67 protein-coding genes and 1 pseudogene are annotated in these 43,984 nt (G+C 59.6%); 41 read left to right on the top strand and 27 right to left on the bottom strand.

What is annotated here, in order from left to right; translation table 11 throughout:
• Positions 1-77: 77 nt before the first annotated feature.
• The 11 genes from JQ600_RS35690 to JQ600_RS35640 form a co-directional block, all read right to left on the bottom strand.
• Positions 78-1,082, bottom strand: coding sequence for a site-specific integrase (locus JQ600_RS35690; RefSeq protein WP_212490409.1), 1,005 nt, complete (start codon positions 1,080-1,082; stop codon positions 78-80).
• A 184-nt stretch (positions 1,083-1,266) separates the two neighbouring features.
• Positions 1,267-1,524, bottom strand: coding sequence for a hypothetical protein (locus tag JQ600_RS35685; protein WP_212490408.1), 258 nt, complete (start codon positions 1,522-1,524; stop codon positions 1,267-1,269).
• A gap of 282 nt (positions 1,525-1,806) precedes the next feature.
• The gene (locus tag JQ600_RS35680; protein ID WP_212490407.1) at positions 1,807-2,286 is read right to left on the bottom strand and encodes a hypothetical protein; all 480 of its coding nucleotides are present in this window, start codon (positions 2,284-2,286) and stop codon (positions 1,807-1,809) included.
• 682 nt (positions 2,287-2,968) lie between these two features.
• Positions 2,969-3,721 carry a DNA cytosine methyltransferase gene (locus JQ600_RS35675; RefSeq protein WP_212490406.1) on the bottom strand — a complete coding sequence of 251 codons (753 nt, stop codon included), beginning with the start codon at positions 3,719-3,721 and terminating at the stop codon, positions 2,969-2,971.
• 107 nt (positions 3,722-3,828) lie between these two features.
• Positions 3,829-4,038, bottom strand: coding sequence for a hypothetical protein (locus JQ600_RS35670; protein ID WP_212490405.1), 210 nt, complete (start codon positions 4,036-4,038; stop codon positions 3,829-3,831).
• On the bottom strand, positions 4,035-4,502 hold the full coding sequence (locus JQ600_RS35665) for a hypothetical protein (RefSeq protein WP_212490404.1): 468 nt from the start codon (positions 4,500-4,502) through the stop codon (positions 4,035-4,037). Before JQ600_RS35665 ends, JQ600_RS35670 begins: the two co-directional genes overlap by 4 nt.
• A gap of 190 nt (positions 4,503-4,692) precedes the next feature.
• Positions 4,693-5,064, bottom strand: coding sequence for a hypothetical protein (locus tag JQ600_RS35660; RefSeq protein ID WP_212490403.1), 372 nt, complete (start codon positions 5,062-5,064; stop codon positions 4,693-4,695).
• A 217-nt stretch (positions 5,065-5,281) separates the two neighbouring features.
• Positions 5,282-5,551: a hypothetical protein gene (locus tag JQ600_RS35655; protein ID WP_212490402.1), complete on the bottom strand. Its 270-nt coding sequence runs from the start codon at positions 5,549-5,551 to the stop codon at positions 5,282-5,284.
• Entirely contained in the window at positions 5,548-5,982 is a 435-nt protein-coding gene (locus tag JQ600_RS35650; RefSeq protein ID WP_212490401.1) for a hypothetical protein, read from the bottom strand. Before JQ600_RS35650 ends, JQ600_RS35655 begins: the two co-directional genes overlap by 4 nt.
• A gap of 138 nt (positions 5,983-6,120) precedes the next feature.
• The gene (locus JQ600_RS35645; RefSeq protein ID WP_212490400.1) at positions 6,121-6,534 is read right to left on the bottom strand and encodes a hypothetical protein; all 414 of its coding nucleotides are present in this window, start codon (positions 6,532-6,534) and stop codon (positions 6,121-6,123) included.
• Between the two features lie 10 nt (positions 6,535-6,544).
• Complete coding sequence (locus tag JQ600_RS35640; protein ID WP_212490399.1) at positions 6,545-7,297, bottom strand: S24 family peptidase; 753 nt, start codon at positions 7,295-7,297, stop codon at positions 6,545-6,547.
• A 4-nt stretch (positions 7,298-7,301) separates the two neighbouring features.
• Between JQ600_RS35640 and JQ600_RS35635 the strand changes: the two genes are divergently transcribed.
• Entirely contained in the window at positions 7,302-7,550 is a 249-nt protein-coding gene (locus tag JQ600_RS35635; RefSeq protein WP_212490398.1) for a hypothetical protein, read from the top strand.
• On the opposite strand, the gene JQ600_RS35630 is transcribed toward JQ600_RS35635, so the two are convergent.
• Together JQ600_RS35630 and JQ600_RS35625 are read right to left on the bottom strand one after the other, a co-directional pair.
• Positions 7,547-7,789 (bottom strand): hypothetical protein, encoded by a 243-nt coding sequence (locus JQ600_RS35630; RefSeq protein WP_212490397.1) that lies wholly within the window; start codon positions 7,787-7,789, stop codon positions 7,547-7,549. The two genes, JQ600_RS35635 and JQ600_RS35630, sit on opposite strands and share 4 nt — an antisense overlap.
• Positions 7,790-7,959: 170 nt before the next feature.
• A complete protein-coding gene (locus JQ600_RS35625; RefSeq protein WP_212490396.1) occupies positions 7,960-8,253 on the bottom strand; it encodes a hypothetical protein in 294 nt (97 codons plus the stop codon).
• Positions 8,254-8,312: 59 nt separating this feature from the next.
• On the opposite strand from JQ600_RS35625, the gene JQ600_RS35620 reads away from it, so the two are divergent.
• From JQ600_RS35620 to JQ600_RS35460, 33 genes and pseudogenes are all read left to right on the top strand, one after another.
• On the top strand, positions 8,313-8,783 hold the full coding sequence (locus JQ600_RS35620) for a phage regulatory CII family protein (RefSeq protein WP_212490395.1): 471 nt from the start codon (positions 8,313-8,315) through the stop codon (positions 8,781-8,783).
• 293 nt (positions 8,784-9,076) lie between these two features.
• Positions 9,077-9,385, top strand: a pseudogene (locus JQ600_RS37125) (helix-turn-helix domain-containing protein); the annotation flags it as partial.
• The gene (locus JQ600_RS35610; protein ID WP_212490393.1) at positions 9,375-9,935 is read left to right on the top strand and encodes a GcrA family cell cycle regulator; all 561 of its coding nucleotides are present in this window, start codon (positions 9,375-9,377) and stop codon (positions 9,933-9,935) included. The pseudogene JQ600_RS37125 and the gene JQ600_RS35610, both read left to right, overlap by 11 nt.
• Positions 9,935-10,276 (top strand): hypothetical protein, encoded by a 342-nt coding sequence (locus tag JQ600_RS35605; RefSeq protein ID WP_212490392.1) that lies wholly within the window; start codon positions 9,935-9,937, stop codon positions 10,274-10,276. The genes JQ600_RS35610 and JQ600_RS35605 overlap by 1 nt, the downstream gene beginning before the upstream one ends.
• Complete coding sequence (locus JQ600_RS35600; protein ID WP_212490391.1) at positions 10,273-10,731, top strand: hypothetical protein; 459 nt, start codon at positions 10,273-10,275, stop codon at positions 10,729-10,731. Before JQ600_RS35605 ends, JQ600_RS35600 begins: the two co-directional genes overlap by 4 nt.
• A gap of 220 nt (positions 10,732-10,951) precedes the next feature.
• The gene (locus JQ600_RS35595; protein WP_212490390.1) at positions 10,952-11,143 is read left to right on the top strand and encodes a hypothetical protein; all 192 of its coding nucleotides are present in this window, start codon (positions 10,952-10,954) and stop codon (positions 11,141-11,143) included.
• Positions 11,140-11,463, top strand: a complete 324-nt coding sequence (locus JQ600_RS37685) for a GIY-YIG nuclease family protein (RefSeq protein ID WP_212490389.1) — start codon at positions 11,140-11,142, stop codon at positions 11,461-11,463. The genes JQ600_RS35595 and JQ600_RS37685 overlap by 4 nt, the downstream gene beginning before the upstream one ends.
• The gene (locus JQ600_RS35585) at positions 11,460-12,530 is read left to right on the top strand and encodes a hypothetical protein (protein WP_212490388.1); all 1,071 of its coding nucleotides are present in this window, start codon (positions 11,460-11,462) and stop codon (positions 12,528-12,530) included. Before JQ600_RS37685 ends, JQ600_RS35585 begins: the two co-directional genes overlap by 4 nt.
• Positions 12,527-13,153 carry a transcription termination/antitermination protein NusG gene (locus JQ600_RS35580; protein ID WP_212490387.1) on the top strand — a complete coding sequence of 209 codons (627 nt, stop codon included), beginning with the start codon at positions 12,527-12,529 and terminating at the stop codon, positions 13,151-13,153. Before JQ600_RS35585 ends, JQ600_RS35580 begins: the two co-directional genes overlap by 4 nt.
• Before the next feature lie 319 nt (positions 13,154-13,472).
• The gene (locus JQ600_RS35575) at positions 13,473-13,886 is read left to right on the top strand and encodes an HNH endonuclease (RefSeq protein ID WP_312017277.1); all 414 of its coding nucleotides are present in this window, start codon (positions 13,473-13,475) and stop codon (positions 13,884-13,886) included.
• Between the two features lie 244 nt (positions 13,887-14,130).
• Positions 14,131-14,514: a P27 family phage terminase small subunit gene (locus JQ600_RS35570; RefSeq protein ID WP_312017279.1), complete on the top strand. Its 384-nt coding sequence runs from the start codon at positions 14,131-14,133 to the stop codon at positions 14,512-14,514.
• Entirely contained in the window at positions 14,463-16,046 is a 1,584-nt protein-coding gene (locus JQ600_RS35565) for a terminase TerL endonuclease subunit (protein ID WP_312017278.1), read from the top strand. Before JQ600_RS35570 ends, JQ600_RS35565 begins: the two co-directional genes overlap by 52 nt.
• Positions 16,043-16,201 (top strand): hypothetical protein, encoded by a 159-nt coding sequence (locus tag JQ600_RS35560; protein ID WP_212490385.1) that lies wholly within the window; start codon positions 16,043-16,045, stop codon positions 16,199-16,201. Before JQ600_RS35565 ends, JQ600_RS35560 begins: the two co-directional genes overlap by 4 nt.
• A 10-nt stretch (positions 16,202-16,211) precedes the next feature.
• Positions 16,212-17,564, top strand: a complete 1,353-nt coding sequence (locus tag JQ600_RS35555; protein ID WP_212490384.1) for a phage portal protein — start codon at positions 16,212-16,214, stop codon at positions 17,562-17,564.
• A gap of 17 nt (positions 17,565-17,581) precedes the next feature.
• On the top strand, positions 17,582-18,178 hold the full coding sequence (locus tag JQ600_RS35550) for an HK97 family phage prohead protease (RefSeq protein WP_212490383.1): 597 nt from the start codon (positions 17,582-17,584) through the stop codon (positions 18,176-18,178).
• A gap of 60 nt (positions 18,179-18,238) precedes the next feature.
• Entirely contained in the window at positions 18,239-19,465 is a 1,227-nt protein-coding gene (locus JQ600_RS35545) for a phage major capsid protein (RefSeq protein ID WP_212490382.1), read from the top strand.
• 60 nt (positions 19,466-19,525) lie between these two features.
• Entirely contained in the window at positions 19,526-19,966 is a 441-nt protein-coding gene (locus tag JQ600_RS35540; RefSeq protein WP_212490381.1) for a hypothetical protein, read from the top strand.
• An 88-nt stretch (positions 19,967-20,054) separates the two neighbouring features.
• On the top strand, positions 20,055-20,669 hold the full coding sequence (locus JQ600_RS35535; RefSeq protein WP_212490380.1) for a hypothetical protein: 615 nt from the start codon (positions 20,055-20,057) through the stop codon (positions 20,667-20,669).
• A gap of 29 nt (positions 20,670-20,698) precedes the next feature.
• Positions 20,699-20,965, top strand: a complete 267-nt coding sequence (locus tag JQ600_RS35530; RefSeq protein WP_212490379.1) for a hypothetical protein — start codon at positions 20,699-20,701, stop codon at positions 20,963-20,965.
• A 23-nt stretch (positions 20,966-20,988) separates the two neighbouring features.
• Positions 20,989-21,483: a hypothetical protein gene (locus JQ600_RS35525; protein WP_212490378.1), complete on the top strand. Its 495-nt coding sequence runs from the start codon at positions 20,989-20,991 to the stop codon at positions 21,481-21,483.
• A 24-nt stretch (positions 21,484-21,507) separates the two neighbouring features.
• Positions 21,508-22,824: a hypothetical protein gene (locus JQ600_RS35520; RefSeq protein ID WP_212490377.1), complete on the top strand. Its 1,317-nt coding sequence runs from the start codon at positions 21,508-21,510 to the stop codon at positions 22,822-22,824.
• A gap of 2 nt (positions 22,825-22,826) precedes the next feature.
• The gene (locus JQ600_RS35515) at positions 22,827-23,426 is read left to right on the top strand and encodes a phage head-tail connector protein (RefSeq protein WP_212490376.1); all 600 of its coding nucleotides are present in this window, start codon (positions 22,827-22,829) and stop codon (positions 23,424-23,426) included.
• Positions 23,426-23,809 (top strand): head-tail adaptor protein, encoded by a 384-nt coding sequence (locus JQ600_RS35510; RefSeq protein ID WP_212490375.1) that lies wholly within the window; start codon positions 23,426-23,428, stop codon positions 23,807-23,809. The genes JQ600_RS35515 and JQ600_RS35510 overlap by 1 nt, the downstream gene beginning before the upstream one ends.
• Before the next feature lie 22 nt (positions 23,810-23,831).
• Entirely contained in the window at positions 23,832-24,242 is a 411-nt protein-coding gene (locus JQ600_RS35505) for a hypothetical protein (RefSeq protein ID WP_212490374.1), read from the top strand.
• A gap of 1 nt (position 24,243) precedes the next feature.
• A complete protein-coding gene (locus JQ600_RS35500; protein WP_212490373.1) occupies positions 24,244-24,651 on the top strand; it encodes a DUF3168 domain-containing protein in 408 nt (135 codons plus the stop codon).
• 98 nt (positions 24,652-24,749) lie between these two features.
• Entirely contained in the window at positions 24,750-25,112 is a 363-nt protein-coding gene (locus JQ600_RS35495) for a hypothetical protein (protein ID WP_249136246.1), read from the top strand.
• A 61-nt stretch (positions 25,113-25,173) separates the two neighbouring features.
• Entirely contained in the window at positions 25,174-25,608 is a 435-nt protein-coding gene (locus JQ600_RS35490; protein WP_212490371.1) for a phage tail tube protein, read from the top strand.
• 3 nt (positions 25,609-25,611) lie between these two features.
• Positions 25,612-25,980 (top strand): hypothetical protein, encoded by a 369-nt coding sequence (locus tag JQ600_RS35485; RefSeq protein WP_212490370.1) that lies wholly within the window; start codon positions 25,612-25,614, stop codon positions 25,978-25,980.
• A 289-nt stretch (positions 25,981-26,269) separates the two neighbouring features.
• Positions 26,270-28,396, top strand: coding sequence for a phage tail tape measure C-terminal domain-containing protein (locus tag JQ600_RS35480; protein ID WP_212490369.1), 2,127 nt, complete (start codon positions 26,270-26,272; stop codon positions 28,394-28,396).
• Positions 28,396-29,220 (top strand): hypothetical protein, encoded by an 825-nt coding sequence (locus JQ600_RS35475; RefSeq protein ID WP_212490368.1) that lies wholly within the window; start codon positions 28,396-28,398, stop codon positions 29,218-29,220. Before JQ600_RS35480 ends, JQ600_RS35475 begins: the two co-directional genes overlap by 1 nt.
• Positions 29,220-31,577, top strand: coding sequence for a hypothetical protein (locus JQ600_RS35470; RefSeq protein ID WP_212490367.1), 2,358 nt, complete (start codon positions 29,220-29,222; stop codon positions 31,575-31,577). Before JQ600_RS35475 ends, JQ600_RS35470 begins: the two co-directional genes overlap by 1 nt.
• A 10-nt stretch (positions 31,578-31,587) precedes the next feature.
• Positions 31,588-32,193, top strand: coding sequence for a hypothetical protein (locus tag JQ600_RS35465; RefSeq protein WP_212490366.1), 606 nt, complete (start codon positions 31,588-31,590; stop codon positions 32,191-32,193).
• A 27-nt stretch (positions 32,194-32,220) separates the two neighbouring features.
• Positions 32,221-34,728: a hypothetical protein gene (locus JQ600_RS35460; protein WP_212490365.1), complete on the top strand. Its 2,508-nt coding sequence runs from the start codon at positions 32,221-32,223 to the stop codon at positions 34,726-34,728.
• Between the two features lie 7 nt (positions 34,729-34,735).
• Here JQ600_RS35460 and JQ600_RS35455 read toward each other — a convergent pair whose 3' ends face one another.
• Both JQ600_RS35455 and JQ600_RS35450 read right to left on the bottom strand, forming a co-directional pair.
• Positions 34,736-35,515, bottom strand: coding sequence for a bifunctional 2-polyprenyl-6-hydroxyphenol methylase/3-demethylubiquinol 3-O-methyltransferase UbiG (locus tag JQ600_RS35455; protein ID WP_212490364.1), 780 nt, complete (start codon positions 35,513-35,515; stop codon positions 34,736-34,738).
• 170 nt (positions 35,516-35,685) lie between these two features.
• Positions 35,686-37,014, bottom strand: coding sequence for a hypothetical protein (locus tag JQ600_RS35450; RefSeq protein ID WP_212490363.1), 1,329 nt, complete (start codon positions 37,012-37,014; stop codon positions 35,686-35,688).
• A gap of 348 nt (positions 37,015-37,362) precedes the next feature.
• On the opposite strand from JQ600_RS35450, the gene JQ600_RS35445 reads away from it, so the two are divergent.
• From JQ600_RS35445 to JQ600_RS35415, 7 genes are all read left to right on the top strand, one after another.
• On the top strand, positions 37,363-37,995 hold the full coding sequence (locus tag JQ600_RS35445) for a peptidoglycan-binding protein (RefSeq protein WP_212490362.1): 633 nt from the start codon (positions 37,363-37,365) through the stop codon (positions 37,993-37,995).
• A gap of 52 nt (positions 37,996-38,047) precedes the next feature.
• Positions 38,048-38,335 (top strand): hypothetical protein, encoded by a 288-nt coding sequence (locus tag JQ600_RS35440; RefSeq protein WP_212490361.1) that lies wholly within the window; start codon positions 38,048-38,050, stop codon positions 38,333-38,335.
• Positions 38,332-38,559, top strand: coding sequence for a hypothetical protein (locus JQ600_RS35435; RefSeq protein ID WP_212490360.1), 228 nt, complete (start codon positions 38,332-38,334; stop codon positions 38,557-38,559). Before JQ600_RS35440 ends, JQ600_RS35435 begins: the two co-directional genes overlap by 4 nt.
• 22 nt (positions 38,560-38,581) lie before the next feature.
• Positions 38,582-38,719, top strand: coding sequence for a hypothetical protein (locus JQ600_RS35430; protein WP_212490359.1), 138 nt, complete (start codon positions 38,582-38,584; stop codon positions 38,717-38,719).
• 114 nt (positions 38,720-38,833) lie between these two features.
• On the top strand, positions 38,834-39,286 hold the full coding sequence (locus JQ600_RS35425) for a hypothetical protein (RefSeq protein WP_212490358.1): 453 nt from the start codon (positions 38,834-38,836) through the stop codon (positions 39,284-39,286).
• A gap of 23 nt (positions 39,287-39,309) precedes the next feature.
• Positions 39,310-39,939, top strand: coding sequence for a hypothetical protein (locus JQ600_RS35420; RefSeq protein ID WP_212490357.1), 630 nt, complete (start codon positions 39,310-39,312; stop codon positions 39,937-39,939).
• A gap of 79 nt (positions 39,940-40,018) precedes the next feature.
• Positions 40,019-40,201 (top strand): hypothetical protein, encoded by a 183-nt coding sequence (locus JQ600_RS35415; protein WP_212490356.1) that lies wholly within the window; start codon positions 40,019-40,021, stop codon positions 40,199-40,201.
• Positions 40,202-40,468: 267 nt separating this feature from the next.
• Here JQ600_RS35415 and JQ600_RS35410 read toward each other — a convergent pair whose 3' ends face one another.
• From JQ600_RS35410 to JQ600_RS35355, 12 genes are all read right to left on the bottom strand, one after another.
• Positions 40,469-40,720, bottom strand: a complete 252-nt coding sequence (locus JQ600_RS35410; protein WP_212490355.1) for a hypothetical protein — start codon at positions 40,718-40,720, stop codon at positions 40,469-40,471.
• A 1-nt stretch (position 40,721) separates the two neighbouring features.
• Entirely contained in the window at positions 40,722-41,027 is a 306-nt protein-coding gene (locus tag JQ600_RS35405; RefSeq protein ID WP_212490354.1) for a hypothetical protein, read from the bottom strand.
• A 49-nt stretch (positions 41,028-41,076) separates the two neighbouring features.
• Positions 41,077-41,427: a hypothetical protein gene (locus JQ600_RS35400; protein WP_212490353.1), complete on the bottom strand. Its 351-nt coding sequence runs from the start codon at positions 41,425-41,427 to the stop codon at positions 41,077-41,079.
• Positions 41,428-41,493: 66 nt separating this feature from the next.
• Complete coding sequence (locus JQ600_RS35395) at positions 41,494-41,688, bottom strand: hypothetical protein (protein WP_212490352.1); 195 nt, start codon at positions 41,686-41,688, stop codon at positions 41,494-41,496.
• Between the two features lie 20 nt (positions 41,689-41,708).
• Positions 41,709-41,990, bottom strand: coding sequence for a hypothetical protein (locus tag JQ600_RS35390; RefSeq protein WP_212490351.1), 282 nt, complete (start codon positions 41,988-41,990; stop codon positions 41,709-41,711).
• Positions 41,991-41,993: 3 nt separating this feature from the next.
• Positions 41,994-42,182: a hypothetical protein gene (locus JQ600_RS35385; protein WP_212490350.1), complete on the bottom strand. Its 189-nt coding sequence runs from the start codon at positions 42,180-42,182 to the stop codon at positions 41,994-41,996.
• A 16-nt stretch (positions 42,183-42,198) separates the two neighbouring features.
• Positions 42,199-42,465 (bottom strand): hypothetical protein, encoded by a 267-nt coding sequence (locus JQ600_RS35380; RefSeq protein ID WP_212490349.1) that lies wholly within the window; start codon positions 42,463-42,465, stop codon positions 42,199-42,201.
• A 156-nt stretch (positions 42,466-42,621) separates the two neighbouring features.
• Positions 42,622-42,786 (bottom strand): hypothetical protein, encoded by a 165-nt coding sequence (locus JQ600_RS35375; RefSeq protein WP_212490348.1) that lies wholly within the window; start codon positions 42,784-42,786, stop codon positions 42,622-42,624.
• A 27-nt stretch (positions 42,787-42,813) separates the two neighbouring features.
• The gene (locus JQ600_RS35370) at positions 42,814-43,008 is read right to left on the bottom strand and encodes a hypothetical protein (RefSeq protein ID WP_212490347.1); all 195 of its coding nucleotides are present in this window, start codon (positions 43,006-43,008) and stop codon (positions 42,814-42,816) included.
• A complete protein-coding gene (locus tag JQ600_RS35365) occupies positions 43,008-43,205 on the bottom strand; it encodes a hypothetical protein (protein ID WP_212490346.1) in 198 nt (65 codons plus the stop codon). Before JQ600_RS35365 ends, JQ600_RS35370 begins: the two co-directional genes overlap by 1 nt.
• Positions 43,202-43,498 carry a hypothetical protein gene (locus tag JQ600_RS35360; protein WP_212490345.1) on the bottom strand — a complete coding sequence of 99 codons (297 nt, stop codon included), beginning with the start codon at positions 43,496-43,498 and terminating at the stop codon, positions 43,202-43,204. The genes JQ600_RS35365 and JQ600_RS35360 overlap by 4 nt, the downstream gene beginning before the upstream one ends.
• On the bottom strand, positions 43,495-43,863 hold the full coding sequence (locus tag JQ600_RS35355) for a hypothetical protein (protein ID WP_212490344.1): 369 nt from the start codon (positions 43,861-43,863) through the stop codon (positions 43,495-43,497). The genes JQ600_RS35360 and JQ600_RS35355 overlap by 4 nt, the downstream gene beginning before the upstream one ends.
• Between the last annotated feature and the right edge of the window lie 121 nt (positions 43,864-43,984).

The raw sequence follows: 43,984 nt of genomic DNA, 5'->3' as shown, positions 1-43,984 counted from the left end.
TTGCAGATATTGTTGCTTGTAGCACGAAACCCGTTATTTACTAGGGTTTCTTTTAGTTTGGTACTCCTACGGTACTATTATCGAGCCTGTGCCGCATTGTTCAGCCATCCGGGAATCGAGTGGCCATAGGTGCTTTCCACCAAGGCGACCGTCATCCCGAGGAACTTCGCCACATCCCAAATCGGAACTCCCTGCTTCAGCATCTCCGTTGCGCGGGTGTGCCTCAGAACGTGGGGCGTCACGTCCTCGGACAGCTCGGCCGCCTTGCGGGCCTTATGCCAGCCGCGGTCGTTCTGCTTGATGGCGTTCTCCTGCGACCGGCCGGGGAAATAGATCACCAGATCCCGCTTGCCATCCAGCCGCTTCCAGCGCTTCAGGTGGGCGTAAAGCCGGTCCCCGATCGGGATGGGCGGGGCGCGCTTCTTCGTCTCGACGGCGCCTATGGGCTTCCGGCGAAGGACCCTGGTTTTGAGGTCGATCATCGGCCAGCGCAGATTGAGCATGACGGACTTCCGGCTACCCGTGTACCAGCCCAATATAAAGAACCTGGCGATGTGCGGTGACCGGCGGGCGGCCCATAGGAAGGCGGCAGCCTCGGATCTCGTCAGCACTCGGCAGCGGGCCGGCGACTTCGGCGGCATTGTGAGTTCCGGGATCACGATCGGGGCGTGGTTCTTGTTCCAGTGGCGCAAGGCGGCCCGCAGGTAGGCCATCTCCGTCCGCGCGCTCGGCTGCGCCGTTCCCCTCGACTTCGCATACGCCCGGCAACTGGCCACGTTCACGTCCACTAGGAACTTGTCGCCCCACCACTTGTTCAGCGGCTTCAGGGCGGACAGGCTGGTCTTCTCGCTGACCTTTCCCGTTATGACTTCATCGATATAGGCCATCAGGATATCCGCAATCGCCGTCGAGGAATTATCAACCGTGTGCTTCTCGGCTATGTAGATTTGGAGTTCTTTTTCGGCCGCTCTAATCTCATGGCGACGGCAGCTTGTGCGGCGCTTGCTCTTTCCGTCGCTGATCGTCCAGCGGTCGCGCGCCTTGTCGTACCAGAGTTTTGGGCCGGAGCTTCTACGCGGCATTTCTTCTTCATATCCTCAAGGTCGCTGACGGTCGTAAAGTCCCGCCGGCCGATCCGGTAAATCTCAAGACGCTCGGATTTGTGAAGGGCGCGCAAGGTGGCAACCGTCACCTTATTATGCAAGAAAAACTTGCACGCATCCTCCAGCGTTATCAGGTCGGAGAAGTTAAGATCGGCGTCCCGCGTCATGGCTCTCGCGATCCTCCCACAACATCTGGGATGTCGATTTCCGTTTTGAACGGCGGGTCAAACCCGTTGTTCAAGTGCGGACCGAAATCTCGCATCAGGCACCAAAGCTGCCATTTAGACCAGCCGCGCGAATCTTCCTTTGGTGGCTGGTACGGGAACGATGTGATGCCAAGCTGATCCCATTGCGCGCGGTGGATGCGCCGGCCGCTTTCGGTCAGCCGAACCTTGACCTCGTTGTTGATGTTGAATTTCACGGTGTTTCGCTTTCCTGTGGGGATCGAGCAGGGCGGCGGTCTTCGCACGCGGTGCACTGCACAGCATACGGCTCCCACTCGGAATCGTAGACAACATAGCCGCGCCCTTCGCATCGCTCGCAATAGAGCGGGTTCGGGATCATTTTTGGCTGTTTAGCGTTCATGGCGAAGCTCCTCATAAATCCACTTTGCTCGAAGCATCGCTAGAAACCACGCGCATTGATCCCGTTCGGTGGGCGTTGCTTTTGCAATCCTCATGATGTCATCGAAAGTCATGATCGGTCAGTCATAGTCATTGAGAAACGCATCCCCTTGCAGGGCGCACTTTTCTGCCGTCGTCAGGCTCTCGTACCACTTGCCATACTCCATGGCTTTTCGCTCGCGGGCGACTTCAACGGCCGCTTGCTCCGGGGTTTGGGAGAGATACTGACGACGCTGCCATTCAGGCAAATGGGCAGTTACTCGGGTTTTGAAATCCAGATCGGTTTCTGATGGGCCAGACTGGGCTCCCTTCAAGCAAATACACAAGCTGGGTTGGCTATGGCACGTCACGCAAAAGGCGTCCGGCTTCAGCCCATCGGCAATATCGGCTATCCGCTTGCCCAATGCTTCCGGCGTGGGGCGTCGCTCTGGCGAGCACTCGACCCAGGCAAGACAAGCGATGCGCATCTCGAATTGGGCGTTCCGTTCCGACTCGGTTAGTTCCCGGTCGCACAGAGACCATGGGAATATCGGCCTGCTCATCACTGTTTCCTTTTGCATTCGCAGTCTCCATCGTTGCAGGGTTTCGGGTTTGTCGTCTGGTGGCGCGGGCAGTAGAAGCTCATGGCTAGTTTCCGCAGATGAAATCGCAACAGGACTGGTCAGGCTTGCAGTATGGGCGGTCTGGAAGTCTCTCTGACGGCCCTCCGCGCGTGTGAATCTTGCGCCATTCATCGCACTGGTCTCGGCGTTCCGGTGTTGGGCAAGTAACGTCCGCGGAACCGCAAAAATAGCAATGCTTCGATGGCTTCATGGCTCAGTCCGTCGATGCGGCCGACAATCAGAGCATTCATATTGCGGCCCACCTTCGGGGTGAGTGATCTCGCCAGTCCCTTTGCATTTGTCGCAGACCATCGGCCGTCTCCATGCCGCTCGCCACTTCTCGTTTGCTGCGTCGCGCTCGTCTTCAAGACGTTCGCGAACTTCATCTTTGATTGCGCCCATTTGCCTCAGTCCCTCGATGTTCGGCCGGCGATGCCCTCTGCCGCTGGCAAGCCGCCAGACGCCGCTAGATCGGCATATGAGAAATGGTCCATCCATGCTGATCGGGCCGCCTTGACCTTCCGGCACTCATCGCAGTGCGGCTGCGGGTCGGTTGTTTTCCATTTGCTGGGGCACCGCGCTTCGCACACCGCCGCGGCGGCTATGGTCAGGGCTTCGTAAATTTGCTGTTCCATTGCTTTCAGGTTCCTCCATTCTGCGAAGACAGTGAAAGCGCACTCATGATTGCGCGCCCGATGATTTCGGGGATCTGGGGCACAACGGCATTGGAGAGTGCGCCGAGTCGGTCCACCCGATCGGAAACCCCATGAACCACTCTAGCCACGCTGGGTTCAGCGGCCCACCAGGAGGGGATTGTGTGGCCCCGCCCTTCGTCTTCGATGAGGGCGAGAAGCCCATCGCGCGATAGAATTCGGCGCGGTTCACTCCCGAACTGTTTTTCCCCGAACACTTCCGGGGCGTAGGCCACAATCCAAATCCGATCCCTCGGGTGAGGCGCACCAACGGCGGAAGCCGGTATGCAATGCCACTCTGCATCGTACCCGAGCGCGGCCAGGTCTCCGAGAACTCGGCCAAGTCCTCTGACTGTGAGGTCGGCGACGTTCTCCACGATTGCGAATTGTGGCTGTAGCTCGCCAATAAGACGGGCAAAGTCCCGCCAGAGGCCCGATCTTTCGCCATCGATTCCCGCAGGGGCATCGGCCGCGGAACTGATGTCCTGACATGGGAAGCCGCCGGCAATGACGTTGACTGAGCCAACGTCGGCGCCTCGGAGGGTTCTGATGTCGTCGTGAACGGGGATGCCGGGCCAAAGCCTTCGAAGGTCGGCGCGTCGTCGCGGCTCGATCTCGCAGAACGCGACGGTTCGCATTCCCGCTCGTTCAAGTCCGAGGGAGAAACCACCAATTCCGGAAAAGAGATCGAGGACATTCACTTATTTCTTCCAAAATATTGAGGCGAAGCTGACGGCAAGCGACAGCACCATCGCGCCGAATGAAAAGATGCCGAACGCTATCGCCCATTGGATTGCATCTGCCGCAGTCACGCCGCACCTCCTGACTGCGCCGGAGACATCATTTCACCAGTGGTTTGCGGATTTTCCGCGTTCCATTTGATCATGCAGGCTGGCAAGCACCAGAAACGAATTGGCTTCTCGAATTCGTCATCGTACTCCACGCCGTACCAGCCCAGCTCCGGCCGCTTGCATCCGCATTGGGCGCAGTGTCCTTTTGCCATGCGACCGTCAGTCATTTTGCCGGGCCTCCGCTTTGCGTGGAGGAGAGCGCGGTATCGTCTTGCGGGCTGGACGCTATCCCAGCTTCCCCGATGAGTTCTTTCGAACGGCGCGATGCGCTTGCTTGGGGGCCAATTGGCTCGCTTCTGCTTTCAGCGAGAGCGGTGAGGTGGTTAGCAATCCACTGCGCTGCACGGTCGATCTCAGCGGCTTCCTGATCAAGGTCTCCATCTTCCGCCAGGTCGTGGCTGTATTCAGCGAGCCAATTTGATAGCCGCGCGCCCTCGGCGCATGGTTTCGCGGCTGCTTGGGCAGCATCGAGCATGTCCGCCAGCTTCCTTATTGAGTTTCTGGCCTGTTCAAGGTGTGCCCGGCCCGGCTTCCAATCTGGTTTTGCAAGCTGCGACGTGATGCCGTCCGCGTGACGGAACGCGGCGTCAATGAGTTGCTTGGTGGCAGTGGAATATCGATTATCCGTCATCGGTCGTATCCCTTCAACACCGCCGAATCCCTCGGCCGATCCACGCGGTAAAAGCATTCAGCCGCAACCCATAGCCAGAACACCGCCCACACGAATGCGAATACGAGCGGATGCACAACGAACGCAGCCGGCAACAGAATGAGCGCTGCTATCGCGTAGGCTATCCATGACGGGAGTTCGTGGCGGCGGATCATGCCGGCCTCCGTTCGAACCCGCGCGACTGCAGCGGACGACCGGCGGGGATCTTGCGGCGTTGCTCTGGCGGCTTGCGTGCCTTGATCTTGCGGGGCCGTGGCGCTCGCTTCGGTTCAAGCTCTCGCTCGAAGCCGCCGGACGCGATCCAGAGTGACGCCGCGATCGGCCACGGATCGATGCCGCGCAACTCCCACCAAAGACGCTCATTCGAATTGTGCTGGCAGTCGATGCCGATGCGATGGTGATAGGGGCAGAGCGGCACCGTGTATTTATCGTCAGGCTTTCCGCGACCGGTGAACTCCTTGCCGGTCGGAAGGTTCGCCATGCGCAGATGCGCGGCTTCGGCCTCGCGCTTACAGAACGGCAAGCAACACGGCTGCGTCCGAACGAACGCAAGGTGCTTCTCGTCTCGCTGCCTGGGTGAGCGCTGGCGCAAGTTCATTGGACGCGCCGCGCTCTGGCTTCGACGTTATCGGGGCTGGTGTGCAGATCGTATCGCGGCCGATCCGAGAGGATCGCAAGGCAGACGAGCGAGCCGCTAATAACGCCGAGAAGGTACAGTCCAAAACCAAGGGCGAAGTCCATCAAATATCCCCCATCTCTTTTGCAATGATGGTCTGTTCGGCTTCGGCCTTAGCGTCGTCCATGTGGTTCAGCACCACGCGGGATTGAAATCGCTCAGGCGTATTCAGAAGCGTTTGGATGACGTCGATGTCGTTGGTGACATCGAGGTCGTCATGCAGGATCGCGGCGACCAAGTGCATCGCCATAGTGCTGACGATTTCGGCGCGCGGCACCGCTTCGAGCGGGCGGCGGAACGGGACGACTTCGGCTGTTGCGACATGCTTGTTCATGCGAATGCATTCCCTGAGAAGCGATCGAACTTGTGATTGCTGAGGTGCTGGCCAGGCAGGAGCCGGTATTTGTTCTGCTGACTGGCGATGTATTCCGCCAAGGCTCGCTCGCCTTCGTCGCGGATCATGGTCGGCGTTCGCATGTCGTAAGAACGATCGCGGCAGAACGCGCTCATGATCGGCGGCAAGTCGGGCTTCGACCAAAGCATCTCGCGATTGATCAGCCAGCGCGGTACGGAGATCGCGGCCCAGCGGCGCGCGTCTGGCGTCTCGATTACGATCAGCTTCCGGGGAAGGTTGACGACCTTCTTCAGGCCGTAGCTGTAAGCCTGCAGCGAGTTCTCACGGGCGCGCCCGCGGATATCGAGCATCAGGCACACCATCGCGTCGGTGGCGGCTGCGTATTTAGTGCGGCGAACGGCGGAGGGCATTGCGGTCTCCCGGCGCCCGGCTGGTTGCCTGAGCGTGGAGAGATATTCGCGATAATCGCAAATTTAGTCAAGCGAAAATTCGCGACAATCGCAAAGTCGCGATTATCGAAAATTGATCAATGGCATAGGAGGACGGCGCTAACCGCGCTTACCAGTCTTCGCGGCTGGTGCCGGCGGTCGGAAGTCTCCGTTCAATTCGGCAAACTCTTCGTGAGGGAAGTCGCAATAGCCCGCGGCGTCCGCCATCAGGATCGAGGGCGGCCGGCTGTCGTCGTACAGCCCGATAAGCATATCCTTCTCGCCGGCATAACCACCGAAGCTGTTTTTCGCATTCGATCGCACGCAGACGTGCCACATCATGCCCATGTGCCGGCGCGGAGCTGTGATACTTGCGCTTTTGATGCTCTCAGGGTCTTTCCAGAGCGATCCCTTCGCTGCAAGTATCAGAGCCCTGGCGTCGGGCGGAGGCGCCACGCTTACGGTGTTGCTGCCTGAGTCGGTTTGGCATCCGGCGAGAAGCAACATGGCAAACACCGCTGACAGCAAGCGCATTGGCGCACTCCTAAAGGTCGACGACAGCACGTTTAACGCGGCCGATCACCATCTTTTCGGCGGCCTCTTTCGTCTTCACGTAGATCGGCTCGTGCGCCGGGTTCATCGACCAGGGGGCAAAGCGGGGAGGGGATGGCTTCCAGAGCTTGAACGACACGGCTCCGCGGTCGGAAATGACGTAGGGCTTGCCGGCGACAAGCTGCCGGTCTGCCTGGTTCACGACAATGGTAGCGCCGTCGGGGGCGATCCTGTCCATCGAATCCCCCTCGACGGTCAACGCGAAGAAATCGCCGCGGCCAAGGTCCGCGAAGGCCAGCAAAGGCACGTCTTCCCCGGGGATCTGCGATATCGGCGCCTTCAGCCTTCCGGCCGAAACTCGATCGAGCAGGGGCACCCTAACGACCTCGCGCGCGCGGCGCTCTGGGGGCGGTGGGACTTCGCGCGCGCCGATGAGGCCGGGCGGTAGGTCGTTGAAATACTTAGCCAGAGCATGCAGCTCGGGGACGCTGATATTCCGGGTCTCGCCCTTGCCGGACAGGTTTATGATGCGCGTAACAGCGTCTGGCGCCTTACCGATCGCCTTGGCGACCTCTCCCTTCACTCCCCTGGGAGCGCGCTGCAGCTTCATTGCGAGCCAGCGCCGATTTTGCATATCTAAGTCGTTCATATATCTATTATTCGCGAATATCGCGACGAAAGATATCGCGACAATCGCAAAAATAGCTTGACTGTAAATCGCGATTATCGCAAAAATGGCGGCCATGCACATGCAGCCCGCCAAATCCATACTGGACCGTATCGGCGTCGACAAGGCAGCCGCGATCACCGGAAAGAGCCTTTCCCGCGTCTATCGCTGGGCAAAACCTGCCAGCCGCGGGGGCACCGGCGGAGTGATTCCACACGCCGATGCGCTGAAGCTGCTCGATCACTGTCGCGCTGAAGGGATTCCCGTCACGGAAGCCGACTTTATGAGGGCGCCGGCGCTCGCCAAACCTGAGCAGCGGGGGGTGGCCTAATGCGTCTGCAAATAGTCCACCTCGTCGACGATCGCCATTTGCTTCTCGGCGGTGATATCGGCTGCCGCTTCGGTAATGAACTTCGTGTTCTTGATGAGTTGGGCGATAGGCATCTCCAGTGTGACCCGGTCCTCCCACGCGCCGTTGCGCTCGACGCTGCAATACAACCGCACACAGTCTCCGCCAATCGGTTCGACCTTCCGCACAGTCGTAAAAAAAATCTCCGGTATCTTCTTCATCAATGCCCCCAACGCCAAACGGCGGAAAGGCATTCCAGCACGACTTTAGTCGTGCGAACAACCCTAATTCCAGATAGCGGAAAATTTGAACGAGGTGTTGCACGCTGTTCCAAAGTGGGATCGCGTAAAATTTTCGCAAAAGGCTTCGGAGCCCTGCTGCGGGCACCATTTCAAATTCCACCAGCATGTATCGCGTCTGGTGAGAATGCGTCGACCACCGACGCTCCGCCCCCAGCCAAAACGGTGGTCGACGCTCCCCTTTCATCTTCGGCGACCGTGCGGGTCCAAGCCCGGCAGATGACAGTCGCTGCAGATCCCCCACCGGGGAGCCAGGCGGTCGTCATCGGAGAATTCGCGTCGAACACGAGAACTTCGGTGGCGGCCGTCACACCTAAAAATTCCAGAACATTACGCGTCGTGGCGATGAGCGAGATCGAGCTGAGTTCGTCTGCGTAGCGTTCCATGACGGAACTAATTGCAAGAGCGCGGGACTGCGGCAACGCAATAGAGAACGGGGAACGTTGTGAAACCTTTTTCAGATTTTCAGTTTGCGTTGAAGGCCGCGGTTCGGCGCGCGGTGAAGATGGCCGGAGGGCCGAACGCGGCAGCCGATGTGGTGCGCGTCGACGCTCCCAGGCTCTCACGATACGGCAACCTCGACTCCCCGGAATTCGCACCGGTCGATGTTGGATTCGAACTCGACAAGGCCGCGGGCGATCCCGTGATCCTGCGCGCGTGGGCGAATGAACTGGGTTTCGAGCTTGTGCCACGCGAGGCCGCCAAGGCCGCCGCTGATCTCGCACAGGCGGCCGTCAATGTCGTTCAGGGCGCGAGTGAACTCCTCACCAAGACATACGCCGCCGACGCGGACGGTGTTCGGACGCCGTCTGAAGCTCGCGATATCGACACCGTCGCGGCGGAGACCGAACAGCGCGTCATTCAATTGCGAACCCTCAATAGGTCCGCGATGGGCGGCAATCGCAATTCCAACTGAGGGCAGGGACCATGCACGCAGCCATTCACGATCCGGTTTCAGAAACCACAGTAACAGCCCGCGAGTTCGCTGAAGCAAGGCGTAAGCGGCTGGCCAGGATCGAGGCGCGGGCCTACCGCGCGCCGGTGGCGGAGGCTCCTCCGGAGGTCAAGACGATCGAGATAGTCGACCTCGAAACAGACGATACCACGATCGAAGTCACGGCATGCAACGGTCAGATTGTTGTCGTCACCGAAACGCAGATCGCCGAAGTCCGTGAGGTATTCGAGAAGCTGACGGTTAGCGGTGGTGGGTTGCGTATTGAGAACATACAGCGCGCTGTCTGCCGAAAGTTCAACCTGTCGCGCATCGACTTCCTATCTATGCGCCGCACCAAAGATCTGGTCGTGCCGCGGCAGGTCGCGATGTACCTCTGCAAGACGCTTACGCTGAAATCTCTTCCAGAGATCGGACGGCACTTCAATGGCAAGGATCATACGACCGTTTTGCATGCTGTGCGCAAGATGGAGCGTCTAGTTCAGGTCGACGAAACAATCAGTGGCGTCATCAACGAGCTAAAAGAAGAATTGCACGCTGAGTTGGTGGCGCAGCATGGCGTATAGGCCAGACCTCGTTTGGACAAACGAGCACATCGAAGAACTGACGCGCCGATGGGATGGCGATCAGACGTGCAGCGAGATCGCGGCCGCAATGGGCATTACGAGAAACGCGGTGATCGGGAAGGCGCATCGGCTCGGACTGTCAGCGAAGACCATCAAGCCGCGGATGGACCCAGCAGAGGCCAGAATTCGCAGGCTCGAACGGCAAAGAATTTACGACGCGAAGCGCCGCGGCAAACCAATCACAGCGAGGATAATCATGGAAGCTCCAGCCCCGATCGTTCCGCCGGACTTCGTTGGCGACTTGCGCATCCCGACTCGCGATCTTCGCGACTGGATGGAGTTCTCACCTAACCAGTGCCGGTTCATCGCAGACGAGCCGCCAGGTCCTGACTATCTCGCCTGCGGCAACGAGACGCTTCCGGGCGCCAGCTACTGCCCGAACTGCACCGAGCGTCTGAAGCCGCCGAAGCAGATGACCCAGGCGGAGCGCGCGCACCACATTCAGATGCGCATTCGCAGGTATCAGCGCGACCTTCGGAAGGTGGCGTGATGGACCTTTTCGAACTCGCGGAATCGAGAGCACAGCGCGACGCCGGCATGAAGCTGGCAGCGGATCACGTCGAAGACGCGCACGTCGGCTGGAACGACCGCGCCTATGCGTTCCTCGTCGAGTTCGCAAAGCGCCACGACAGCTTCATTTCGGAAGACGTCAGCGACGCGGCCATTCTCGCGGATGAGCCCCAGCCGCCCACGCTACGCGCTTGGGGCACCGTTTACCGCCGCGCCGTCAAGAACGACGTGATCATTCAGGTGGGCTCCGGACGTTCGCGCCGGCGCCACGCTTCGATCTGCCCCCGGTGGGGCTCGCTGATCTGCAAGGTGTCAGCATGACGCTGTTTCCGTTCTTCAAGCGCATTGCGGACTCGCGCCCTCCGGACTTCCTGATCGGCGGAGCCGAAGCACCCTACATGCGGCGCTGGTGGGTCATTCCGCGCAACCGGTTCTTCAACGTCTATCTGCATCACTTCCTGCGCAGCGACGACGACAGGGCCCTGCACGATCACCCGTGGCTCAACTGCTCGATCCTGCTGGACGGCAAATACACTGAGCACACGATTGCCGCCGGTGGCGTCAACCAGAAGAAGGAATTCGCGGCAGGCGCGATCAAGTTTCGCCGGCCGCGCTATGCGCACCGGGTCGAACTCACCTCCGGGCCATGCTGGTCGCTGTTCATCACGGGGCCGACCATGCGGACCTGGGGCTTCCATTGCCCGAACGGCTGGCGGCCTTGGAAGGAGTTCGTCGACGACAGGGACAACGGCAAAATAGGCAGGGGGTGTGAATGACGGCACATATTCCACCGGGCCAGCTAGGCAAATCAACAGCTTACAAAACGCAACGTGAAACGCGCGGGGCAAACGTCCTGCGGTGCGTGAACGGCTGCGAAAGCCCGAGGTTGGCACCTTTTACGACATGTCGCGCCTGCCGAGGCTCCATTTGGAAGCAGGGCGCGCAAAAGGCCGCACGAGTACGCAAGCGGATGGCTCAAGCAAGGGAGAGGAATGCATGAAGGCAATCGAAAACGCTATGCACGACTTAAAGGCCAGCATCGCGGCAGAGATCGCCAGCGTTAACAAACGCGGTGAGAGAGCGCACGTCGTGGCCAAGACGCTCCAAATCGAAGAGGACGAGGCCAGGTATTTGATATCCCGAGGCCGCCGGCTGGCTCGCGAGAAGGCAAAGGAACGGGCGGCATGAGGCAATGCCAACCATGCGGACGCTCCGTTTGCGGGTCCTGCTGGCTGTACGTCGTCGCCGATCGTAGCGGTGGATACCCTGTCAAGGTCGGCATTTCCAATCATCCGGTAAGGCGGCTAGGCCAGCACCGAAAGGATAGGCGGCGGGACTTGTACCTTGCTCACAGGGTTGAACTTCGTTGCCAGTTTGATGCGGCAGCGGCGGAGGCTTTGGCTTTAGCCATACTTGAGCCGCGCAGGACGCGCGGGGATTGGTTCGATTGCTCTCCGGCACTTGTGATTGACGTCATTAACTCCGTTCACGAAGGCATGGCCGCATGAGCCGATGGCTGCGCATAAACGAGGATTGCATCGACAATCCGAAGATACTGAAGCTGCCGGAGGCTTTGCGCTGGCAGTGGGTGGCGTTGCTGTGCGTAGCCTCCAAGAATGACGGGGTATTGCCACCGATCGACGACGTGGCGCTCTGCCTGCGGGTCCCGGAGGCCAAGGCTGCCGAGTTTATCACGAAGTTGGTCAAGGCCAGGTTGATTGACCAAGTCGGCGACCATTTCGTTCCTCACAACTGGACGAAGCGACAGTTCAAGTCGGACTCGTCGACGGAGCGGGTCAAGAAGCACCGGGACAAACATCGAAACGTTTCACCGACCGTTACAGGAAACGTTTCAGGTAGTGTTTCAGAAACCGTTTCTGAAACGGCCCCAGAGCAGAGCAGAGCAGAAACAGAGTCAGAGCAGAGCAGAGCAGACACGCGCGAGCTTGATGAAATTGGTTTGAAGCAGGAAGGGTTGCTGAAGGCTGCGTTCATCGCGGAATGCGTGAACCGGCCCAAGGTGCCTGACACGTCGATCATCCGGACATGGCTGCTGGACGGAATCCCCATGGGAACGATTTCACGAATGGTGCCGCCAATCCTGCGGAAGAAGCTGGATATGAAATCGCTGTCCTACTGCGATGCGGCGGTCCGGGAAGAGCACGCGAAGGGGCAGTTTACGCCGTCTCTGGAGCCGGTACCGCTGAGCGACGCTGATTGGCGGTCGACCGTGAAGCGCTTCAAGGCGAACCGCTCGCAATGGTCTCGTCATGCTGGGCCAGAGCCGGGGATGACCGGCTGCCGATGCCCGGTGCAGGTGTTGGTCGACGCTCAGATTGATCCCGCCACCGGGTACGACATGACGTCGGCGTGGCATTTCATCGACCACACCACCAACGAAATGGCGGCGTTCATCCACGATGCGCAAACGCGCAGGGTGCGGCCGCCCGTCATCTTGAAATTCGAGCAGGATGGCGTTGAGCGCTGCGGCTTCTTCAGCCAGATCGCAATTCCGCCTGGGTACGACGAAGCAACCGGAGAGCGCATAGCGCCGGCAGAGGAGAATGCAGCGTGAATGCGTTACAGGAACTTGCGTCAGAGTACAAAGCGCCGGCGCGCGAGATCATCAACTCGGGCTGGCATATCGTCCTTTGCGAGCCGAACGTCGAGCTGCAGGTTTCGATCGCCCTTAACGTCCGCGGATACGAGTCATTCTGCCCGGCAGAATACCGGCCACAGCGTACCAACCGCATGGAGAACGGCCGTCGGGTCTATGAGCATCGAGCGCGGGCGATGATCCCAGGTTACGACTTCGTCCGGTTCGATGCGGGCAAATGGGACTTCGACGGTGTCCGTCGGGTTAAAGGCGTTCGGGATTTCCTGAAGATCAACGGATACCCGGCGGGCCTCACCGGCGCGGATGTCGACAGGCTGAAGCGGGAAGACGCGTCAGCATTCGAGAGCCATCAGCGCCTTATGGCGAAGCGGGCTGCAGAGGAGGCTGCGCGTCTGTCCGGCAAGCCTGAAGTTGAGTTCGAGGAGGGCAAAGAGGTTCGGATCGACGGGCCGCTGGGCGAGGAATGGATTGGCAAGATGCTTCAGCAGCGGGGATCCGGGCGTGTCGTCGTGTTGCGCGACAATGCCAAGCTGATCCTGCCGCACAGTCGAATCCACAACATAGAGCAGGGCAACCTGTGAACAACCACAATAATCAGTTGCCGAATTGTGGCAAATCAAATAGCGCTCAATTTCTCAGCCGAGGGATTTTCGGGTTGAATTCCCGATTGTTCGCTCCGCCCCGTCGAGTACGGGACTTCTGGCCCAACATGGTGGGCCGCGCGCCGCGTCTTGAACCATCATCTCCGCTGTCGATCGAGCGCGCCGAAAGGCAGCGGCAACAATTCAGGCCCATGCATGGGTGACGTCCTGCAATTCACGCTCTCACCAAAGCAGGATCGTAAGGAGCGTTTCCGTGCTCGTCGCGAGAGACTCGGTCTAGCGGCACCAAGGGAAGAAGATGATCTTGTTATGGATCATGCTGATCCTGAGGCACCTTTCGATAGCGCTCCCATGGTGCACCCTGCCTAAGCCACTGGAGCGCAGGCAGCGGAATAGGGAATACGACACCAAGCGTAAGGCTGAGAATCCATGGCGTGCATGGTACGGTACTGCCAGGTGGCAGGCCCTACGTGCAGCACAGCTAGCCAAGCAGCCACTATGCCAGCGCTGTGCATCAAGGGATAGGATAGTAGCAGCATCGGTTGCCCATCATACCACGCCACATAAGGGTGACCCTGTGCTCTTCTGGGACCCGAAGAACCTAAGCTCAAGCTGCGCTGATTGCCATGATGTGGATGAGCAGCGCATAGAGCGTGGTGGTAAGGCAAGGCAGACCATTGATGATGATGGTTGGCCTGTCGAGATAAAATAATATCGAACGCGAATGAAATTTTATTTCGTTCTCCCCTACCGGGGGGCGGGTCAAATCTCTGGAGCCTTTCGCTCCTAGACCGGCGGCACTCTGCAAATCTAAATTCCGCTAGTTTTGAGGTCGGGGGTCTGTTTTGGGTAAGAGGGGACCAAAGCCTAAGCTGGCAGCGCTCGAAAAACTGGAGGGAAACCCCAGTAAGCGCGTGATCGAAGAGAGCGGAATCGAGGCTCTCGGCGAGCCTTTCGTGCCTGAACATCTCTCGGATGACGCGCGCGGCTGCATCGAAGTCATCAAGCAGTCGATGCCGGCGAACATCTATTCGGCTTTGGACAGTTTCCTTCTCTCCGCGTTCGGTACTGCCTGGGCGCTGCACAAGCTGGCGGCCCATACGATCAATGATCCCAATTTCGAACACGTCATCACCGTCGGCGACAACGGCGCCGAGGCGCAAAGTCCATGGCTGGCCATCCTAAACAAGCAGGCCGCGCTGATGGCAAGCCTCGGCGACCGGCTCGGGCTCGATCCAAAAAGCCGCGCGGCGCTCAAACTGCCAGGCGCAAAGCAGCGCAAAAGCAAATTCGCAGGCCTGCTCGGGCAGACCGGATCATCGCCTTCATTGAGCAGCTAAGGGTACCGTCGGGCGAAGGGCAGGGCGGACAATTCAGGCTGCGCGAGTGGCAGAAGCGTTTCATCCGCGACGTCTACGAACCGCACATGGCCGACGGTCTGCGAACCGTGCGCCGGGCCATCCTCTCGGTCGCTCGAAAGAACGGAAAGACGGCGCTGATCGCCGCGCTGGTGCTCACGCACTTGATAGGTCCGGAGTCGATCCAGAACGGTGAAATCTATTCGGCCGCGAACGATCGAGAGCAGGCCGCTATTGTTTACAAGGTTGCGTCGCAGATTGTCCGGGCTGATCCGGAGCTAAATGAAATCCTGCGATGCGTCGACTCGACGAAAACGATCGCATGTTACTCGAATGGCTCCTTCTATCGTGCGATGTCCAGCGAGAGCGGGACGAAGCATGGTCTGAATCCTACCTTCGTTGTCTTCGACGAGCTGGCGCAGGCGAAGAACCGGGAGCTTTACGACGTTCTGGATACCTCGTTTGGTGCCCGTGCTGACCCGCTTTTTGTGGTCATCTCTACGCAATCGAACGATCCAGAACATATTCTGTCGAAGCTTATTGATGACGGCACTGGTGCCAAGGACCCGCGCATCGTCTGCCATCTCTACGAAGTGCCGGAAGACTGCAAAGACATTTTCGATCCGAAGGTTTGGAAGAAAGCGAACCCGGCTCTAGGCGACTTCAGGTCGCTCGCTGATCTCAAGGCGATCGCGGATAAAGCGGAGCGGATGCCGGCGGAAGAGCCGAAATTCCGAAATCTGTATCTGAACCAGCGCGTCGCGCCGATCGCGTCGCTGATATCTCGCAAAGAATGGATGGCCTGTGTCGGGCCTGCGGACTTCGCGGAGAAGGAAGAGGTCTATCTGGCGCTGGATATGTCGGCGGTGGTCGACCTTACAGCGCTCGTCATGGGTAGTGCTGGAGAAAAAACGAAGGTCCGGCCCTTCATCTGGAAGCCGGAAGAACTTCTGAAGGATCACAGCGACCGCGACTTCGGGTCGGGCAATTCTCGCTACGTGCAGTGGCATAAGGACGGCCATCTGCTTCATTCGCCAGGGCGGTCAATCGACCCAGCGGTGGTGGCGAATAAGATCGCCGAACTGGTTCAGGCCTATAAAGTTCTCGGACTCGCATACGACCGCTGGCGCATCGCCGATCTGCTGCGGGAATTTGATCGCATCGGGCTCGCGGCTTGGGAAGACAAAGGGCAAGAAAAGCAGGGTACCGGCCTTCGCTTGATCCCGTGGGGCCAAGGTTTCAAAGACATGGCTCCGGCAATCGACGCGCTGGAGCTGGAGGTTATCGAGCGAAACCTGATCCATCCGTCGAACCCCGTCCTCACATGGGCGATGGCAAACGCTGTCGCGACTATGGACCCGGCCGGCAATCGCAAGTTGGACAAGGATAAGGCTCGGTTCCGCATCGATCCGGCCGCGGCTTTGACGATGATGTGTGGCCTCAAGTCGAGAGACCGCAAGGTTAAGGGTCCGGATTTTGGTGCAATGATAGATGCTGGGCGAATGTTTGTATGAGCGATAAACCCGCCAACTCCTTCGATGCGCGCGATGTGATCGGCGTTGTCGGTCTCACTTCTCTCGGTGTCGGTATCTCCCAATTCTCCTGGCCGGCTGCTTTGATTGTTGTCGGCGTGGTGCTGATCGCGGTCGCGGCTGGTTACCTGCGGTAGGATTCAGTAAATGGGAATCTTGAACCGCATTGCGTCGGAGGTTTCGACGCGCTCAACGGTGACGGCCGGCGTTTCGCTTCGCGATCCGGTCCTCGTTTCGTGGTTCGGTGGCGGGTCGTCGACGAATGCCGGCGAGAACGTCACCCCGGATAACGCGCGTGAGTGCCCCGAAGTTGATGCTTGTATCGGCCTGAACGAAGACACGATCGCGACTATCCCGCTCGATCTCTTTGAGCGCAAGTCGGAAGATGAGCGAGAGCGTGCTGTAGGTCATCCGTTGCATTCGCTGATGCATGATCAGCCGAATTCTTGGCAAAGCTCCGCCGAGTTTCGGGCGATGATGGAGGGTTTTCGCGAGACACACGGCAACGCCTATGCCCGCATCATCGCGGGCAAGTCTGGCTTTCCGGTTTCGCTGGAGCCGCGCCATCCGCGTGAATGGCACCCGTACCTGACGCCAGCGGGCGTCGCATACCGCTGGACGCCGCCGGACTCGACACCGCGAACACTCCTGCAGCACGAAGTCCTTCATCTTCGCGATACTCCTGCCGAGAATTTCAACCTTGCGAAGGGGCAATCTCGCGTCACGCGCCACAAGGAAACGATCGGCCGCGCGCTCGCGACGGGCAAGTATCTTTCGCTGTTCTTCAAGAACAACGCGACGCCGAAGATCGGCATCGAGGTTCCCGGAGAATTGACGACTCCGCAAGTCGAGGCGATCCGCCAGCAGTTTATCGACACGCACGGCGGCAACAATCTCGGCAAGCCGGTTGTTCAGCACTCCGGAATGAAGATCAACGCCTTCGGCGCCAACAACGAAGAGTCCCAGGTCGTTCCTATCTATGAGCAGGCCACCGCGCAGATCGCGCGCATCTGGGATGTTCCGCTGCATCTGATTGGCGAGATGTCGAAGTCGACGAGCTGGGGAACCGGTATTGAACAGCAGTCTATCGGGTTCGTTCAATATTACATGCGCGCGAAGTTCGTCGCATGGGAGCAGGCGCTAAATCTCTCGCTGATGTCGGCGGACACGCGCAAGCGTTTCTATTTCGAGTTCAACATCGACGCACTTCTCCGCGGTGACTTCAAAACCCGTATGGAAGGGTATGCCCTCATGATCCAGTGGGGCCTTGCCACGCCGAATGAAATCCGCCGACTGATGAATATGACGCCGGTTGAAGGCGGCAATGAGCGGATTACGCCGCTCAACATGGTGCCCGCCTCAAAGATTATGGACGTGCTCCTAAAGACAAACAGCACATCACCCCAAGCGCGCGAGCATGACGCGGATATCGCGACGCGGTTCATCGCGCAGATCGTCTCGTCGATTACGAGTCAAGAAAAGCTGCGCCTCGCAGCCTGACTTCCCGGAGAACAGCCATGGATATCGAGCGCCGCACCTTCGCAGCGGAGGGTTTGCATATCGAGAAGCGTGATGCAGGCGAAATTCGCCTCGTTGGTCACGCGGCGGTGTTCAACTCATTGTCCGAGGATCTCGGTGGCTTCCGCGAGCAGATTTCTCCGGGTGCCTTCGCGGACGCTATCGAGACCGACGACGTCCGCGCGCTGTTCAATCACGATCCGAATTTCGTTCTTGGCCGCAACCGATCTAAGACTCTGCGCATGTCGGAAGACGCGCGCGGACTCGCGATCGAGATCAAGCTTCCCGACACTCAGACGGTTCGCGATCTCGTTGTGGCGCCAATAGAGCGCGGCGATGTTTCGCAAATGTCGTTCGGCTTCAGCGTCAAGCCCGGCGGCCAGGATTGGGCGAAGGACGACGAGGGGCGGGTGATCCGAACGCTGAAGCGTGTTCGACTGTTCGACGTCTCGCCGGTCACCTATCCGGCCTACCAGCAGACCGATATCGCGGTGCGCGAGATGCGATCGTTCCAGTCGAAACTTCAGGAGCAGGAACGGTTGAAGGTCCCAATGAACTTGCTGCGCGCGCGGGAAATGCTCGCACGCGCTCTGTAATCCGCCGCGGAGGCGGTCAACCCCGGCCCGTGGTCACGGGTCATCACAGGAGACAGACTCATGTCTGATCGTTTGAAGGCTCTCCGCGAAAAGCGCGGTGTTGCAGTGAAGGAAATGCGTGATCTTATCGAGATCGCGACGACCGAAAAGCGGGACATGTCCGCCGAGGAAATGGAAAAGCATTCGAAGGCGTTCAATATCGTCGATAGTCTGCGCGTTCAGATCGAGGCGGAAGAGCGCACGATCGAAGCCGAGCGCCAGGCGGCCACGCAGGCCGACAAGGACAACAGCGAGCGCCGCGACCGCGAGAAGGGCAAGGACACTCCGGAGGCCAAGCTTCGCGCCGGCTTCCGTAACTGGCTGCGTACCGGCAAGCTGATCGGTGAGGGCTCCGAGGAGTTCCGCGCCTATCAGGTCGGTTCTGACACCGAGGGCGGCTTGATGCAGCCCCCGCAGGAAGTCGTCGCCGGAATCCTCAAGAACGTGGACGATCAGGTCTTCATCCGATCGCGAGCCACCGCAACCCAACTCCCGCAGGCGGAAAGCTTGGGTGTGATCACCCTCGACACCGACGCGGAAGATTGGGACTGGACCACCGAACTGCTTACCGGCAGCGAAGAAGATTCCCTCCGGATCGGCAAGCGCGAGTTCCGCCCGCATCCGCTGGCGAAGCGCCTGAAGCTTTCGAAGACCCTGATCCGCAAGGCTCCGAACTTCGAAACTCTGATCCTGAGCCGCATGGCCTACAAGCTGGGCGTGACGATGGAGAAGAACTATCTCACCGGCAACGGTGTGCAGCGTCCCCTTGGCGTGTTCACCGCGTCGAACGACGGCGTTCCGACGACCCAGGACGTGTCGACGGGCAATACCACCACGTCGATCACGTTCGACGGTCTGATCGAGGCGAAGTTCAAGCTGAAGGCGCAGTACTGGACCAAGGCCGACTGGCTGTTCCACCGCGACGCGGTGAAGCAGATCACGAAGCTGAAGGACGGTGACGGCCAGTATCTCTGGCGCATGTCGGTTCGCGATGGCGAGCCCGATTCGTTGCTGGGCCGCCCGCTGATGGTCAGCGAGTTCGCCCCGAACACCTTCACCGCCGGTCTCTACGTCGGCATGTTCGCGGACTTCTCCAATTACTGGATCGTGGACGCGCTCAACATGCAGATGCAGACGCTGTACGAACTCTATGCCGAGACGAACCAGACGGGGTTCATCGCGCGCTATGAGGGCGACGGCGCACCGGCACTCGCGGAAGCCTTCGCTCGCGTCAAGCTGGCGCCGTAACGGATCAACGGCCCGGCCTCGCGCCGGGCCATCATCCCCCTTTCAGGAAAGACCACTCCAATGAACTTGAGCAAGAATGTTCAGATCGATCAGGTGCTCGGCTACTTCGCCGCTGGCACCACGAAGCGAACGTCGACCATTCTAGATATGGCCGGCTACGACGGCGTGTTGTTCGTCGCTGGTCTCGGTACGCTGATCGAGGCCGGAACCGTCGACGTGTTCGTCGAGCAGAACACGATCAACTCCACCAGCGGCATGGCCAGGCTCGCCGGCCAGAGCGCGCATACGGTGACGGCGGCTAACGCGCTGCTGACCTCGTCTGCAATCGTGGTCGACATCGAGAACGTCACCGAACAGTACGTCCAGTGCAACATAACGCCGGCCACTCAGAATGCCGTCGTCCTCGGCATCGTCGCCATCCGCTACAGCGGCCGCGTCAAGCCGACCCTGAATTCAGCCTTGCTGAAGAGCACGCTGCTCGCCGGCCCGGCCGAAGCGTAACGCCTGAAACTTCACTCCGAGCGCGCAGCGCTAGACAACGGCGGGGCGACCATGCCCCGCCGGGCTGTCGCAACAAAGGAGAATTCCCATGGTCGATGCTACCTATCAACCCCTCGTTTACCGCAAGCAGGGCGGGAACGAGCTTGTCGTCGCATCTGGCGGTGTCATCACCGTCGAAACCGGTGGCTCGATCATCGCTAATGGCGTCGAAGTCGCGAACGGGCAGACCGCTACCATCGCGGAGATCGCGCGCGTCGCGGACGTGTCGTCGCGGATCGTGGTCATCACCGAAACCGGCGCCATCACGGAAGCTCTGCACGAGGGCAAGACGTGTCTATTGCGGGAGGCCGGCGGCAATGCACTGGTAACTCTCACGCTCCCGGCAGCGACCGGCGGCGGTGGCCGGTACCGCTTCGTTGTGGATGAGGTCAACACCTCCAGCTATGTAATCAAGTCCGTCGCCGGAGCCGACATCATGACCGGCTGCATCATCGGCAACGATGGTGGCGGCGTCACCACTACCCTGCGCTGGCAGGCCGCAGCGACCGACGACACGTTCACGCTCAACGGCACCACCATGGGCGGCGTGACGCGCGGCGATTGGGTGGAATTTGAGGACATCGCGGCCGACCGTTGGGCCGTGCGCGGCGTCGTCAGCCAGAGCGGCAACGAGGCGACTCCGTTCAGCGACACTGTCGCGTAAGTCGAAAGGCCAAAACAATGAAAGTCAGAATGCTGACGACCAAGGCCGGTCCGGACGGCGGCTGGAATGCCGGAGAAATCTTGGACCGGGAAGATGGCGAGCATCTGGTTTCCTCCGGCTCGGCGGTGCCACACGGCCCCGTCGAGAAGGTGGAGCGCGCCGTCGCCACTCCACAGCGCGAGTCTGAACCCGTCGTCGAGAAGACGACGGCGCCGGTGCCGGAGCCGGAAAAGACTGCAGTGGCGCCATCTCATGACCGGCGCCCGCATAAAGACAAAGACGCGCGCCGCAAGTAGCCCCTCGCTTTTAGGAGTCCGCAATGACGGAGAGTATGTTCATCGTCGGCACCGGTATTTCTGCGTCGGCGACGTTTACGCCGGCCGCAGCAGCCTACGGTGCCGGAGACATCGTCTCCGTTGCGAAGGAGTTCGCATTTACCGACAGCGTCGGGCGGATCGTCCCGGAAGGCGCGCTGATCCGCATCGTCTCTGCAGTCATCAAGATTGATCAGACGGCGGTCATCTCCGGAGAAACGAGCTATTCGCTCGCCCTCTACAACGTCACGCCGCCTAGTGCCCAGGCCGATAATGCCGCTTGGACCCTCGCATCTGCTGACCTCCCTTCGTATCGCGGGACGCTCGCACTCGGGACGCCAGCCGATCTCGGAGCGGCTTGCTACATCAAGACGCAATTTTCCGATCAGCAAGATTTCAAGCTGGCCGGAACGAGTCTCTTCGGCGAATTGATCACAACTGGCGCATTCACCGCTACCGCAGTTGCGCGCCAAATTCTTCTCTACGGCTTCGTGGTCTGAGCGGTGGATTTATCGCGCCGGATGATGACTGGCCTTCTGGGAGCGAATGTCCGCAATTTTCTCCCATTTAGCGAAAACTTTTCAGGATGGAGCGGCTTTCAGGGCGGTACGGGCGTGAACGCGCTCTTTCCCGATGGGCCGACACTCTCCGTCGCGAGCCAGCAGCAGGTGCCGGACGCAACCGGCGGCGCGGTAGGTGAAGGCTTCACCTGTACGGGCCTGGCGCACGACCCGGTGAACAATACGTGGTGGGTCGGGAACTACGGCCAGAAGACCGCTACCGATGGATCAAGTCCCTTTACCAGCCTGTGCCAAGTCTCGCTGGACGGCACGACGCTGGTCTCTCAATTCGCCGTGACGCCCAATACTGGCATGCAGGGCGTGGCCTACGTGACACCTTTGGATTGTGTCGCGTGGTGCGGCGCGGCTACGGGGCTCGTCTACTTTGTTGACCGTGTGGGCAACCAGGCGCGGGCGCCGCTCTCGGTGCCGTACACCACGCCAAACGGGTTGACGTGGGATGATGCACTGCAGGGCTTGTGGGTTAGTGACAACGCGACCGGCGCCTCGATCTGCATCAGCCTATCGGGCATTATCCTGCGCAGCTTCGACTGGACCGGGCAGGGCGGCCCGATCGACCATTTCCACGTCGACGCCGCGCGCGGCACGGCCGGTTATTTGTGGGCGAGTTCCGGCGCGAACGGTGCGGCCGCCGTCCTGATCGCCTTCGACAAGGCCAAAGACCGAATCGTCAATCAATGGCGGCTCGATACCGCGCAGGCCGTCGAGGGACTGCATGTTAGCGGAACGACCGTCACGATCGTCAACGACGGCTATTACCATTCCACGGGGTCGCCAGCGACCAGCGCGCCCTATGACGTCAACAACATGCAGACCTACACGCTGCCCGGCTCGCTGCCTGCGTATCGCTACAGGCGCGTGTTCGCGGCCTACACGATAGGTCCGTTCGGCCGGATGGTCGGCCGCATCATTGCGGACAAGGGCGGCGGCGCTACGTCTTCCGATTTCACCGGCTGGCAGCGGGCTTCCGACATTCCCGCTGGGATGGCGACGTATTCGCACTACATGCGGTCGACGGATGGCGTCACGGCGTACAACGTCGGAATGCGGCTTCTGAACGGAACGCAGGTCAACAAGGTCGTCACGGGCGCGTGGACGCGGTTCAGTGAGACGCAAACCGTCGCCGCTAACGCCACGGCGCAAGCGCCGGTGCTGCGCGGCACGTTTGGGTCGGATGACTTCATAGATATTCTGATCACGGGCGCCATGCTCAACGCCGGCCCCATCGCGGCGCCGTATGTCCCGCGCCTTGGGGCCTAGAAATGTACCGTCCCGTCCTCGTAACAGCACCGGTTATCAAGCCCGTCACACTTGCTGAAGTGAAGGCGGCGCTGGATATCGGCTACAGTGAAAAGGACACGTTGATCACCGGGCTCATTGCTGCGGCGACGTCGTATCTGGACGGGTGGACGGGTATCCTTGGGCGCGCGTTGTGCGAGCAGACTTGGCGCCAGGACTATGACGGCTGGTGTTCGAAGTTTCGATTGCCGCTATTCCCGGTCATCTCGATCGGCAGCGTGAAATACATTGACACGTCAGGCGTCGAGCAGACAGTCACCAGCACGAATTACACGCTGAAGAATGACGATCTCGGCGCCTATGTCGAGTTCATCACGACTTATGCGCTTCCGTCCGTTGGAGTTGAGCCTGCAGGAGTCCGTGTCGCATATCTTGCGGGCTACGCGGACATCGCAGGGTCACCAAAGACGAGCAGCGTTCCGGACAACATCAAGCAGGGCATGTTCCTGTTGATCCGTCATTGGTTCGACAATCCGTCAGCGGTCAACGTCGGCAATATCGTGAATGAGGTTCCGATGGGCGCGGCGGCACTGTTCGGAATTTCCAAACGGGCGCGCTTCTGATGCAGCGCCGCTATGATCGGCAGATCATCATCCAGCGGAAAACGGTCACGCAGTCTGGATCTGGCGAGGAAGTCGAGACCTGGGCAGACCTTTGCTACAAGTGCCTCGCGTTTGTCGCGCCCACCAAGGGCAGCGAGAAGTTCGCAAATCCTGAAAATGTCGCGAGCCAAGAGACGACGTTCACGATCCGCTTTCACGAAATTGCGTCAGCCTCGCGCCCTCTGGGGCCGGAAGACCGCATCATCTATCCCGTCGACGGCATCGCGGCGAATGCGCAGAGCCCGGCTTGGAATTTGGTTCACGACATCATTTCTTCCGACGAAGTCGGGCGGCAAGTCGATCTCTCCATCAAGACGCTGCGGCGCGCGGACGTAACCACGTAAATTCTCACCGAAAGGAAAAGCTATGACCGATCTTTCCGTTACTGCCGCGAACGTTCTTCCGGGCGCGGGCGCGACCACCGACCGCGGTTTGGCTGGCGGTACGATAACCGCCGGCATGACGGTCTACAAAGCCGCCGACGGTACGATTGTCGCTGCCGACGCGGACTCCGCTACGGTGTTAGCCCGCACGCCGATCGGCGTCGCGCTTAACAGCGCGTCCGCTGGTCAGCCCGTCGATTACCAGAAGTCCGGGAGTATCACGATCGGCGCCACGATGACCGCTGGCGTAACCTATTATCAATCCGGCGGCGCGGGCCTCATCTGTCCGCTCGCGGACGTGAGTTCGTCCGAATATCTGTGCATCGTCGGCATCGCGACGTCCACCACGGTTCTCAAGCTATCGTTCAACTATTCCGGCGTCCTGGGCACGTAAAATGAAGGACATCCGCCCAGCGTTGCGTGAGTTTCTGCTGGGCGATTCCAACATCTCCGCCCTGGTGGTCGCGCGGGTCTATCCGATCGTGCTGCCCCAAGGCCAGAAGCAGGCGAGCGTCGTCTACAACCGGGTTTCCGGCGGTGGCGATTACAACATGCAGGGATCAACCGGGTACGCGCATCCCCGCATCCAGATAGCGGCATGGGCGCCGACCGCTGACGCGGCGGTGGTGCTCGCAAATCGAGTGAAAGACCGCGTCGACGGCTATTCCGGCGAGATGGGGACCGGCGCCAACATTGTGAGGGTACAGGGAGTTTTCCAGGCCGACGAGCGCGAGCTGTACGACGATGCCGTGCAGATGTTCGGAGTGCAGCGGGACTGGTTCGTTCATTACGAGGAATTGTGATGGCTCGACAGACCTTCAAAATCGAAGGGCTTGCCGAACTGGATGAGGCCCTGACCGAGCTACCCAAGGCAACCGCGCGAAACGTTCTGCTCCGAACGTTGAAAGAGCAGGGCGCGCCGATCAAAGAAGCAGGCGAGCGCAACGCGCCGCGGCTCAAGGGCGGACTGAAGGAATCGTACACCGTCGGGCAAAAGCTCTCGCGAAGGCAAAAGGGCCTGAACCGCAAAGAGAGCATGGTGGAAGTCTACATCGGCCCCGGGCCGCACGCGAAGGGCGTTCAGACCGAGTTCGGAAACGCGCACCAGACCGCGCAACCGCATCTCCGGCCGGCCTTCGATAGCAATGTGCAGAGGGTGCTGAACGGCATCAAAGACAGTCTGGCCGAACAAATCGAGAAGGCGCGCGCGCGTCTCGCCAAGAAAGCAGAACGGCTCGCAGCCAAGATCGCAGCCGGAAAATAGTTCCCCATCCCCGCCGGGGCGACGTCGCGGGCTTCCCTAAATCAGACATGGAGTAATCCCGATGGCGACCAGTGCCCGCATTGGCTATCAGACGCTGTTCAAGACCGGCAACGGTGCGGCGCCGGAAGTGTTCACGACCCTTGCGGAGGTCACCGGCATCACGCCGCCGGCCATGGCGCGCGACACGGTCGACGCCACGCACGAGGAAAGCCCCGGCGCATGGCGCGAGTTCATCGCGGGCCTGAAGGACGGCGGGGAGGTTTCGCTCGAGCTGAACTTCGTGCCCGGCGGCTCCGCGGCGCTCGCACTCACCGCCGAACTGGATCTTGACGGCCCGTCCGCAGTGAAGAACCGTCAAATCCTGTTCCCCGACGGCTCCTACTTCTCGTTCGCCGGGATCCTCACCGGGTTCGAGCCGGATGCGCCGCTCGACGACAAGATGGCGGCTTCGGTGACTTTCAAGGTCTCGGGCAAGCCGAGTCTGGTGCAGGCGTAACCCATGGCAAATCCGCTCAAGGGTGAGATCGAAATCACCGCCGGCGACAAGAGCTATATTCTGTTCTTCGACATCGATGCGATTTGCGCCATGGAAGAGGCAACAGGGAAGGGCTTCGGTGCGATTGCCGCCGAGATGCAGAACCCAGCCCTCATGTCGATCAGTATGGTCCGGAGGATGCTTCACGCGGCCCTGCAGCAGAACCATCCGGACGTCACCCTCAAAGAGGCGGGGGAGATCATGGTGGCCGGCGGCGGCATGCTGAAGGCCATCCAGAAGATCGGTGCGGCCATTAATGCCGCCTTCCCGGAGGCGAGCGGCACCCGCCGCCCTCCGAAGAGGCCGAAAGGTCGGACTGGCTCGACCTCCTGAGCCACTGGCTTTCGGCCGGATTCGACGAAGACGACTTCTGGCGCCGTACCCCGCGCCAGATTGCCCGCATCCTCAAGGGCAAGACCTCGCAACTCACCCGCGAGCACAATGAACGGGCCTGGCTCGCTCACACATTCGCCAGCCTTCAGCGGGCGAAGAAAATCCCAACTCTTAAGAAACTACTGGTCCGAGAGCGGGATCGCAAACCTCAATCCTGGCAAGACATGCAGGCCATCGCAAAGCAATGGACTGTGGCGCTAGGCGGCGATCTCAAATCTAAGGAAGATTGATGGCAGGCGCATCTGTGATCGGCGCGCTCCGGGTCGTCCTCGGGGCGGACACTGCCGCGCTCGATAAGGGCCTGAAGGACTCGCAGTCCAAGCTCGGTGCGTTCGGCGTCGCCGTCACGGCTGGTATGGCTGCGGTCGCAGCCGGCGTAGCCGCTGCCGCTGTTCAGATCGCGGGATCGATCCAGTCGACGATCGACAGCGCCGACAAACTGAACAAAATGTCTCAGTCGACAGGCATGAGCACTGAGGCGCTGTCGAAGCTCGGCTATGCCGCTGAGCTCTCCGACGTGAGTATGGAGTCGCTCGGGAAGTCGGTCGGGAAGCTGTCCAAGGCGATAATCTCCGCTGCGAATGACGCCGCCAGCCCCGCGGGGCAGGCGTTCACGCAGATGGGCGTCGCTGTCAAAGACCAAGACGGAACGATAAGAAACTCCGCGGACGTCATATCGGACGTTGCCGGGAAGTTTGCGACCTACAGAGACGGCGCAGCAAAGACTGCTCTGGCCATCCAGCTATTCGGCAAAGCGGGCGCGGACATGATTCCGCTGCTCAACCAGGGCGCTGCTGGCCTGAAGGAAAGCGGTGACGAGCTTGAGCGCTGGGGAGGGGTGATCGACTCCAAAACGGCTCAGGCCGCCGAACGGTTCAACGACAACCTTCGAAAAATGGATACGATCAAGAAAAGCTTGTTCGTTACCATAACCGCTAAACTGATGCCCTCGTTTGAGGCTCTCTCCGTTGTTCTTCTGAAGTCGCGCGAGGATTCGCAACTCTGGAACGTGATCGGCGACAAGATGGCAACTGTCATGGCCGGCATCGTAACTGTCGGGACCACTCTAATCACCACATGGCAGCAAATCTTCGCCACTGCTGTCAACCTGAAGGCCGCGTTCGGGCAGCTCACCAGCGGTGACTTTACCGGTGCATTTGAGACCATGAAGAAGTCCGCCGCCGACACCTCGGTGGCGATGACGGGTCTCAAGGACGTGGTTCAAAAGCTCTGGGCACCCGACGAGACCGATAAAGCTATGTCTGAAATGTCGGCTTCGGTCGATACGTTCATGGGTCATATGACCGGCGTTGCGGACAAGCTGAAGAAAGATGCGCCATGGAAGGCTGTGTCTGAAGATGCAAGCAATGCGCTAAAATCGTTCTTGGACAGCTCAGCCAAACGCGCGGCGGCCATGAACGCCGATGCAGCGACCGTCGGCAAAAGTACCGGCGAGCAGGCCAAAATGCGGCTTGAGGCGGAAGCTTGGGCCATTGTTGCTGCAAAGAACATCACGATCACGGCGGGCGTAACGAAAGCAATAACCGACGCGGGCAATGCAGCCGCTGCTGCGGCTCTGAAGATGCAGGGAGCGCAGCTGATCGACCAGGCATCAATGCCATGGGATCAGAGAGCGCAGCAGGTTCAGCAGTATAGTGCAGCGATGCTGGCAGCCGGCGCCAGCGCTGACCAGCTTTCGGTAATGCAGGCAAGAATAACATTCCCATCGTTCACGTCCGCGGCGATTGCCGCTGCGGATTTCGGAATGCAGATGGATCAGTTGGCGACAGGCGCGGTCAACTCGCTCTCGACGAACTTGGCCGCGTTGGTCACGGGAACGAAGTCTGCTGCTGATGCCTTTAAGGCGTTTGCTACGTCGCTGATCGCGGACATCGCGGCAATGATTGTCAAGATGCTGATCTTCAAGGCTATCCGAACCGCGATATTCGGGTTTTCGGACGGTGGCATGGTCGGCGGAACTGGCCTGAGTCTGACCGGCACCGGAGGACTATTTGCTGATGGCGGTTTTGTCAGCGGTCCGGGCACGGGCACGTCCGACAGTATTCCGGCGCGCCTTTCGGATGGCGAGTTTGTTGTGAACGCGGCGGCGACCAAGCAGTTTGCTCCTCTACTTCAGGCGATCAATTCGGGAAATCTTCCATCGTTCAAGGATGGTGGAGATGCTTCCGGACGCCAGGAGCAGGGCGGCGGCAACGATCTGCGGCGAGGTGCAGGATCGCAGCCGATCAATCTTTCGATGCCGATCGCGGCGACCCGCGACGCATTCCGGGCAATCATCGAAGGAATCAATGAGATGACCGCGGACGGCTATCGGTTGAACGTGGTGCCGGCCTGATGATCGTTATTTCAAGTGCCATTGTTCTGCAGGCGGCCTCTCCGACAGGCCTTCCGGGTGGCCTGACGCTCGATCATCCGGTGATCGGATGGCACAACGTAGTGACGGCAGAGACAATCGTCGCTGATACCGAGGAGGCTGGATTTCCGGCCTCGAACCTCGCAAATCCGGCAACGCATCTCGAATGGCGGGCGGAGGATGACAGCGAGCAGTATCTCACCATCACGACGAACGAAGTCGACGAGATCGATTACGTCGGAGTTGCGCGGCATAATTGGGGATCGTCGGCAATCGTCGTTTCCATCGAAGGGTTCATTGATGGCGTCTGGACGGAGATCGTCGAAGAAGTCATGTTGCCGGACGATGGCCCGGCGCTATTTCGCTTCGATCCTCAATCGTTGGCAGAGATCAGGATCAAACTGCAGACGGGTGACGACATCCCGCGCGCGGCCGTGGTCTATGTCGGGAAACTATTGATTGTCGAGAGGAAGGTTTATGTCGGGCACGTTCCGCTTCCCCACGGCAGGAAATCCAACGTCATCAACGGAATGAGCGAGACCGGCAATTCGCTTGGCGGCATTGAAATCGGTGCGTGGCGCGAGACGACCATCCCGCTCTCCCTGATCACGCCAGCGTGGCACCGCGAATATATGAACCCGTTTCTGGCGGCAGTGGGGAAGCGGCTGCCGTGGTTCTTCGGTTGGCGTCCTGAGACCTATCCCCGGGAAATCGGCTTCTGCAAATTGGTGGATGATGTGGCGCCCGTGCCAACAGGGCCAAGCAACCTGATTGCCTTCGATATGCCTGTTATCGGCGTCGTCTGATGCAAGCCCTACAGTATATCGAAATCGATATTCCGTTTTGCTCTCTCGTCTACGGTGTGGCGCCGTGCACAGCGTCCATCCCGACGACGGGAGCAATCAAGTGTTTCAACAGTCGTCATACGTGCCAGGACATTGCGCACTTCGACCCGGAAGACGTCACGCTGCGATTTGCAGTGGATGCGGAGTTTCTGCCGCGCGAGATCGATTGCATTCCGTCGATCAGTGAAATCTCCTATACGCCCGCGACGATTTCGCTCGGAAAGAACCTCGGCACCCGCGCGACGCTTAGCGTTACGTTCAAGGATCATCCGCACTCCGACACGGGCGATGGTTTCGACAAGTACCTCGCTGACCGGGATTATGATCCGTACAGCCAAGGAACGTTCTGGGGGAAGTTTCGCGCGCGCCAGCCGTTCCTTCGAGGTCAGCCGATCCGATGGATATCCGGTCTCGTCGGTGAAGATCTCGCGGACATGGAGACGCGACACTTCGTTATCGACAGTTTCGATGGCCCGACGCCCGAAGGCAAATACACGATCCTCGCAAAGGATGTTCTGAAGCTCGCCGACGGGGATCGGGCGCAGGCGCCGGTTCTCTCGAGCGGGTTTCTGAATGCCAACATCAGCAGCGCAGCGCTTTCTCTAACGCTGTTGCCCGTGGGCATAGGCGCCGAGTACCCGACGGCGGGATACGGAACGATCGGCGGCTCGGAAGTCGTTTTCTACAATAGAAGCGGGGATACCTTTTCGCTTGCTCGTGGCCTGCTAAATACCGTTGCCGCTTCTCACAAGGCCCAGGACCGATTTCAGGAAGTACTTTCATACTCGGGCGACGATGTAGCGGACATCCTCTATGACCTACTCGTAAACTACGCGGAAGTGCCGGCGGCCTATATCGACCTCCCGGCATGGCGGGCAGAGACGGCTGCGTTTCTCGGGACCGTATACACAGCCAACATATGCGAGCCTACGTCAGTTGCGGCGCTGGTCGCTGAACTGTGCGAGCAGGCCGGGCTTGTTATTTGGGACGAAAATCTCACGCAATCGCTGCGGCTGCAGGTTTTGCGGGGCGTCTTGACGGATGCAGATACGTTCTCACCAGACAACACCCTGCAGGGAACGCTCACGATCAAGGAGCAGCCTGAACTCCGGTTGTCGCGCGTGCAAACCTACTTCGGTCAGAAAGACCCGACAAAGCCACTATCGAACCTCGACAACTATCGATCGACATCGCTCGTTATCGACGAAGAAGCGGAGGAGGATTACGGCTCCGCAGCAATCAAGACGATCACTTCAAGATGGATACCGGAGGCGGGCCGCACGGTAGCCGATCGTCTCGGGGCGATCATCCTTGGACGATACCGGGATCCTCCGCGTAGGCTGACGTTTGCAACAGCGCGCCACGCCGAGACGGATATTGAAATAGGCCAAGGCTACCGCGTGGAGTCGTTCTGCGTACAGGACGCCACCGGCGCGCAGTCAAACATTCCGATTCAGGTCACGCGGCTGAACCCCGGGCCTGACCGGTTCACCGCAGAAGCTGAGGAAATGCTTTGGACGGCGCCGGATGCTGACTTGACGGATCGTCAGGTCGTTTTCGACGCGAACAACTACAACATCAATCTGAGATCGGCTCACGATTCGATCTACCCCGCGCCTATATCCGGCGACACGGTAACGTTCACGATCAACTCCGGTGTTCTCATTGGATCGACGTCTACTTCGGCGCCTGCGGTGAACGTCGGATCGTGGCCGGCTGGCGTCGATGTCACGCTGATCGTTAACGGCAAGATACAGGGGGCAGCCGGCAACGGCGGCGCTGGCGGTTACGGTCTGGGCCTCACGCCGCCAAACGGCACTGCGGGCCTCGTGGGCGGCCCTGCGTTGTACAGCCGGTACGCGATTGACTTGGAGTTCCCATCGGGCGGGAAAATCTGGAGCGGCGGCGGCGGCGGTGGTGGTGGCGGTGGGGGCGGTCTGACCCAGGAGTTTACGCCTGGTGTTCACACGATCACGCAAAGCGGCGGCGGCGGCGGTGGCGGTGGGGGCGGTGGTTGGGTTCCTGGCTTGGGTGGCGCAGGCGCAACGGGTCTCACCGCGGGCGGTTCGAACGGCGCTAACGGTACGGTCGATTCCCCCGGCGGCGGCGGTGGTGGTGGGGGCGGCTTGGGCGCTGGCGGCGGCAACGGCGGTTCACCTGGCTTGGCTGGCAGCGCAGGCGGTAATGGGCAAGCAAGCGCCCTAGGCCCTGGCGGCACTGGCGGCGCCGGTGGTGCGGCTGGCGCCGCGGTGGACGGCATCAGCTACATCACTACGACGGTAAGCGGCGGCGATCAGCGCGGCTCCTCTATTAATTGAGGCGGATTTTATGAGCTTGGCTGTTTACAATCGAACCGTGCAGGACAGCGGGGGCAACGTAGTCCCATCAGCGCACATTGAGGTGCGCCGGGAAGTTCCGGGGCAACCTCTGGCGACTATCTACAGCGATCGGGATGGAACATCGGTTCTCTCCAATCCGTTCGACGCCGAAGCAGACGGAAGTTTTTCGCTATTCGCTGTTGGTGGTGCCTATCGAATTCGAGCCTATCTCGGCCCCAGCGGGACACCAACATTCGAAGCCATCTTGCGCTATGAAGCGATCGGTCTTTCAGCGGAGACGGATAGCGCCGCCGATCGCAGCAAGCGCACCGTGACGGCTGCAGGCGCTGTAACTGTGGCATCGGATGACGTTGACGACATCATTATCGAAAAGACGGTAGGTGCCGCGACTACAGTCAATCTTCCGGACTCGTCGCTACGCTCGAAGCCAGTTCGAATTATAGACGGCAAGGGTGATGCCGCCACGAACAACATTACGATCCTCCCTATCTCGGGGGAGACGATTCACGCGATCGTCGATTATCCAAAGATCATCGACCAGAACGGCGGGTCAACGACGCTGACGCCGCGTGAAGACGGCACCGGTTGGTACTAGAACTCCAAACATAATCGGAAATTCAACATGAACCTTCGCGGCATAATCGCGAGCGCGATGGCGCTTGCGCTCTCTGCATCCTTTGCATTCGCGCAGGACGGCGGCGGCTCGTCTCCGCTGCGAGGGTCGAAGGGCGGCACGAACAATGCGTTTATGCAGTTCACTGGCCCGGGGACGTCGATCAAGACATACGCACTTCCGAATGCGAGCGACACGATCGCTACCATCGCTGCCGCGCAGACGCTGTCGAACAAAACCCTGTCAAGCCCGACCCTGACCGGAACGACGACGGCAGGAGCAATTAACAGCGGCGCGATCGGGATCACGTCGGCAAGCGCGACTGCGCTATCTGTTGGGTCTGGCGGCGGTGTTTCAGCGTTCGTGGTTGATGCGTCTACGGCGTCGCAGGCTGCGGGCCTCAAGGTCACTGGCGCGGCGACTGGGGGTAATGTCGGCGTCGCAGTTATCGACAGCGGGGCGAATGCACATCTAAACATAGACGCCAAAGGAACTGGTCAGGTGGCGATCGGAGCCTCCTCAACCGGCTCCATTTCATTGCTTCGGGCGTTAACCTATGGGGGCGTCACACTTTCGAATTCCGTGACTGGCACGGGAAGCATGGTGCTGTCGACGAGCCCGACGCTTACAACGCCAGCCCTCGGTACGCCGTCTGCACTGGTGCTGACAAACGCAACGGGTCTGCCGGTCTCGACCGGCGTATCAGGACTTGGGACCGGCGTCGCGACCTGGATGGGGACGCCATCTAGCGCAAATCTTGCTGCCGCTGTCACCGGCGAGACTGGTTCTGGTGCGCTGGTTTTCGCGACATCTCCGACACTTACAACGCCAGCGCTTGGCACGCCGTCGGCGGCGACGCTGACCAACGCTACCGGGCTTCCGATCTCGACGGGCGTGTCAGGGCTAGGAACGGGAATCGCGGGATGGCTGGCGACGCCGTCCAGCGCGAACCTGGCCACCGCCCTAACGGATGAAACGGGGTCAGGTGCTGCGGTCTTTGGCACTGCGCCGACACTGAGCAATGCAATTGTAGGGACGCAAAGCCCTGGCGACAACTCGACCAAGGCGGCGAGCACGGCCTACGCTGATGCGCTTGGCGCGCTGAAGGCGAATGCATCTCGCAATATTTCGACCGGCTGCGGCCTCGCCGGTGGTGGCGACCTGTCAGCCGATCGCACGATACGCCTTAGCCTGACCGTCAACGCACAGACCGGAACAAGCTACACGGTGCTCGATGGCGACTGCGGCAAGGTCGTCAGCTTCAACAACGCGGCCTCTGTCGCTGTTACCCTGCCTCAACCCGGCGGCAGCTTCATTTCTGGCTGGTCGGTAGATTTCCAAAACAAGGGCGCGGGCACAGTCACGATCACGCCGACGTCATCGACCGTCAACGGCGGTGCCAATCTTGTCCTGACGACCAACCAGGGCGCGCACTGCAGCAGCGACGGCACCAACTATACCTGCGTTCTTGGCGTCGGCGCCGGCGGCGGTTCTGGTATCACCAGCATGGTCTGCGATGGCGTCACGATCACGTCGACCGGGACCTGTCCGCCGCGCTTTGGCTTCGTCAACTGCACGCTCGCCGCGAGTGCCGCATCGAGCGCCCTGACGATCGCGCTTAAGGATAGCGCAGGAAACGATCCAGCTTCCGGATCGCCCTGCACCTTGAATTTCCGAAATGCCACGGGAACGACGGGCTCTTGGTCGCAGATCGTCGTCACGTCAGCGACTTCGCTTGTGATCTCGTCGGGCTCGACGATGGGGGTGACATCGTCAACGGCGTTCCGGATTTGGGTCGTGGCATTCAACGACGGCGGTACGCTCCGTCTCGGTGCGGTCAACGCCTTGGTCAGCAATTCGGGCAACATCTTTCCGCTTAGGAATTCTGCGGTTGCTTCATCGACAGAAGAAGGCGGGGCTGGCGGAGCCGACAGCGCGGGTGTGATCTATACGGGAACAGCGGTTTCGCTCAAGGCGTACCAAGTTCAAGGGTTTCTTGAATGGAGCCCGACCGGCCTGACTGCAGGAACGTGGACGACGACCACTCTGAACTACATTCAGACGTTCGGCCCCGGTGTAGCGCTGCCGGGCGAAATTGTGCAACAGCACTACACGCAATCCACCTCGTCGACCACGACGACATCGACATCATTCACGTCGACCGGGATCACGGCAGTAATTACGCCTGTGTCTTCGGCAAATCTGATCCGCTTAGGCTTCTCAGGCGGGGGTGATACGGATTCGGCGGGTAACACATTCGGATTCAATGTCGACCGGGGTGGCACCTCGTTAGCTGCCGGCTTTGGCGTCGATTATTTGTCGAGCGCAGTCAAGCAGGGGGCGGGTTCAGGTGTCATTCCGCAATCTTTCATCATCACAGACCGGCCGAACTCGCCGTCAGCGCATACCTATACGCTGCAATGGAAGATAACCGCTGGCACGGCCACGCTTGGCGCCCGCAACGGTGGCGCAAATACGCAGCCGACGATTTTTTACTTGCACGAGATACAGGGCTGACTTTTTTTCAAGCGCCGTGCTTGGATGCGAGCACTGCGTAGGAATGTTCTCGCATCGGCGTGATTTTGTCGATCGTCATTCCTGAAAGCATCATCGGGAAGATGTATCGTTCAAGGCAATTCACGTCGAACTGCTGCCGGTAATCCTCGATGAATTCGGAATGCGTAATGGGTGCAAACATCGTCCCCATTTTCTTGGTGCCTCGACCTGACTTGACGCTGTTCTGCTCGTTCTCGGCGATTGGCCCGAGCGTTGTCTGCAGAAGCTGGTTAGTCGTGTCGTGCGTGTTGGGGATGATGTGGACGGATCGGCCGCCAGCTTTTAACGACGCGGCAAACAGATCGCAGGCGCCCTGAATATCCTCGACGTGTTCAAGGCAAAACACGCTGAGTAGCATGTCGTATCGGTCAGTCCGGTCCCTCAAATAAGCAAAGCTGTCGCCTGAAGTTAGCTGGATATTGTTGATCCCAATTCCGGAGATCAGCTCAGACCCAACGGCCGGGGCGGGGCGGGTCGTTTTGAAGGCGACGCCTGGGTCATCCAGATCGACGCCTTCAACTTTTGAAAAGTATTTGCTGGCGTAGACACAGGCGAGTCCGAGGCCGCAACCGAAGTCGAGAAACCGTTCGCCTCCCTTCTTGATCGCGCCATCCAACAGGCTGTCGATCAAAACGAGTTCCATCAGACGGATGTTGAAATAGTTGATGCCCCAATGGCTGTAGGGCATGGCTGCTCCAACGAAGTCGGAAACAGGCTTCGAAAGGCGCTTTGAATAGTCTGTCTGCATAACCGCGCTTCTATCACCACAACCCCACGGCGATCAACTCAGATCGCACCCGTGATTTCGTGTCGGTGCATTGCACCGGAGATCAGTGAGGGCAGGTCAGTCGAGATACGCCTGCGCCGAAAGCCAAAGGCCGCCAGCGATCACAAGCGTAGGGATAGCCAAAGCGATGATTATTCCGATCCACATGGCTGTTTCCTAGCTGGTGCAGGATGGGCAAGTTCCTCGACCTTGGAGAAGGTGGGGCATCTCGGGGAGACCAGCCAAAGTAAGAACAGCGCTGCGCCGCCGTTCGAGAGCATCACTGTCGAAAGCGGAACGTTCGTGAGGGCTTGTACGAGTACCCCACTCGAAACGGCAATGAGTGCGGGTGATAGTCTTGCCGACGCGACATTGCCGAGACCGATGATGATCCCGCAAACAAAGGTCGCGATGGGAGCAAAGACGGGGCCAACTGATGCAATCCCCTCGGTTGCAAAGAGTGATCCGTTGAAGTTTCCAAGGTTGTACTCGTTCTTCAGGATCGCCCCGAGTTGTTCATTGTAGGGACACTCGGTAAAAATCCGAACGAAATTGATCTGGCAGAAACTGGTGTTGGGGTGGCTGCTGAAGAAATGAGAGTAATAATCGAGCGCGACTGATGGGATCGCGATCATCCGAAGGTTGATGAAGCCGAATGCCAGCGCGCCTAGCTCTGAGGTGAAAATAAAATAGCCGGCGATGCCTATCATTGGCGGGATAGCGATAGATAGCACCGTCGCAGTTTTCGGGCGGAACATCGTATAAAGTGCCAGAATAAATACCAGCCATACAGGCGCCAGCAAGACGGTCTTGTTTAGCAACACGGGGAAGAACGAAAGCAGCAAGGCTGCGGCAATTGCACTCAATGCCACCTGCCGGTTGAGCGCGAAATAAGCAAAACAAAACGGCAGGACCGCGCCGGATACGATGCCGCTCAGGTAGTTCAGCAGCCTTGGGCGCGTAACTTCCTCTCGCATCGCCAGCGACTCCAAAAACCCGGCTATCCTGAAGCCGTACATCGCGGAGGCGGCAACCACAGCGGCGCTCAAGACCAGCGCACAGATCATTAGGGCGTTCATGGCTCTCGGGCTTATCGAAAAGAGCGAGATTCTGAACCGGAGGAACAGAGCCGGGACCAGAAACGAGATGAGGCACAGCAGCGCGGAAATCCTCGCCTGGCTGTGATTGTATTCGAGCTTGGTCGAATAGCTGAGGAAGATAAACCCGGCCACCATGACGTACATCCATAGCCCGATGATGTAGCCGAAGCTGAATCGAGCCAGTACGAACAATGGGAGCGGGATCAGTACGAGCGCCGCGGCAACGAGAGCATCGACTGGCGCGGGGAAGCGCAGCTCGGAAATGAAGGCTGGGAAAACCCGGCCGACAAGCGAGTTAGAAACGACCGTTAGCCCAAGGAGCGCGAATATCAGCGCGGCGGTTATGACCTGTTCGCGCGCCAGGTTCCGATCTCGACTCACAGCGATACGCTATCCGCTGGTGAGCGCAGGACCAGAACGGCGATCACGATCAGAGATAAGAGCACGATGAGGGCCAGATAATGCGACCGGCGGATCATTGTCGTTTAGCCCGCCGGATTTCCCACTCGACCCAGATCCAGATTAAGGCGCCGGCCGAAGCCGGAACGATTAAGAGCAGCCACCAAAGCGACACGAGCAAAACACCCCTAAGACGGTTTAACGAATCCGAGCACCACAACCCCACAGCGAATAACACTAGTCCGCTCGTTTCGCCGGCCAAACTTTGTACGAAGCGGACGAATGCGATAACCATTTGGAAACCTCCCACCTGAAATCGGAGAAATTGCCATGTCGTGGCGGCTTGCGCGCGCGCTCGAAAAGCTACGTTCCCAGGTCAACGCCAAATGGCCGAAGCGGGGGAAGGGGTCCGATGGTTCAGTTGGGGATACATCCCACGGTGCCAGGAAGTCCGATCACAATCCGGACGGGGCAGGGATCGTTCACGCCATCGACATCACGCACGACCCGAAGAACGGATTTGACAGCTACGCGTTCGCCGACATGTTGCTGGCCAAGCAGGACCCCCGCGTGAGCTACATCATCAGCAACCGGCGGATCGGCTCCGGTCCGAAGGGCCCGCAGCCCGGCAAGTGGCGCAAATACACAGGCAGCAATGCCCATGATCACCACGTCCATATCTCGGTCGTGAGCGGTGCCAAGGCGGACGACATCAAAGCGTGGGATATCGGCGGCCTGCCGGACGTCGCTCCGGAAGTCGTGGCGGCCTACATCAAGCCGCCCCGGACCCTCCGGAAGGGATCGACTGGCGAGGACGTGAAGAAGCTGCAGAAGGCGCTGAAGCTGACAGTTGACGGCAAGTTCGGCGCGCTGACTGAGGCTGCGCTGAAGAAATTCCAGACGGCGCACAAGCTGGCGGCTGACGGCGTGGCCGGCCCGCAAACCTGGGCGGCCCTGAACTAATCCGCCGCGCGACGGAATCGCGCAATCAAAACATCATCGGAGAACTATCAAAATGAGTTGGGAACAGATCAGCAGCATCCTTCGCCACATCCTCACCTTTGGAGGCGGATTCATCGTGGCCAAGGGCTGGATCAGCGCGGAGGCCTTGCCCGGTATCGTCGGCGGCATCATCACGATCGGCGGCGTCATCTGGGGCATGTTCAACAAGACCCAGAGTTCGATCGTTGCGTCGGCGGCGGCGCTGCCTGGCACGACGGTCGTCACCACGCCGGCTCTTGCAGCGGCGGTTACCTCGCCGGACGCGGTCTCCTCGTCTGAAGTGAAGGTCGTCGCGAAATGATGTCCTGGATATCGCTCGCGCTCACGCTTCTCAAGGTGGTCAACCAGATTATGACGTGGGCTCGGGAGCGCGAGCTGATATCCGAGGGGTACGACAAGGCGATTGCGGAGGTAACGCAGTCGATCCTCGTCAAGACGACCGCCGGTAAAGCCATCATGGAGAAGGTCAATGCGATGTCTGATGAAGAGGTTGACGCTGGTTTGCGCGGCCTTGAGCCTAAGTAGTTGCGCGACGAAGCCTATGCCGGTGGATTCCTACTGCCAGGTCTACAACCCGGTGGTGGTGCAGAAGGGCGACGGTTCGATTACGGCAACGCCTGGCGTCAAGAAACGGATACTGGCGAACGAGCTGACGTACCGGGATCAGTGCAAGAAACCAAAGTGAAGCGGGCCGCGCCGTCGTCTGGAAACGTCGACGCAGCCCTGACCCTTGACCGACGCGAGACGGTCGCAGGCTGGGAATGTCCTAGCGAACAAAGGTGGCTAGGAGATTAAGGGGATGACGTTAGAGCAGGGGTTTTTGGTCGCTGGGTTCCTGATTACTTGGACGTCTGGCGTCATTGGGCTTACGCGCGCGGTCTCGAGGATCAAAGAAGACACCTCCGAAAAGATTGCTTCGGAGGAGTTGGCTCGGACTGAGGCCATCGCCGCAGCGTCCGCTGCACGTAACGAGAAAATGGACGGTCTCCGCCGCGATTTTAACGAAGCGCAGCGGGCGCAAGATAACAACGTCGGTGAAATGGGGGCTGCCTTGAGGCGCTTCATTGAGACGGTTGAAAAAGAAATGCACGCCATCGAGATTTGGGGGCGCGACAACTACGTCCAAAAGGGCGAGTTCGAGCGAGCAACCGACCGCATGACGGAAGCCATCAAAGCGATGGGCACCGATATCAAATCTGACTTCCGTGAGCGCCTTGAGGAAATGAGCAAGCGCATCAACGGCAAGCACTAATCCACCACCACAGGAAGCATCACATGATCCGAACCGCATTTATCGCGGTGCTGGCGCTCGTCGCGCTGGCATCCAACGCCGAAGCTCGCCAGCGTCATAGGACGTACATCGCCCATGAGCGCTGCAACATCGACTGGCCTTGCGAGGGAGTGACCGCGTCCGCGCGCGGGGAGCGCATCGTGAGGAGCATGGGCGGGTTCGGGTCGGCTCAGAAGGTTTACACGCCGCGCGTTGCCAAAGCGGACTACCGCCATGTCATCCGGGAGCGGCCCGCGCGCCGCGCCCCACCGGTGATCCGGACGGTTTCCAGCTATGGCGCGCCGTCGCCGGTGGCCGAAGCCGTTGGCCGGCCGCTGCGCTACATCTCCGGGCGCCTGATCTGCGCAGTCAACGTGAACGCAGCGCTCGCGGAAAGGGGCATCAAAGGCACAGGGAGCGCGCTGGCGCGGTCGTTCCTCTCTTGGGGTCGCTCGGCAGGCGGCCCGGTCCCCGGCGCTGTAATCGTCTCCGCAAGGCGCGGGGGCGGGCATGTGGCCATCGTCTCCAGAGTCCAGGGCGGCGTCGTTTACGCATGGAATGCCACCGGCGGGCAACGCGGCTGGCGCGAGATCCCGTACCGCAAGCATGTCATTGATTATCGGGTGCCAGGATGAATACTCTCGGCTGGCTTCTGATCACCACCGCCCCGGCCATGCTGTTCGTGGTGGTCGCCGCTAACGCGGTGGGGATCATATGATCGTTCTCGCAATCATCCTTGGCGCCGCGGCCCTCGTCTTCTTTGGGATCGGCGCCTTGATGGTGAACCGATCCCGCACGCCGCCGCAAGCCACTATGGGAATGGCCGGCGTCGTCCTCGGCCTAATCCTGGCTGTCGCGGGTCTGTTGCTGCTGCTGTTCTCGGCGCTGGTTTTCTGAATTCGGCCTTCGGGCCGTCAACCTCTACCGGCCTCCGTTTCTCGGGATCGGTAGGCTCGTCCCCAACGAGCACGTTTCCTCCCTAGACTAGCCCGGCGGCCTCACGGCTTGCCGGGCTTTTTTTGTGGCCGTATTTGTCCGGATATAACCAGCCGCTGCCGCCAGATATATTTATGGCATGAACAACCGATTCCCATTCTACATGCTCGGCTTGACGTGCAGCAGCGCGGTCGCGTTCGTGTTGGCTGTCGGAGCGCTGGTGCTGCGCTAATAGTCCTGAAGCGTGTCGAGGAACTTGAATTCCGTTCGGAGATTTCGTTCCAGATCTTGCATGTTCGTACCGGGCGGCGCGTTTTCAATTGCTGCGATGGCTTCGAGTACAGCGCGGCAGGCATCGTCAATGTACACGATCTTCTGTGCCAGATCGCGCTTCTTGATATCCCACGCACCGCGCTCCATCTTATACCCGGTGAGTTTTTCATAGATGCGCTCAACGCGCTTTTCGTCCAGCTTCGCCATATTAACCCCTCTTCGCCCTTCGCTTCGCTTCCAAAAACGCGGTCAGGTTCGCTTCATCGGAGCTAAAGCGCTCCCAGGCCGCCTTGAACTTCGCCATGCAGTCTTTGAGGTTTGAACCGCGTCCGGACGTTGCCATGGCGCGCATCGGAATTACCGTGTCGATGCCCCAGCCCCATTGAAGCTCAACGTCTGCCGTGCGCTGCGGTCCGATCGACCCCACCTCGTATTCCGTCTCGTCTATTTTCAGGATCACCCGCCAGTTATATACGGCCTGTGGGTGATCGACTTTTCTGAGGTAGAGGGGCATCCGGGCATTTTAAAGAAATCCAACCTGCAAGAAAAGCTAGCAGCTTCAATCAAACTCGATCTCGGGGTTGTTCTCGCAACTGATCCTCTGCGACACCAAGCAATTCGGCGAGTTTGGGCCGAACCTTCTCGTTCAGGGTTAGTGGGGTCCAGCGCATTAAAAATTGCTGCAAATAGGTTTCGTTGCGACCAATAGCTAACGAAGCCTCTTTCATCGTCAGACCTTTCGCGTCCAGTTGCTTCGCGACCAAGGCTCTAACGGGGTCGCGGGTGTCAACGTCACCGCGCTTCATTCCCGGATTGCTGGCAGTGTTACTCATGATAATCTCGATGGTCTGATCTTCCGTCAGAACTCCGGCGCGGAACAATTCCAGCACCTTTTTTACTTCCTCGCGTTTCAAATCGCCCCCCAATTCGGTCTTGTCGAGCCCATAGCGCTCATTGGCCAGTAGGGGTGGGGTGCGGCGTTACAGCCTGACCTTGTATCCAAAAAGGGCCATGCCGTTGTTGATCGAACTTAGGTCTTCATGGCTCAGCGCGGGCGCAGCGGCTAGGCGGCCTCTCTCGTCGCAGCAGGTCGGCTTGTTGAACGCCACAGCCCAGAGGGCCTTTTCTAGCTGCTCCACCCGCTTCTTCAGGTCGTCAATCTCTTGGTCAGTCATGGGGCTCTTTTCCTCTTCGGTCAACCGCGCGCAACCTTACGCAGCTTGCGCAAAGTTCGCCTGTGCTCGTCATGGCGCTTCAGCATCTGCTCGACCTCGCCGTTATTGGCGGCCTTCACGGCCTCCATGATAGCGTTGTAGGCCGTGTTCCGGATCGACAGGGACGCGGACGCCTGGGAGACGTGTTCGAACATGCGCGGGTACTGACCCTCGATATGGTCAACAACCTGCTTGCCAACGTCCATCGCTATCTGACGGACAAGGGCCTCCGAGAAGTCTACGGTCGCGGGTACATTTGCCACGGGCTAACCCTCTCCATTCGAGACCGCCGCACTTAACTCCTCGCGCAGCTTCTCGCATTCCTCAAAGGCATCCCCCAGGCCGACTATGATGGGTATCCCGAACGGCGTGTCGGTCTTGAACGGGTTCCCCTTGAAGTCGCGAAGGTTGCCCTCGAAAACAAGCGTAAAGCGTTCGGTCAGAATGTCGCTCATTGGCACCTCCTACTGATCACCACTCACAGCGAACCCAGACATCCTTATGTCCGAAGTGCTGGAGTTCGTTGCTGATATGGGCCGCCAGTTCCGTCGCGTCGGGTGATGCTTCCTCAATCGTGGCGCACCACAGTCCGTCCATCAGGGACACGCTGACATCGGTGCAGCTCAGGTCGCCCCAGTTGATGGGGCCTTTAACCTCGTTCGCATCGGTTCCGTCGATGATGGCATTGATATGCGCTTGGATTTCGCGCGCCTTGGCTTTCATCTCGTCTAGGGTCATTGCCTCAGTCCCCCCATCCCCTTGCCGCACTACTTGTCACTTGTGACCCACCACCATTCTCCGGCTTCGAAGAACGGGTAGTAGACCGTTTCTTTGCTCTCGACGCTGGGGCACTCGAATAGGCCCCAATGGCTTACTGACAGCATCGGCGTCTCCTCAGTGAGTAGTCGGGGCCCGGTAGATGACCCGGCCGTCGATCGTCTCGATCTTGGTGGTCCCAGGGTTCAGCGGGACGTGCTTCAGCACCTTCTCGTCGCTCTCTTCCTCGACTGGGTAGAAGTGGCCTTCACGGAAAAACAGGTAGGTCTTCATCTTGGCCATGGTCGTCTCCTGGTTGACTGTTTGACCCTACCGGGTCCGTAAAATTAGCTTCGCCATAGCCTCGCGCATGACGGACAGCCCGGCCTGCCAACATTCGTCTTTGGTATCCAAGCTCCAACCAGTGGCAGCGTGTGCGGCATCGAAAACCTGCTGCAGCGTCGATCTGGCTTCGCTCTCGACGCGCTCGCGTTCGAGTGTTGAAAGGTTGTCGTAGGCGGCCATTAGCGGAGTATCCGCCAACCGGCATCCCGCAATGCCTTGGTGATCTGGTGCGCCGTCTGTCTCACCCCGGCCGGCGGGCTACTGTCCGCGAGAACAGCGGCGACGATGCTTTCCGGCGAGGGGTGGGGCACTTGGCGGTTCAGCGAAGCCTCGACAATCCGGGCCTCTCCGGTCTCGTTATCCCAATACGCAATCATGTTGCTGCTCCAGTTGTTAGGGGGTCGGCAAGCGCGGCGTCGATCATGGCTAGCCAGCAAACCTTGGGGGGCGGCTCGTACTCGTCGTCAGTCCATTTCCCGCCGTTAGCCGCATACGCAGCGCGATACATGCCCTCCGTGGGCTCGCGCATAGCCTCGATGGCGGCCCTCGCGCCGTCCAGATAGGTTCCGATCACATCCAGATCACGGTCGCCAAACGCCTGCGATGGCTCCCCATCAAAATCGGAGTTGTAGATGGCCTCGGCTACCTTCCAGAGGAATTTATCACTCATGCCGGCCTCCCGGCGCTCAGCCGAGCCAGCCGCTTGATCTGTTGGTTGGCAGAGTATTGGAGCGTCTGCCGTTCATCGGTCGCCCAGTCCGGCCGCTCGTAATCGGCCAGGTTCTCAATGATCTGGATGATATTTGAGATCGTGTGGCCCTTGGGCGTGTCCCAGCCGGCGGCGCAGCCCAGCCGGATCAGGTCGCGGCGGACGTGGATCGGATCGTCAAAGAAGTGTATGCAGCCCTGAGCATTTGCCTTCGCGGCGAGGGCTGCCATTGCCCCCTTGCTCTCAGGGGTCTCACGAAACGCTTCTGGTACTCCTTCGGTACTCTCATAGGCCTGCTTTCCCGATACGTTCACTTCTGTTCGCATGCTCGACCTCAATTTATTCAATGGTTTAGCTACAATCATGTGAGTTGCAGATATTGTTGCTTGTAGCACGAAACCCGTTATTTACTAGGGTTTCTTTTAGTTTGGTACTCCTACGGTACTA

The sequence above is a fragment of the Bradyrhizobium sp. AUGA SZCCT0176 genome (genome assembly GCF_018130145.1).
GTDB lineage: Bacteria > Pseudomonadota > Alphaproteobacteria > Rhizobiales > Xanthobacteraceae > Bradyrhizobium.
This window is presented reverse-complemented; position numbering and strand designations above follow the sequence as displayed.

Bases quoted from the DNA above. Each gene is read 5' to 3' on its own strand.
- JQ600_RS35690 (WP_212490409.1), bottom strand. From the start codon at position 1,082: ATGCCGCGTAGAAGCTCCGGCCCAAAACTCTGGTACGACAAGGCGCGC.
- JQ600_RS35680 (WP_212490407.1), bottom strand. From the start codon at position 2,286: ATGCAAAAGGAAACAGTGATGAGCAGGCCGATATTCCCATGGTCTCTG.
- JQ600_RS35670 (WP_212490405.1), bottom strand. From the start codon at position 4,038: ATGACTGACGGTCGCATGGCAAAAGGACACTGCGCCCAATGCGGATGC.
- JQ600_RS35665 (WP_212490404.1), bottom strand. From the start codon at position 4,502: ATGACGGATAATCGATATTCCACTGCCACCAAGCAACTCATTGACGCC.
- JQ600_RS35655 (WP_212490402.1), bottom strand. From the start codon at position 5,551: ATGAACAAGCATGTCGCAACAGCCGAAGTCGTCCCGTTCCGCCGCCCG.
- JQ600_RS35650 (WP_212490401.1), bottom strand. From the start codon at position 5,982: ATGCCCTCCGCCGTTCGCCGCACTAAATACGCAGCCGCCACCGACGCG.
- JQ600_RS35645 (WP_212490400.1), bottom strand. From the start codon at position 6,534: ATGCGCTTGCTGTCAGCGGTGTTTGCCATGTTGCTTCTCGCCGGATGC.
- JQ600_RS35640 (WP_212490399.1), bottom strand. From the start codon at position 7,297: ATGGCCGCCATTTTTGCGATAATCGCGATTTACAGTCAAGCTATTTTT.
- JQ600_RS35635 (WP_212490398.1), top strand. From the start codon at position 7,302: ATGCAGCCCGCCAAATCCATACTGGACCGTATCGGCGTCGACAAGGCA.
- JQ600_RS35630 (WP_212490397.1), bottom strand. From the start codon at position 7,789: ATGAAGAAGATACCGGAGATTTTTTTTACGACTGTGCGGAAGGTCGAA.
- JQ600_RS35625 (WP_212490396.1), bottom strand. From the start codon at position 8,253: ATGGAACGCTACGCAGACGAACTCAGCTCGATCTCGCTCATCGCCACG.
- JQ600_RS35610 (WP_212490393.1), top strand. From the start codon at position 9,375: ATGGCGTATAGGCCAGACCTCGTTTGGACAAACGAGCACATCGAAGAA.
- JQ600_RS35605 (WP_212490392.1), top strand. From the start codon at position 9,935: ATGGACCTTTTCGAACTCGCGGAATCGAGAGCACAGCGCGACGCCGGC.
- JQ600_RS35600 (WP_212490391.1), top strand. From the start codon at position 10,273: ATGACGCTGTTTCCGTTCTTCAAGCGCATTGCGGACTCGCGCCCTCCG.
- JQ600_RS35595 (WP_212490390.1), top strand. From the start codon at position 10,952: ATGAAGGCAATCGAAAACGCTATGCACGACTTAAAGGCCAGCATCGCG.
- JQ600_RS37685 (WP_212490389.1), top strand. From the start codon at position 11,140: ATGAGGCAATGCCAACCATGCGGACGCTCCGTTTGCGGGTCCTGCTGG.
- JQ600_RS35585 (WP_212490388.1), top strand. From the start codon at position 11,460: ATGAGCCGATGGCTGCGCATAAACGAGGATTGCATCGACAATCCGAAG.
- JQ600_RS35575 (WP_312017277.1), top strand. From the start codon at position 13,473: ATGATCTTGTTATGGATCATGCTGATCCTGAGGCACCTTTCGATAGCG.
- JQ600_RS35560 (WP_212490385.1), top strand. From the start codon at position 16,043: ATGAGCGATAAACCCGCCAACTCCTTCGATGCGCGCGATGTGATCGGC.
- JQ600_RS35555 (WP_212490384.1), top strand. From the start codon at position 16,212: ATGGGAATCTTGAACCGCATTGCGTCGGAGGTTTCGACGCGCTCAACG.
- JQ600_RS35550 (WP_212490383.1), top strand. From the start codon at position 17,582: ATGGATATCGAGCGCCGCACCTTCGCAGCGGAGGGTTTGCATATCGAG.
- JQ600_RS35545 (WP_212490382.1), top strand. From the start codon at position 18,239: ATGTCTGATCGTTTGAAGGCTCTCCGCGAAAAGCGCGGTGTTGCAGTG.
- JQ600_RS35540 (WP_212490381.1), top strand. From the start codon at position 19,526: ATGAACTTGAGCAAGAATGTTCAGATCGATCAGGTGCTCGGCTACTTC.
- JQ600_RS35535 (WP_212490380.1), top strand. From the start codon at position 20,055: ATGGTCGATGCTACCTATCAACCCCTCGTTTACCGCAAGCAGGGCGGG.
- JQ600_RS35530 (WP_212490379.1), top strand. From the start codon at position 20,699: ATGCTGACGACCAAGGCCGGTCCGGACGGCGGCTGGAATGCCGGAGAA.
- JQ600_RS35525 (WP_212490378.1), top strand. From the start codon at position 20,989: ATGACGGAGAGTATGTTCATCGTCGGCACCGGTATTTCTGCGTCGGCG.
- JQ600_RS35520 (WP_212490377.1), top strand. From the start codon at position 21,508: ATGACTGGCCTTCTGGGAGCGAATGTCCGCAATTTTCTCCCATTTAGC.
- JQ600_RS35515 (WP_212490376.1), top strand. From the start codon at position 22,827: ATGTACCGTCCCGTCCTCGTAACAGCACCGGTTATCAAGCCCGTCACA.
- JQ600_RS35510 (WP_212490375.1), top strand. From the start codon at position 23,426: ATGCAGCGCCGCTATGATCGGCAGATCATCATCCAGCGGAAAACGGTC.
- JQ600_RS35505 (WP_212490374.1), top strand. From the start codon at position 23,832: ATGACCGATCTTTCCGTTACTGCCGCGAACGTTCTTCCGGGCGCGGGC.
- JQ600_RS35500 (WP_212490373.1), top strand. From the start codon at position 24,244: ATGAAGGACATCCGCCCAGCGTTGCGTGAGTTTCTGCTGGGCGATTCC.
- JQ600_RS35490 (WP_212490371.1), top strand. From the start codon at position 25,174: ATGGCGACCAGTGCCCGCATTGGCTATCAGACGCTGTTCAAGACCGGC.
- JQ600_RS35485 (WP_212490370.1), top strand. From the start codon at position 25,612: ATGGCAAATCCGCTCAAGGGTGAGATCGAAATCACCGCCGGCGACAAG.
- JQ600_RS35480 (WP_212490369.1), top strand. From the start codon at position 26,270: ATGGCAGGCGCATCTGTGATCGGCGCGCTCCGGGTCGTCCTCGGGGCG.
- JQ600_RS35475 (WP_212490368.1), top strand. From the start codon at position 28,396: ATGATCGTTATTTCAAGTGCCATTGTTCTGCAGGCGGCCTCTCCGACA.
- JQ600_RS35470 (WP_212490367.1), top strand. From the start codon at position 29,220: ATGCAAGCCCTACAGTATATCGAAATCGATATTCCGTTTTGCTCTCTC.
- JQ600_RS35465 (WP_212490366.1), top strand. From the start codon at position 31,588: ATGAGCTTGGCTGTTTACAATCGAACCGTGCAGGACAGCGGGGGCAAC.
- JQ600_RS35460 (WP_212490365.1), top strand. From the start codon at position 32,221: ATGAACCTTCGCGGCATAATCGCGAGCGCGATGGCGCTTGCGCTCTCT.
- JQ600_RS35455 (WP_212490364.1), bottom strand. From the start codon at position 35,515: ATGCAGACAGACTATTCAAAGCGCCTTTCGAAGCCTGTTTCCGACTTC.
- JQ600_RS35445 (WP_212490362.1), top strand. From the start codon at position 37,363: ATGTCGTGGCGGCTTGCGCGCGCGCTCGAAAAGCTACGTTCCCAGGTC.
- JQ600_RS35440 (WP_212490361.1), top strand. From the start codon at position 38,048: ATGAGTTGGGAACAGATCAGCAGCATCCTTCGCCACATCCTCACCTTT.
- JQ600_RS35435 (WP_212490360.1), top strand. From the start codon at position 38,332: ATGATGTCCTGGATATCGCTCGCGCTCACGCTTCTCAAGGTGGTCAAC.
- JQ600_RS35425 (WP_212490358.1), top strand. From the start codon at position 38,834: ATGACGTTAGAGCAGGGGTTTTTGGTCGCTGGGTTCCTGATTACTTGG.
- JQ600_RS35420 (WP_212490357.1), top strand. From the start codon at position 39,310: ATGATCCGAACCGCATTTATCGCGGTGCTGGCGCTCGTCGCGCTGGCA.
- JQ600_RS35415 (WP_212490356.1), top strand. From the start codon at position 40,019: ATGATCGTTCTCGCAATCATCCTTGGCGCCGCGGCCCTCGTCTTCTTT.
- JQ600_RS35410 (WP_212490355.1), bottom strand. From the start codon at position 40,720: ATGGCGAAGCTGGACGAAAAGCGCGTTGAGCGCATCTATGAAAAACTC.
- JQ600_RS35405 (WP_212490354.1), bottom strand. From the start codon at position 41,027: ATGCCCCTCTACCTCAGAAAAGTCGATCACCCACAGGCCGTATATAAC.
- JQ600_RS35395 (WP_212490352.1), bottom strand. From the start codon at position 41,688: ATGACTGACCAAGAGATTGACGACCTGAAGAAGCGGGTGGAGCAGCTA.
- JQ600_RS35385 (WP_212490350.1), bottom strand. From the start codon at position 42,182: ATGAGCGACATTCTGACCGAACGCTTTACGCTTGTTTTCGAGGGCAAC.
- JQ600_RS35380 (WP_212490349.1), bottom strand. From the start codon at position 42,465: ATGACCCTAGACGAGATGAAAGCCAAGGCGCGCGAAATCCAAGCGCAT.
- JQ600_RS35375 (WP_212490348.1), bottom strand. From the start codon at position 42,786: ATGGCCAAGATGAAGACCTACCTGTTTTTCCGTGAAGGCCACTTCTAC.
- JQ600_RS35370 (WP_212490347.1), bottom strand. From the start codon at position 43,008: ATGGCCGCCTACGACAACCTTTCAACACTCGAACGCGAGCGCGTCGAG.
- JQ600_RS35365 (WP_212490346.1), bottom strand. From the start codon at position 43,205: ATGATTGCGTATTGGGATAACGAGACCGGAGAGGCCCGGATTGTCGAG.
- JQ600_RS35360 (WP_212490345.1), bottom strand. From the start codon at position 43,498: ATGAGTGATAAATTCCTCTGGAAGGTAGCCGAGGCCATCTACAACTCC.
- JQ600_RS35355 (WP_212490344.1), bottom strand. From the start codon at position 43,863: ATGCGAACAGAAGTGAACGTATCGGGAAAGCAGGCCTATGAGAGTACC.